Consider the following 51363-nt stretch of genomic DNA (forward strand, 5'->3'; position numbering starts at 1 on the left):
AGAGCTATCCCCCCATGTCCGTTAACTATTCCCACTGCCTGGTCTACGTGACCGCGGCGGATGCCGAGGAAGCCCGGCTGATCGGGCGCGCCATGGTCGAAGCCCGCCTTGCGGCCTGCGCCAACGTATTTCCGCAGATGGTGCCGATTTTTCTCTGGGAAGGGGAGATCGGGGAAGGTTCGGAGAGCGTGGTGATCATGAAAACCACCCGCGAGCGGGCGGAGGAGTTGATCGCGGCGGTCGAGGCCATGCACAGCTACGAGTGCCCCTGCGCCGTGATCCTGCCGCTGGCCGGGGGCAGCCGGGCCTTTTTGGACTGGATCAGCCACGAAACGGTGCCGCAGGGCGACGCCTGACGGCAGGAACTAGGAGCCGCGCCTGATCAGGTGGCGCATGGCCTTGCGGTACTCCGGATCCCAGACCAGGCGTTCCAGATCCAGCTCCGGCGCCGGGCCGCCGTTTTCCGGGCCCGGGAGGCCGGCCTCCGGACCCCTGGCCCCGAGGTCTTCGGGGCTGACTCGAAGAGAACTGCCGTCCATGGGTTTGGCTCCTTGACCTGTTGATTTTTTGCTTCGCATCCAGGGTCCAGGATGTCTGGGGATTTGGGCCAGGCCGGGACCGGAAAGGGGCTGCCGGGTGATTATTTTGAGGCGAAATCGGGGCAGGGCAAATCCACCTGAGAACAACCGTCGGGCTCCGCCGTCGCGCCGGGCCAGGCGTCCCGGTAAACACCCCGTTTGGGCTGTATCTTCAGTTTCTCTATGCGTTTCGCCATCTTGTCCCTAGGGCCGTTAGCGTATACTTGGGAGGGGGAAGAGACTGGGGAAGACAGCCATGAAGGCTCCATCGGCGCGTCTGGCGCTGGCGTTCTCGTGCTTAGGCCATGCCTATATGCACCTCTTCACCGCGTTCTATTTCGTTATCGCGCTGTCCCTGGAAACCGAGTGGAGCCTGCCGAACCATGAGCTGGTGAAGCTCTGGGCGGTAGGGTCGCTGCTGGTCGGGCTTGCCGCTCTGCCCGCCGGCTGGCTGGGGGACCGCTGGTCGGCTTCCGGCATGATGGCGGTCTTCTTCGTCGGCCTCGGCCTCGCCGGCATCGTCTGCGGACTGGTCTCGTCGCCCACCGCGCTGATGCTGGGCCTGGCGGCGGTGGGCCTGTTCAGCGCCATCTACCATCCCGTCGGCGTCGCCTGGGTGGTGAAGAGCGCGCGGGCGCGCGGCATGGCCCTGGCGGTCAACGGCATCTTCGGATCCCTCGGCATTGCCTGCGCGGGCCTGGTCGCCGGCGTCCTCATCGATGCCATCTCCTGGCGCGCCGCCTTCATCGTGCCGGGGGCGGTCTGCCTGGCCACCGGCTTGGCCTTGATCCTCTGCCTGCGGCTCGGCTGGGTCCGCGAGAGCGGGAGTGACCAGGCTCCGGAAGCGCCGCCCTCGCGCAACGACATGGTTCGCGTCTACGCGGTCCTGCTGCTGACCATGATGGTCATGGGGCTGATGTTCCACGCCACCCAGGCGTCGCTGCCGAAGATCTTCGATCTGCGCCTGCGCGACCTGGCGGGCGAGGGCGCGCTCGGCATCGGGGTGCTGGTGGCTCTTGTCTATACCGCGGGCGGTTTCATGCAGCTGGTTGGCGGCTGGCTGGCCGACCGCTTCCCCCTGAAGCCCATCTACCTGAGCGCCTTCCTCTTCCAGGTGCCTGTACTGCTGCTGCTCGCCTCGGCCGCGTCGGGGCCGCTGATGGCGCTGGCGGTGATGACGGTGGTGCTGAGCGCGGTCGCCCTTCCGGCGGAGAACATGCTGCTGGCCCGCTATACGCCGCAGCGCCACCGCGGCCTGGCCTTCGGTGTGAAGTTCGTGCTGGCCTTCGCGATCGCCAACCCGGCGATCCTGCTGGCCTCCTGGGTCGAGGGCCGCAGCGGGGAGTTCACCGAGCTCTACTTCGTCCTGGCCGCGATCGCCGCGACGGCTGCGGCCGTCGCTTTCTTCCTGCCGAATCCTAAAACGGCCGTGCCAGTAACGGCACCGGCCGAGTAACGTCACGACAAGAGGTCCGATAGTTTCACAATGAGCAACCTGTCCGTCGAGCTGGATCGCCTGGATCATTTCGCGCTGACCGTGCGCGATGTCGATCAGACCTGTGCCTTCTACGAAAAGGTGCTCGGTATGGCGCGGGAGCCCTTTGGTGAAGGACGCGTCGCCCTGCGCTTCGGCCGCCACAGGATCAACATCAATCCCAATCCGAACGAGCTGTCGCGCAAGGCGGCGGTGCCGATCCCGGGTTCAGCGGAGTTCTGCGTGGTGGCTGCAACGCCGCTGACCGACTTTGTCGCCCACCTGCGCGCCTGCGGCGTCGATTTGGAGCACGGACCGGCCGAAACCGACGGTGCGGAAGGTCTGCTGCGCTCGATCTGGTTCCGCGACCCCGACGGCAACCTGGTGAAGGTAGCCTCCTACGAGTGATCCGCCGTAAAGGCGCGGCACCGGGCACGGTTACGAGATGTTATGGCGCTGCGCCGGGTCGTTCCGTGATTCGGTCCGGGCCCGGTCCTGAACGCCGGCTTTGTGCAGCCCTTCGTGGAGATGCGCGTTGCTTTCGGGCTTGAGATAGGGTGCCCAGCCGGAACGTCTCTCCACAAAGCCGGGATGGACTTCTTCGCACTTCGCCAAGGCGACGCCCGCACTCTCCTTGTCTTCCAAGTGTCCGAGGGCGGCCGCCAGGATGTAGTAGGCGTGAGGATAATCGGGTTGGCGTTGGATCGCCTCCCGCGCGGTCTCCGTCGCTTTTTCGTACTGGTGGATGTTGAGATAGGCGCGGGCGAGGAAGGTCAACTGCATGTTCCTTTGCGGGTGCAGCGGGCTGAGCATCAGGGCGCGTTCCATCATGGGGATGCCGTCCGGATCGCCCGCCAGGTCGATCTTGTTGCCAAGCGCATGAAGGGCGTCTGCGCTCATGGGATTCAGCTCTACCGCCTGGCGGCCTTCGGCAATGGCGAGTTCGTGCTCGTTACGCCAGAGATAAGCTGTGCTGAGGCGGTAGTGGGCGAGGGAAGAGCTGTCGTCGAGCTCCACCGCGCGCTTGGCCGCCGCGTGCATCCGCTCGATGGAGTGTTCCCTGTCCTCCGACCACTCCATCAGCAGGTCGCGGGAGTGGGTCCAGGCAAGATCGGCGAAAGCCTCGCTGTAGCCCGGATCGAGCTCGACGGCTTTTTCGAACATCCGCCGGGCCATGACCGTATCGTTTTCGGTCCAACTGCGCAGGTAGGCCTTGCCCCGCAGGCAGAAGTCCCAGGCGTCCAGATTGACCGGATGTTCTCTACGCGACCGGTTCAGCTCGACGTTTCCCATGGCCGGTTCCAGGGTCGCCGCAATCCGGCCGGCAATCTCGTCCTGCAGGGAAAATACATCCTCCAAGTGGCGGTTGAACTTCTCGACCCAGACGTGATGGCCGGAAGCGGTGTCGATCAGCTGTGCGGTTACACGTACCTCGGTACCGCTTTTGCGGATGCTTCCCTCGAGCACATACCTTGCGTCCAGGTCACGGCCGACCTGCTTCACGTCGACCGCACGTCCTTTGAAGGCGAAGCTTGAGCTGCTCGAGATGACAGGGAAGGAGCGCCAGAGAGCCAGCGCCGCGATGATCTCCTCGGTGACGCCGTCGGAAAAATACTCTTGCAGCGGATCGCCGCTCAAGTTCAGGAAGGGCAGCACGGCGATCTTCGGCTTCTCCCAGGCCGTCAGGAACGGCTTGTCCAGCTGGCCCTCGTCTGTGCCGCCGTCGGGAGCCTGGGATTGCTTGGCCTCCTCAAAGGCGGCTTGGGTCTCGGCGCTCGGGTCGAGGTCCAGTTCCCGGCGCAGAACGTCGCAACATTCCCGATACTGGCGGGCAGCGAGGCCGATCTCGCCTCTCTGGGCGAGGTGCCAGATCAGATAACGGTGAGCGGCTTCCTGGAGGGGATCCAGCTCAAGAAGCGCCTTGGCCAGCTTGGCACCCTCCGCACCTGCCGGCTCACTGCGTTGTGTTTCGAGAAGGCGCGTACAGGCACTCACGACCAGGTCGTGGATGCGCGTCCCTTCATCGCGCAGGAAGGCGTCGAAGGCCGGATCGCGCACGCGCAGCCCTTCCAGCAGGCGACCGCGATAGAGGCCGGTTGCCGAGCGCAGCGAGGAGACCGAGTTCTCCGCCACCAGCCTCTCGATGTCGCCAACGTCCGTTTCGATCTGGTCCTTGTTCAGGCAGAGAGAAGCGCTCGTCACGACGAGCGGCGAGGAAGCGGAGTCGCCGAGCGCGCGGCGCAGAGCCCAGATCGCTTGGCGCAGGCTGGCGCGAGCCTGCTCTTCGGCGCGGTCGCTCCACAGCAGATTGATCAATTTGTCGCGGGAGTGATCCTGGCCGGGGCGCAATGCAAGGTATGCGAGCAGCAGTGCGACCTTCGTGCCTGATATGGCGATTTCAGTACCGGCCGTGTCCCGGACCTGGAAACCGCCGAGCAGCGTGAAGCGCAACGGTTTCACCCGGCCACCTCTCGATCAATTTCGGTCCCGATAGTGAGCACGCATTCAATTTAACGCCGATTTGACGCCTCTCGCAACGTCACCCGCCGCTTCCGCAACGCTCCGATAACGCCTGAAGAACGCTCGATTCCTAGAGTTCAACCAGAGCTACACGGCTGCGAAGAGACCCGCGGCCGTCTGGCCGGACGACAGGCACCGGGACGGCTACGAAATGGAGCTGCTGCTTACAACCATCGCAACTTGGCTTTCGCTGAATTTCAGTCTGCCGGTGAGCTATGAGCTTCCGGCAGTCGAAATGGCGCCCACGGTTCGCATTGCCGAGATGCGCTACGGGGCCAGCCATTCAGTGGACCCGTCCGACGTCATCGCGGTCTATGTCGATTCCGAGCAGACGATCTTCCTGCCTGAGGGCTGGGAGGGAAGGACACCCTTGGAAGTCTCGATCCTGGTCCACGAGCTGGTTCACCACCTTCAGAATGTCGGCGGGCTGACCTATACCTGTCCGGCAGAGCGCGAGCAGCTCGCTTATGCCGCTCAGGATGCTTGGCTCGGACTGTTCGGCAAGGAACTGCAGACCGAGTTTCGGTTCGATCCCCTGACGTTCAAGCTTCTGACGCATTGCCTGCCGTACTGAGGAGGCGCCCGGACCCCGGAAGTCCTGCTTGCGTTAAGCCGTCGCCGCCAGGGCCAACTCCAGGTCGGCGATGATGTCCTCCACCGTCTCCAGGCCGATCGAGAGGCGCACCACCTCCGGGCCGGCGCCGGCCGCGGCCTGCTGCTCTTCGGACAGCTGGCGGTGCGTGGTCGATGCCGGGTGCAGGATCAGCGAGCGCACGTCGCCGATGTTGGCCAGATGGGAGAACAGCTCGCAGCCCTCCACCATCTTCACGCCCGCCTCGTAGCCACCTTTCAGGCCAAGGGTGAAGACCGAGCCGGCGCCACGCGGCAGGTACTTCTCGGCCAGTGCCCGGTAGGGGCTGGAGGCCAGGGCAGCGCAGGAGACCCAGGCGACCGCCGGATGGCCTTCCAGGAACTCGGCGACCTGCTTGGCGTTGGCGCAGTGCCGCTCCATGCGCAGGCTCAGCGTCTCCGTGCCCAGCAGGGTCTGGAAGGCGTGCATCGGCGCCATGGTCGCACCCAGGTCGCGCAGGCCCACCGCATGGGCCTGCATGGTGAAGGCCATGTCGCCGAAGGTCTCGTGGAAGTTCAGGCCGTGGTAAGCCGGCTCCGGCGCCGCCAGTCCGGGGAACTTACCGCTGGCGGTCCAGTCGAAGTTTCCGGAATCGATCACCGCGCCGCCGACCGAGGTGCCGTTGCCCGAGAGGAACTTGGTGGTCGAGTGAACGATGAGGTCGGCACCCCAGTCGAAGGGCTGACAGAGATAAGGCGTGGCCATGGTGTTGTCGACGATCAGCGGGATCTCCGCCTCGCGGGCGATGGCGGCCAGCGCCTCCAGGTCGCTGACCACGCCGCCGGGGTTGGCCAGGCTCTCGACGAAGATGGCCTTGGTCTTCGGCGTCAGCGCGCGGCGCACCGCCTCGGGGTCGTCGACGTCGACGAAGTCGACCTGCCAGTCGAACTTCTTGAAGGTCTTGCCGAACTGGGTGATCGAGCCGCCGTAGAGCCGCGTCGAGGCGATGAAGTGGTCGCCCGGCTCCATGAGGGCGAAGAAGGCGAGGATCTGCGAAGCGTGGCCGGAAGCGCAGCAGGTGCCGCCGCGCCCGCCCTCCAGGTTCGCCAGGCGCTCTTCCAGCGCCGCCACCGTGGGATTGGTCAGGCGCGAGTAGATGAAGCCGAAGGTCTGCAGATTGAACAGCGAGGCCGCGTGGTCGGCGTCGTGGAAGACGTAGGAGGTGTTCTGGAAGATCGGCGTCTGCCGCGCGCCGGTCACCGGCTCCGGCTGGGTGCCCGCGTGGATCATGCGGGTCTCGAAGCCGTATTCACGCGACTTGCCCATGCTCTTCTTGTCGCTCATGACAGCCTCACGCGGCGGCGTTTGGAGGTAATGATCCGCGAGTTGAAACCTCCCCAGGAGAGCTCGGCATTCAGGCGGCCGAACTCGATCTTGGGGCAGCGGTCCATGACCACGGTCAGCCCGGCGGCGCGCGCTTTCTCCGCGGCGGCCTCGTTTATGACGCCGAGCTGCATCCACACTACCTTGATGCCCTTGTCCTTGGCCACGGCGATGGCCTCGTCGGTGACCGGGCCGGCGGCTTCGGAGTTGCGGAAGATGTCGACCATCTCGAACTTGCCGGGGATCTCCGCCAACGAGGCATAGACCGTCTCTCCCAGGATTTCCTTGCCCGCGTGGCCCGGGTTCACTGGGATGACGCGGTAGCCTTTCTCCTGCAGGTACTTCATCGCAAAGTAGCTCGGCCGGTTCCACTTCGGCGAGGCCCCGACCATGGCGATGGTCCGGGTATCGCGCAGGATCGCCAGCAGCTCGTTGTTGGAGTAGGTGAGGGGGCTGCTCATCTTCGCCGGCCTGTCCTATTCGTTCCTGGCGTCTTGCGTGCCGCCGCCCTGGCGCTCGCCGGGCGGGACGAAGGCTTCCGGCCGGTCGTCGGGCAGCGATTCCACATAGAGCGATTGGCTCGGGAAGGCGAAGCTGCTGCCGGCCTTCTGCACCACATCCATGATGTGATAGGCCAGCTTTTCCTTGATCTCCAGCCACTCGCCCCAATTGGTGGTCTTGGTGAAGCAGTAGAGCATGATGTCGATCGAGGAATCGTTGAAGCTGTCGACGCGTACAAAGGTCGACACCTCGTCGGGCTGCGCGAAGTCCTCGTTGCCGATGATGTAGCTCTCGATGCCGTTACGGATCTCGCGCAGCTGATCCACCGTGGTGCGGTACTCGACGCCGATCATCCAGTAGATTCGCCGATGGGTCATGGCGCTGAAGTTGGTGACCGCGTTGTCGGACAGCTTGGCATTGGGTACGAAGACCGGCGCCTTGTCGAAGCGGCGCACGCGGGTGGAGCGGAAGCCGATGGTTTCCACCGTGCCCTCGACCACGCCGTCGACGCGCACCCAGTCGCCGGGGTGGAAGCGCTTTTCGGCGATCACCAGGATGCCGGCGATGAGGTTCTTGAAGAGATCCTGCGCGCCCAGTGCCACGGCGACGCCCAGCAGGCCGGCGCCGGCCAGGATCGGGCCCACCTCGATGCCCCAGAGCTCCAGGATGATGGCGCCGCCGATGAAGGCGATGCCGATCTTGGTGGCCTTGACGAGCCATTCGACCATGGGCCGCGTGAAGATCCTCTCCAACTTGCCGAAGACGAAGGAGAAGGGCGCCACCGCGGCGAAGAGGCACCAGAAGAGGGTGAAGACCACCAGGGATCGCAGCACGTTGTCGGCGACCTGCCCCACACCGTCGCGGAAGTCCAGGTAGCCGACCGCGACGAAGATGCCGATCACCAGCGGGATGAAGCGGATTGGCGGCGCCAGGGCTTCGATGGCCTCGTCATCCAGCGTGCTCTCCGTCTTCTCCGCCCAGCGGTGCAGGCGCGCCATGACAAAGCGCGTGAAGAAGTGTCGGATGATCAGGAAGGCGACGATGATGCCGAGGGCGGACAGCAAACGCCCGACGTCGACACCGAGGAATCCGTAGTGCCAGACTTCGGCCACCAGGTTCCAGAGGTCCTGCAAATCGTTGTTCAAGGAAACGGCTCTCTTACTGTCCCAAGGGTGCGGTCAGCCTAGCGGCCTTCCCATTGGGGCTTGCGCTTTTCGATGAAGGCGTCGATGCCTTCCTCGGCATCGCGGGCCAGCATGTTGGTGGTCATGACCTGAGCCGTGTAGGCGTAGGCTTCCACCAGCCCGTACTCGATCTGCCGGTAGAAGGCTTCCTTACCGATCTTCAGGGTCAGGGGCGACTTGCTGACCACCTTGCGGGTCAGCTCGAGGGTCGCCTCTTCCAGGGTCTCGGCGGGGACGGCGCGGTTGATGAGGCCCAGGTTGACAGCCTCTGCCGCCGCGATCGTGTCGCCGGTCAGCAGCATCTCCATGGCCTGCTTGCGCGGCACCGCCCGCGACAGAGCGACCATGGGCGTCGAGCAGAAGAGGCCGATGTTGACGCCGGGGGTGCCGAAGTGGGCGGCATCGTCGGCCACCGCCAGGTCGCAGGTGGCGACCAGCTGGCAGCCCGCCGCCGTGGCGATGCCGTGCACCTTGGCGATGACCGGCTGGGGCAGGCCGGTGATGGAGACCATCAATTGGCTGCACTGCCTGAAGATTGCCTGATAGAACTCGCGGTCGCCGCTGCGCCCGCGCAGCTCCTTCAGGTCGTGCCCGGCGCAAAAACCCCGCCCGGCGCCTTCGATGATCACGGCGCGCACCTGGTTGTCCTCGGCGATCTCGTCCAGGGCGGCCTGCAGCGCGCTCATCAGGTCGGCGGAGAGGGCGTTGTACTGCCGCGGCCGGTTGAGGGTCAGGCGCGCGATCCCCTCGCTGTCTTCGCGCAGCAGGATTGGGGCGTCACTGGAAAGGGCGGCTTCGGCAGGCATGATATCCTCGGTGAACTACCTTATCTTATTCGGAGGTAGAGGGACTTTGGCGCTTCCACTGGTGGGAGTTCAAGGATTAATAAGGTCCCGCACAACAAGAAGCCACCCTTGCCGGAGGCCTGGGCCTGTATGGAACAGATGAACGTAAAGTCCCCTCAGATCACCATCGATGCCTTCAATCGGCTGCTGGCCGAGAGCGCGCCCTTCCAGCGCATCTACGGCTTTGTGACCGAGGACATCGGTCACGGCACCGCCCGCGTGCGGTTGCCGGCCGGCGAGGCGCATATACGCCCCGGCGGCACGCTCAGCGGCCCGGCTCAGATGGCCCTGGCCGATTTCACCATGTACGCCGCACTGCTGGGCGCGATCGGGGAGGTGCCCCTGGCGGTGACCACCAGCCTGAACATGAATTTCCTCCAGCGCCCGCAACCCGGGGATCTGCGGGCCTCCTGCCGCCTGTTGAAGCTGGGCAAGCGCCTGGCCGTCGGCGACATCATGGTCTATTCGGAGGGCCTGGAGGCGCCGGTTTCCCACGCCACGGCGACCTATTCGATCCCGCCGCGTGAGTGAAGCCCGGCGGGCAAGCTGGAAGCGGGTCCGCAAGTGGCCGTAAAATATCGCTTTTTTGAGAGGGGGTTAGGTATAGGGTATTATAATACCGTATGCCTAAGATAATTGAAAAGGCGGCGCTTTTTCGGATTGACAGTCCACCTCCATCCCCCTAGAAATCGCCGCTCCGGAGCGCTGGTCCCGGCACGCCTCAGGGCGTTGCCCCTTGGCTGGCGGCTCCATCCCGAATTCAGCGACGAGTGGTTGGCAGAAATGAAGACCTTTACCGCCACCCCGTCGGACATCGAGAAGAAATGGATCCTGATCGATGCCGATGGTGTTGTCCTTGGCCGCCTGGCTTCCCAGGTCGCCAAGATCCTGCGCGGCAAGCATAAGCCGAGCTTCACGCCGCACATGGACTGCGGCGACAACGTGATCGTCATCAATGCCGAGAAGGTCAAGCTGACCGGCAAGAAGACGAGCGACAAGGTGTACTACTGGCACACCGGCCACCCCGGCGGCATCAAGGAGCGCACGGCGGGGCAGATCCTGGGCGGCGAGTTTCCGGAGCGGGTGATCGAGAAGGCGGTGGAGCGCATGATCACGCGCAACCGTCTGGGGCGCCAGCAGTTGAAGAACCTGCGCGTCTATGCCGGCACCGAGCACCCCCACGAGGCTCAGCAGCCCGAGGTCCTGGACCTGCAGGCGATGAATCCGAAGAACAAGAGGAGCCTGTAAGCATGGCCGACGAGACTCAAACCCTGAGCGATCTGGGCGAGCTGGCCGAGGCCACGGGCGTGACGCCGGAGGCCGCGGTCGAGACTGCGGAACCGCAGCGCGACGCTCACGGGCGCTCCTACGCCACCGGCAAGCGCAAGGACGCGGTGGCCCGCGTCTGGATCAAGCCGGGCAGCGGCAAGATCACTGTCAACGGCAAGGACCAGACCGTCTACTTCGCGCGTCCGGTGCTGCGCATGATCCTGGCCCAGCCTTTCCTGGTGGCCGACCGGACCGATCAGTTCGACGTGATCTGCACGGTCAAGGGCGGCGGCCTGTCCGGCCAGGCTGGTGCGGTGCGCCACGGCATCTCCAAGGCGCTGACGCTCTACGAGCCGTCTCTGCGGCCGGTGCTCAAGCACGGCGGCTTCCTCACCCGCGACTCCCGCGTGGTCGAGCGTAAGAAGTACGGCCGGGCGAAGGCGCGCCGGAGCTTCCAGTTCTCGAAGCGTTAAGTTTTGGGGCGTTAAGTTTTGGGGCGTTAAGCCTTGGGGCGCTGAGCGCCAGGCGAACACGGCAAAAGAAAACGGGCTGCAGTCTCTGCAGCCCGTTTTTTTGTCTTAATTGACCGACGGGGCTAGCGCTCGATGCATTCGCCCGAGCTGCAGTCGTATTTGGCCCGCAAGTAATCCAGCACCTTGTCCTTGTCGCTGAGCACACTTTCCGCAGCCGTGCGGACCCTGCCGCAGACACCGCCGCGGATGTCGTCATAGGCGGCCCAGGCCTGCATGCCGATCTTTCCATAGGGGCTGAGCGATGCCAGCTCCCGCATTTCCGCATGCATCCCGTACATTCGGCAGACGTTCAAGGCGCCCGCGATGTCGCCGAGATAGTATTCGAACTTCTGCATCTCGTTCCAGGAATCGGAAGGGCCGCCGCCTGCACCTGCCGCGGCGAAGGCGGCGTTGCTGCCGAACAGGGCGGTGATGATGCACAAGGCTGCGAAGAATTTCATGTGCCTTTTCCCGAAGACGGCAAGAAATGAGTAGTCTTACTGGTACAACACTCTACCAGAAGTGGGCGGCTGGCTGCAGCACTTCTTTGCCGGCGGTGCGTGGATATTCAACCGGGGATAGCTTCGTTGCCGAGATTTGGGACAAGCGCGGACCCCTGGCGGCGGCGCCCCAAGAGAGGCAAATCCTGCTGGCGGTTTGACCTGCGCGGCCCGGCCCGCTAAGTGGCTGCGGGGGGCTTCGCGCGAGGGCGGGACGCCCGCCCACCCGATGATCCTTGAAGCCAAGGGAGCTTGTATGAGCGGTCACATCCTTCCCTACCGCGGCCTCTGGCCGAAGATCCATCCCGATGCCTTCGTCGCGGAGACCGCCGCGGTGATCGGCGACGTGGAGATCGGCCCGGGCAGTTCCATCTGGTATGGCTGCGTGCTGCGCGGCGACGTGAACAGGATTCGCGTGGGCGCGGGGACCAACCTGCAGGACGGCACCATCGTTCACGGCAACCACGACCGGAATGGCGACTACCGCGAGACCGGCGGCGGCATGGCGACCGTGATCGGCGATGGCGTGATCGTCGGTCACCGGGCGCTGATCCACGCCTGCACGGTCGAGGATGGCGCTTTCATCGGCATGGGGGCGACGGTGATGGACAAGGCCCGCGTGGAAAGCCGCTCCATGGTGGCCGCCGGAGCCCTGGTGACGCCCGGCAAGACGGTCGCCAGCGGCCAGCTCTGGGGTGGCAGCCCGGCCCGTTTCATGCGCGAGCTGAAGGAGGCCGAACTGGCCGATTTCGTCTATCAGGCCGGCCACTACGAGAAGCTGGCGCGGATCTATCTGGCCGAGCGCACCGATCGGAGCTGAACCCCGAGGCGGACCCTGGCCCCCCGGGGCAGGAGACCTCCCCAATATGGTTAATGATTCCATAAGACGATCGCGCTAGCTTGGGCGGGCGAGTCGCTGGGGGGAACCACGGCCGCCAAAGGTTTTGTGGGAGAAAGACCGTGTTCAAGAAATGCTTGCAGCGCGCGCTGGCTGCGCTCTTCGCGCTCTGTGCCCTGGCCGCGCCGGCTGGCGCGGAGACCGCCGCCGAATTCTACAAAGGCAAAGTCGTCAAGCTGGTGGTCGGCTACAGCGCCGGCGGCGGCTACGATGCCTATGCGCGCCTGCTGGCGCCGCACCTGGAATCGCGCCTTGGGGCGCAGGTGGTGGTAGAGAACCGGCCCGGCGGTGGCGGGAACCTCGCCCTGAACCAGGTGGTGGCCGGTAAGCCGGATGGCCTGACCATCATGCTGATCGGCGGCGCCACAGCCTCCTTCTCTCAGGTGCTGGAAGCGCCGGGCGTGCGCTTCCAGATGGGACGCCTCGGCTTCCTCGGACGCGTCGCGGACGAAAAGCGCGTCTTGCTGATGAGCGAGGCGGCGGGTATCGGGTCACTCGAGGAGATGCTGAACGCCCAGCGGCCGATCCGCTTCGGCGGTACAGCCCGCACCGCGACCATCGGCGCCGGTACCGCCTTCATCGCCGAAGCGCTGGGCCTCGAAGCGCAGATCATCGTCGGCTACAAGGGCTCGAAGGAAATCGCCCTGGCGGCGATCCGCGGGGAGATCGACGGCTTTATCCCCTCCGACAGCTCCGCCCGCCGCTACGGCAAGGAAGAGGGGTTGAAGCCCTTGGCGGTCCTGTCGCGTGAACGCTCGTCGCTGATGCCTGACGTTCCGACTTTCTTCGAGCTTGCCGAGTTGACGCCGGAGCAGGCCTGGTGGATCGACTACTCAGATGCGCTCTTCGGCCTGGGCCGTCCCCTGGTGACCACGCCGGACATCCCGGCCGACCGCCTGGCTTTCCTGCAGCAGGTGACGCGCGAGGTATTGACCGATCCGGCGGTAATCGCCGAGGCGCAGGCGGCAAAGCGGCCAATCAGCTACCTGTCGCCCGAGGCGGTGAAGCAGTCCATCAACCGCGTCATGGACGGCTTGACCGATGAAGAACTGGCCCGGGTTCGCCACGTGGCGCTGGAGAAATTCCAGTAGCCGCGCTCCCGGCAGCAGTCCCCTTTTGGCCCGTCGCGGAAAGCCATCGCCTTGCCGATAGAGATTGCGACTGAGCGGAGGCGCAGATGCTCGCCTCTGTAGCTGACGGCTTCGCGCTCTTTCTGGACGCGGAGGTCTTGCTGCTCTGTGTGCTGGCGGTCTTCGTCGGGCTGCTGCTCGGTGTGCTGCCCGGCCTGGGCGGGCTGACCGCCCTGGCGTTGTTGCTGCCCTTCATCTACGGCATGGAGCCCATGGCGGGCCTGGGCTTTCTCCTGGCCGCCCATGCCGTGGTCTACACCGGCGGGGCGCTGACCTCCATCGCGCTCGGCATTCCGGGCTCGGGCCCCAACGCGGCCACGGTGATCGACGGCTATCCCATGACCCGCGCGGGCAAGGGCGGCATCGCCCTGGGGGCGGCCTTCGCCTCTTCGGGCCTGGGCGGCGTGGTCGGGGTCATCGCCCTTGTGGGCCTCTTGCCCTTCCTCCAGCCCATCGTCTTCCACATCGGCTCGCCCGAGACCTTCCTCTTCGCGGTGATGGGGATCATCTACGTCGGCGTCCTGGGGGAGCGCTCCATGGCGCGCGGCCTCATCGCCGGCGGCCTGGGCGTTTTCCTGGCGCTCTTCGGCTATGACCGCTTGCAGGGGGTACCGCGCTTCTGGCTGGACTTCGACTACCTGCTCGACGGAATCCGCCTGGTGCCCCTGGTCCTGGGACTCTTCGCCGTGCCCGAGATCCTCGACCTGGCGCTGGGCCGGCGTGCCGAAACGCCGGCCGTGGGCAGGCGAGACCGCTTCGCCCAGATCGGCGAGGGGCTCAAGGCCACGATCTTCAGGCCCTATCTGCTGATCAAGTCGTCGTTGCTGGGCGTTTTCATCGGCATCGTTCCCGGTGTCGGCGGCGATACCGCGCCCTTTGTCGCCTATGCCTCGGCCAAGCAGACCTCGGCGACGCCGGAGGCCTTCGGCAACGGTTGCGTCGAAGGCGTCATCGCGCCGGAGGCGAGCAACAACGCCAAGGAGGGCGGGGCGCTGGTCACCACACTGGCGCTCGGTATTCCGGGCAGCGCGGGCATGTCGCTGCTGCTGGGCGGCTTTCTGCTGCTCGGCCTGGAGCCCGGTCCTGACTTCCTCGCCAACCACATGGACCTTGCCGTGGGTCTGGCCATCGTGCTGGCCTTCGCCAACCTTGTCGCCGTGGTCGTCATGATCGCGGCCTCGCCGCTGCTGCTGAAGATCGCCGATCTGCGCCCGCAGGTCCTGGCGCCGATTCTCGCGGTGCTGGTCGTGTTGGGGGCCTATGCCTATCAGAACGAGCCCCTGGACGTGGTTGCCACCTTCGTCATCGGCGCGCTGGGCTGCGCCATGAAGGCGATGGGCTACAGCAGGCCGGCGCTGGTGCTGGGCTTCGTCATGGCGCCGCTGATCGAGACCTACCTGCACATCACGCTGCAGGCCTACGGTATGAGCTTCCTGCTGCGCCCCGGCTCCCTGGTGCTGCTGGTGCTGATCGTGATGGGCCTGTCCTGGGGACGGCTGCGGCGCTATTTCCTGGCGGCGGCGGCGCGCTATGGAGGGAACGGCAATGCGAAGCGTTGAAACGGCCTTCCTGCTGCTGCTGGCGGCTTTCCTGGCCGGCTTCTGTGCGCTCGGGCTGTTCTACTACGACTATTCGCTCGCTTTGATGCGCTTTCCGCTGCTCGCCGCCGGCGGGACGCTGGTGGTCGTGATCGTGCAGGTGGTGGCGCTGCGGCGCGGGACCGCACCGATGCAGGTCGGCGCAACACCGGCCATCGCCCCGGGGGGCGAACGACGCCGGGTGAGGGAAGCTCTGCTCCTGCTCTCGGTCTTGCCAATGGTCTTTCTGCTGGGGTTCCCGGCGGGCCTGGCTGTCTATCTCCTGGGCGTTCTTCGCTGTGCCGGGGAAACCTGGGGCTTCTCCCTCGCCGCCGCGGCGGCTTCGCTGGGACTCTCCTATGGTATTTTCGTGAAGGCCATGGGGGTTCCACTGCCTCTGCTACCCTACTGGTGGCCGTACTAGCCTGGATAAGACAAGTGCTGAACATTCCGAAATCCACTGCCGGTTCCTCCCTCTGGCCCGCGATGCCCAGGTCGAACGCGGCGTTGCGTCTCGCCCTCTTGCATCAGCTCGAGACCAACCAGTGGCGCAGCCCGGCGGAAATCCGCCAGCTGCAGTTCCGCCAGCTGAACCGCCTGCTGCACCATGTATCGAATACGGTGCCCTTTTACCGGCAACGGCTGCATGACTGCGGGCTGACGGGTGAACGCGCGGTGACGCCGGAAGACTGGCTGCGGATGCCGCCGCTGACCCGCAGCAATATCCAGAAGGCGGGCGAGAGCTTGATCAGCAGCGAGTTGCCGCCCGAGCACGGCAAGATTACCAGGTCGTCGACTTCCGGATCGACTGGCACACCGGTAACCGTCGCCAGTTCGAGCCTCAATCAGTTGTTCTGGGAGTTGGTCACGCTGCGTGAGCACCTCTGGCACGACCGCGACCTCACCGCGACCATGGCGGCGATCCGCCGTATCCCGAAGGGCGCATCCTACCCGGACGGCTACAAGCAGCAGAGCTGGGGCAGGTCCGTCGACGCGATTTTCCCCAGCGGTCCGATCCATGCCCTGGAGATCGATGCCAGTGTCGCCCAGCAGGCGGAGTGGCTGACGCGCGTCAACCCCACCTACCTGCGCGGCTATCCGACGAACCTGTTGTCGCTGGCCCGCTATTTCCGGGACAACGGCCTGAAGCTGCCGAAGCTGAAGCAGTGCCTGACCTTCGGAGAGTTGCTGCATTCCCATGTGCGTGAAGCTTGCCGGGAGACCTGGGGCGTGGAGATCGCCGATACCTACAGCTCGCAGGAACTCGGCTACATCTCGCTGCAGGCCCCGGGCCATGAGCATCAGTTGGTGCAGGCGGACTTTGTCCTGGTGGAAGTGATCGACAGCGCCGGGCAGCCCTGCAAGCCGGGCGAGGTGGGGCGCGTGGTGGCGACCTCCCTGCACAACCTGGCCATGCCTCTGCTGCGATATGAGATCGGCGACTTTGCCGAGGTCGGCGGCCCCTGTCCCACGGGCCGCGGGCTGCCGGTCCTGACCCGCATCCTCGGCCGCGAGCGCAACATGCTGGTTGACCGCGAGGGCAACGAGTACTGGCCGGCCTTCGGCGTCAAGTCGATGACCAAGATCGCGCCGATCAACCAGTTTCAGCTCGCCCAGGTCACGGTCGACAAGGTGGAGGCGCGGCTGGTGCCGGCACGTCCCTTGAGTGAGGAAGAGGCGGGGAAGCTCATTGCGCATCTCTCCGAGCGTCTGCCGGGCACGGTGTCCGTGGAGCTGAAGCTGATGGAGGAGATCCCGCGCGGTGCCGGCGGCAAGTACGAGGACTTCGTCAACGAGACGAAGCAGCGCAAGAAGGACGGCTGAGGCCTCTGTCTTTCGCGTCCGGCGGCGCCGGTTCTCTTCGCGCACAGCGGCGCCGGTTCTCTTCGCGCCCAGCGGCGCCGTTTCTCTTCGCGCCTGGCGGCGCCGTTTCTCTTCGCGCCTAGCGGCGCCGTTTCTCTTCGCGCCTAGCGGCGCCGGGCGACGATCCAGGCGTATTCGCGCTTGCCCGCCGTCGGCGCGCCGGAGCGCTGATGGTTCCGGTCTTTCACCAGATTGCCGAAGCGCGCCACTTCCAGGGAGAAGCCCTGGTCCTCCAGAAGACCGGTCAGCTGCTCGCGCGATGAAATGATCGATCCCGACATCTCGGCGGCATAGGCGGTGGCCATGCGCTGGAGCTCTTCGGCCGAGGGCAGGGCCTCGGGATGGGGACAGGTCAGTGCCGCCTTGGCGACACGCTCCTGATAGGCCGAGATCTGCTCGGGCGTGAAGCGGGATTCCCTGGCGGTGTTTCCGATGTAGAGGTTATTGGCCATCATCAGGACGCCGCCGGGGCGCAGCAGGCTGTGCCAGGTGGCGACGATCTCGGCGTGGTGTTGCACGGGCACGCAGGACAACAGCGAGTGCACGCAGATCAGATCGTAGGGCGCCGGCGCGCGAAAGGTCTGCAGGTCGGACTGCGCCGTCTCGATGGCGTAGCCGTAGCGCTCGGCGTACCAGCGGCAGAGTCGCAGCGGGGTCTCGCAGCGGTCGACGACGGTGATCTCCGGCGTCGCGGCCTCATTGCTGAAGGCTTCCAGCACCACCGACAGCAGCCCGTAGTCCGCCGAGCCGGAGAGGAACACGCGTTTGTAGCCGCCCTCGGCGATCAGCGGACGCAGCGCCTCGATGTAGAGCTCGGACTGCTGGGTCAGGGTGGTGACGATGCCCAGCAGGCGCAGGGTCTGCCAGGCGCCGTGATACCAGGCGCAGCTCTCGCCGCTTTCGGGGTCGCGCCAACACAACTCCGCCGACCATTGGCGGGCCAGCGGCAGGCTTTCAGCCAGCACCCGGCTCATCTCTTCAGCGCCGTCCGGCCCTGAAGCGGGGGTTCTCTTGATCCTATCCATGAAGATGATCCGGCCTAGTCTTGCGCCTGCACCTTGACGTAGCTGCCGGGCGCGTCCTCGATGACCTTCAACGCGCCGTCGCCGGGCCGCCGGGCCGGCACCTTGCCGTCGGTGAAGTCGGCGATCCACTTCTGCCATTCCGGCCACCAGGAGCCCTTATGCTCCTTGGCGCTGTTGCACCAGGCATCGGGATCTTTCGAGTTCTTGGCGTTGGTCCAATAACCGTACTTCTCGGCCTCCGGCGGGTTGACCACGCCGGCGATGTGGCCGGAGCCGGCAAGAATGAACTTAACCGGGCCACCCAGCAGCTGCGTGGCCGAGTAGGTGGCCTTCCAGGGGGCGATGTGGTCCTCGCGGGTGGAGATCAGGCAGGCGGGCTGCTTCACTTTCGACAGATCGATCTTCACGTCCTTCAGGGTAATGGCGCCCGGCTCCACCAGCTTGTTCTCCTGGTACATGTTGCGCAGGTAGAAGCTGTGCATGGCCGCCGGCATGCGCGTCGAGTCCGAATTCCAATACAGCAGGTCGAAAGGGAAGGGGTCCTTGCCCATGAGGTAGTTGTTGACCACGAAGGACCAGATCAGGTCGTTGGCGCGCAGCATGTTGAAGGTCGTCGCCATGTCGGCGCCTTCCAGATAGCCCTTGTCCTTCATCTTCTCTTCCAGGGCCGCAAGCTGCACCTCGTCAATGAAGACACCCAGCTCGCCGGCGTCCTTGAAGTCCATCATGGTGGTGAAGAAAGTGGCCGACTTGACGCGCTTGTCCTTCTTGGCGGCCATGTAGGCCAGGGTGCAAGCCAGCAGCGTGCCGCCCAGGCAATAGCCGATCACGTTGGCGTCCTCTTCGCCCGTCGCCTTCTGGACGGCCTCCAGCGCGGCCAGCGGGCCGTCGACCATGTAGTCTTCGAAGCTCTTTGCTTTCAGCTTCTCGTTGGGATTGACCCAGGAGATGACAAAGACCGTGTGACCCTGCTCGACGGCCCAGCGGATGAAGGAGTTCTTGGGGCGCAGGTCCAGGATATAGAACTTGTTGATCCAGGGCGGGATGATCAGCAGCGGGCGCTTGAAGGACTCCTCGGTCGTCGGCTCGTACTGGATGAGCTGCATCAGGTCGTTCTGGTAGACGACCTTGCCGGGGGACAGCGCGATGTTCTTGCCCAGCTCGAAGGCTTCGATGTCGGTCATCTTGATCTTGAGGCGGCCCTTGCCGCGCTCCAGATCGTCGAGCAGGTTGTGCAGACCGTTCACCAGGTTTTCGCCGCCGGACTCCAGCGTCTCGCGCAGCACCTCCGGATTGGTCATGACGAAGTTGGAGGGCGCCATGGCGTCGACGAACTGGCGGGTATAAAAGTCGACCTTCTGGGCGGTCTTGTCGTCCAGGCCCTCGACGTCCTTTACCGTCGACTGCATCCAGCGGGCGGTCAGCAGGTAGGACTGCTTTACGAAGTCGAAGAGCTCGTTCTCGTCCCACTCCGGATGCTTGAAGCGCCGGTCGCCACGCTCCGGCATCGCCACCGGATCCGCTTCCTGACCCATCATGCGCTGGGCCGTGGTCTGCCACAGGCGCATGTAGTCCTGCCACAGGGTCATCTGCGCCTGCACCAGCTTGGCCGGGTCGGCCATCATCCGGTGGGTCATTTCCATGAAGGCGCTGCCGATATTCAGCGGATCCATGGCCGTCGGGCCGCCGCCCTGGGGCTCCTGGCGGGCCAGGAAGTCGGCGACCAGCTTCTGGCTGCGTTCTGCGATGCGGGCCATGGACTTCGAAATTTCGACAGGATCCGGTAGTTTGATGTCGGGGGGCGGTTGCTCCGGCATGTAGGCTTCCTTATCCTGCTGATGCGGTCGCTGACCCGTATCGGCGCTGCGGAATCGGCATGGCAGAGAAAAAATGCCGAATTATTCGCAAGGTAATAGGGGGGTGCAGCCGTTTCAATAGCGGTGACGGCGGCCAGGCGGGCACTGGAAAACAGGTTTTTGGCGGAAACACAGGGCTTTGCGAGGCGTGGGGACGCCAGCCCGGTGCAAGGAAGAGATAAACGATGATGAATAAGCAGGAGGCTTACGGGCGGGGCCGCCAGGGGCTGCCGGCGGTGGCGGTCGTGGTCGCGCTCTTGGCCCTGTCGGGCTGCGCGGCGGTGAAGGATGCGACGCAGAGCCCCGAGGAGGCTGCGGCGGAGCAACCACAGCGGGTTTCCACCGAAGGCGCCCGGGATGAATTCCCCACGCTTTCCCAGGTTCCCGAGGCACCTCAGCCCTACCTGGCGCCCGAGGAGCGCGAGAAGGTCCTGGCCCAGATGATGGAGGACCGCCAGCAGGCGACCTTTACCGAGCCGGCGCCGCTGGTCACCGCGGCCTCGCCGAACCCCTACGGGACCAGTGTCATCATCAGCGGCAACGAGATCATCAGCCACGAGCAGGTGGCGGGGCTGCCGCTGCAGACGGGCGCGGGCGGCGGGCAGCTGGCTGCCATCATCTTCTTCGGGCACGGCTCCTCGGACCTCGACGACCGGGACCGCAGCGTTCTGCGGGATGTCGCGGCCCTGCAGCAGCAGCGCGGCGCCCGGCTGAGGATCGTCGGCCACTCGAGCAGCCGCACCCAGAACACCACGCCGGACGAGCACCAGATCGCCAATTTCGACATGTCGTCGGCGCGGGCTGAGGCGGTGGCGGCGGAGCTGCTGGCCCTCGGCGTGCCCTCCGATGCGGTACAGAGCGAGGCCCTGGGCGACGCGGAGCCCGTTTACCACGAGTTCATGCCCTCCGGCGAGGCGGGCAACCGGCGGGTCGAAATCTTCCTGGAAAACTAGAATCTTCCTGGAAAACTAGACCGGCGCTCGCTACAAGAAACCGCACGGCAGGCCGGGGCTTCCCGTGCCTTTCAGCCTGTCTCAGCCGCCGCCGCGCCGGCCCGCCCCGGCGCCGGTCTTCCAGTAACGGATTTCGCGGGCCTCGAAGGGTTTCGTCAGAGACGACCATGACTCAGGAATTCCACCGCATAAAGCGCCTGCCGCCTTATGTCTTCGCCGAGGTGAATGCCTTGAAATCCAAGGCTCGCGCGGCCGGCGAGGATATCATCGACTTCGGCATGGGGAACCCCGACCAGCCGCCGCCGCAGCACGTCATCGACAAGCTGGCCGAAACCCTGGCTGATCCGCGGGCCCACCGCTATTCCACCTCGCGCGGCATTCCCGGCCTGCGCAAGGCGCTCTGCGCCTACTACCAGCGCCGCTTCGGCGTGGACCTGGACCCGGAGCGGGAGGTCATCGTCACCCTGGGCTCGAAGGAAGGCCTGGCCAACCTGGCCCAGGCCATCACCAGCCCCGGCGACATCATTCTGGCGCCCAATCCCAGCTACCCGATCCATGCCTTCGGCTTCATCATCGCCGGGGCGGCGATCCGCAGCATTCCGGTCGGCCCCGAGTTCGACTTCATGGAGCAGCTTGAGCGGGCGATGCGCCATTCGGTGCCAAAACCCTCGGCCCTGGTCTTAAACTATCCTTCGAACCCAACCGCCGAAGTTGTTGATTTAAATTTCTATTCAACGGTTGTGGATTTCTGCCGGGAAAACGGGATCTACGTGATTTCCGACCTGGCCTACGCCGAGGTCTACTTCGAGGGGGAGCCGCCGCCTTCCATCCTCCAGGTGCCCGGCGCCAAGGACATCGCCGTCGAGTTCACCTCGCTCAGCAAGACCTACTCCATGCCCGGCTGGCGCATCGGCTTCTGTGCCGGCAACCCGGATCTCATCGCCGCCCTGTCGCGGGTGAAATCCTACCTGGACTACGGTGCCTTCACGCCGATCCAGGTGGCGGCCACCGCGGCCCTCAACGGCCCGCAGGAGTGCATCGACGAGATGCGCGCGCGCTACCGCTCGCGCCGCGACGTGCTGGTCTCCGGCCTGGAGGCGGCCGGCTGGCCGATCCCCAGCCCGCCGGCGACCATGTTCTGCTGGGCGCCTCTGCCCGCCGCCCTGCGCGAGATGGGCTCGCTGGAATTTTCCAAGCTGCTGCTGGAGGAGGCCCAGGTCGCCGTCGCGCCGGGCATCGGCTTCGGGGAATACGGCGAGGGCTTCGTGCGTCTGGGTCTGGTGGAGAACGAGCACCGCACCCGTCAGGCTGTGCGCAACATAAAGGCGTTTCTAAGGTCCCTGGGCATTAACGACCAGGGCGCAAAGGTCCGGAACATCGCTTCTTGAGTAAACCTCTTCGCATAGCTGTGGCCGGGCTTGGGACGGTCGGAGCGGGCACCTTGCGCCTGCTTCAGGAGAACGGCGCCGCCATCGCCGCGCGCGCCGGTCGCGCCCTGCAGGTGACCGCGGTTTCGGCGCGTGACCGCAGCCGCGACCGCGGCGTCGACCTTTCGGGCCTGCAGTGGTTCGACGATCCCGTCGCCCTGGCGCGGGACGCCGAGGCCGACGTGGTGGTGGAGCTGATCGGTGGCTCCGAGGATCCGGCCAAGCTGATGGTCGAGACGGCGCTGCAGGCCGGCCGCCACGTGGTGACCGCCAACAAGGCGCTGCTCGCCCACCACGGCACCCCACTGGCCGAGTTGGCCGAGACCGTCGGGCGCACCATCGGCTACGAGGCCGCGGTGGCCGGCGGCATCCCGATCATCAAGGGGCTGCGCGAGGGCCTGGCGGGCAACAGCATCAGCCGCGTCTACGGCATCCTCAACGGCACCTGCAACTACATCCTGACCCAGATGCAGGGCGACGGCGCGCCCGCCGGCAATCCGCAGGCGGGGCAGGACTTCGACACCGTCCTGGCCGAGGCGCAGCGCCTGGGCTACGCCGAGGCCGACCCCAGCTTCGACGTCGACGGCATCGACACCGCCCACAAGCTGGCCATCCTCACCGCGCTGGCCTTCGGCTGCGAGGTCGACTTCGAGGCGGTGCACGTGGAGGGCATCCGCAACGTCTCGGCCCTGGACGTCGCCTATGCCGACGAGCTGGGCTATCGCATCAAGCTGCTGGGCGTGGCGCAGCAGGTCAACGGCGCCATCGAGCAGCGCGTGCATCCCTGCATGGTGGCCAAGGACCTGCCCATCGCCAGCGTCTCCGGAGTCTTCAACGCGGTGGTGGCCGACGGTGACTTCGTCGACACCACGATGTACGAGGGACGCGGCGCCGGTGCCGGGCCGACCGCCTCGGCGGTGGTCGCCGACCTGGTGGACATCGCCCGCGGTACGACGCTGCCGGTCTTCGGCATTCCCGCGGCGGAGTTGAGCCGGCGGCCCAATCTGCCGATGGCCGAGCACCACTGCCCCTACTATCTCCGCCTGCTGGTCATCGACCAGCCCGGCGTCATCGCCGACGTGGCCGCCGCGCTGCGCGACGAGGACATTTCCATGGAATCGATGATCCAGCGCGGCCGCGCCGAAGGCGAGGGCCAGGCGGTGCCGGTGATCATCATGACCCACGATACCGAAGAAGCTCAGATACAGCGGGCGCTGGCCCGCATCGCCGACCTGGAGGCCGTGGTCGAGCAGCCGCGGCTGATCCGGATCGTAGATCTCTAACGTTCTGCCAAACGAGGATCCGATGCCCAAAGCCACGCCCACTCTCGGTTCGATGGACCGCAACCTTGCTCTGGAAACCGTGCGCGTGACGGAGGCCGCCGCCCTCGCGGCCTCCCGCCTCATGGGGCGCGGTGACGAGAAGGCGGCCGACCAGGCCGCGGTCAACGCCATGCGCCAGTCGCTCAACGCCCTCGATATCGACGGAACGGTGGTGATCGGCGAGGGGGAGCGCGACGAGGCGCCGATGCTCTACATCGGCGAGAAGGTCGGCCAGGGCGGACAGGCCATCGACATCGCTCTCGATCCCCTGGAAGGCACGACCATCACCGCCAAGGGCGGGCAGAACGCCCTGGCGGTCATCGCCATGGCCGAGGCCGGCAACTTCCTCAACGCGCCGGACACCTACATGAACAAGATCGCCGTCGGCGGCGGCCTGCCGGACGACCTGGTCGACCTGGACGAGGAGCCGGGGGTGAACCTGAAGAACCTGGCCAAGGCCAAGAAGGTCGACGTCTCCGACCTGGTCGCCTGCATCCTCGACCGGCCGCGCCACACCGAGGTCATCGCCAAGGTGCGCGAAGCCGGCGCGCGCATCATGCTGATCGGCGACGGCGATGTCTCCGGCGTCATGGCGACCAGCAGCAAGGACAGCGGCGTCGACATCTACATGGGCATCGGCGGCGCGCCGGAGGGCGTGCTGGCGGCCGCTGCGCTGCGCTGCATCGGCGGCCAGTTCCAGGGCCGCCTCGTGTTTCGCAACGACGACGAAAAGCGCCGCGCCGACAAGTGGGGCATCACCGACTACGATCGCAAGTACAAGCTGCACGAGCTGGCTGCCGGCGACGTGATGTTCGCCGCCACCGGTGTGACCGACGGCTCCATGCTGCGCGGCGTGCGCCGCTTCCATGGCGGCGCCACGACGCACTCGGTGGTCATGCGTTCCAAGTCCGGCACCGTGCGCTATGTCGAGGCGCACCATAACTTCGAGCGCAAGACCTGGTACGACACCCTCGGCGTCTGACGAGATGACGCCGCGCGGCTGCTTCCTCGGCGTCGAACGATCGCTCACCGGCAAGCGCTGGGAGGAACGTCTCGCCGACAGCCGCCTCGGCCTCGCCCTGTCGCAGCAGCTCGGCCTGCCGGAAGTCGTCGGCCGGGTCCTGGCCGCCCGCGGCGTCCAGCCGGAGGAGGCCGAGCGCTTCCTCAACCCTACCCTGCGGGACTACCTGCCCGACCCCTCGGCCTTCATGGACATGGACCGGGCCGCCGCGCGCCTGCTGCAAGCCGTGGAGGCGGGCGAGAAGGTCGCCGTCTTCGGCGACTACGACGTCGACGGGGCGACCTCCTCGGCGGTGCTGGCGCGCTTCTTCGCCGCGCTGGGCGTCGAGCTGCAGATCTACATTCCCGACCGCCTGGCCGAGGGCTACGGCCCCAATGCGCCGGCGCTGAAGCGTCTGAAGGACCAGGGCGTCACTTTGGTCATCACCGTCGACTGCGGCATCACCGCCTTCGAGGCGCTGGGCGAGGCGGCCGCGGCGGGGCTGGAAATCATCGTCGTCGACCATCACGCCGCCGAGCCGCGCTTGCCGCCCGCCGCCGCCGTGGTCAATCCGAACCGCCTGGACGACACTTCCGGCCAGGGCCAGCTCGCCGCCGTCGGCGTCGCCTTCCTGCTGGTGGTGGCGCTGAACCGCGCCCTGCGAGAGGCCGGCTGGTACGCGCGCAACGACCGGCCCGAGCCGGACCTGCGCCAGTGGCTCGACCTGGTGGCGCTGGGCACCGTCTGCGACGTGGTGCCGCTGACCGGCGTCAACCGCGCGCTGGTGGCCCAGGGCCTGAAGGTCATGGCGGCGCGCGGCAACGTCGGCCTCTCGGCCTTGAGCGACGTTTCGCGCATCGACGAGAAGCCGGGCACCTACCACGCCGGCTTCCTGCTCGGCCCGCGCGTCAACGCCGGCGGGCGCGTCGGCGAGTCGCCGCTGGGCGCGCGCCTTCTGACCTGCGACGACCCGGGCGAGGCGGCCGCCCTGGCCGCGCGTCTCGACGGCTACAACGCCGAGCGCCGGGAGATCGAGCTGCAGGTGCTCGACCAGGCGATCCGACAGGTGGAGGAAGCCGGCCCGGGTGAAGGCCTGGTGGTGGCGGCCTCGGAAGGCTGGCATGCCGGCGTCATCGGCATCGTCGCCAGCCGCCTGAAGGAGCGCTTCAACAAACCGGCCCTGGTGGTCGCCCTGGAGAACGGCATCGGCAAGGGCTCGGCGCGCTCGGTGCCCGGCGTCGACCTGGGCGCGGCGGTCATCGCCGCCCGGCAGGAGGGGCTGCTGGTCAACGGCGGCGGCCATCCCATGGCCGCCGGGCTGACGGTGGCGGCGGAGAACCTCGCCGAGCTGACGGCCTTCCTCGATGCGCGCCTGGCCCGCCGCCTGGCGGAGATCGACTACCAGCCGGCCCTCGGCATCGACGGCGCCCTGAAGCCCAAGGCGGCGACGCTGGAGCTGCTGGCGCAGCTCGACCGCTGCGCGCCCTTCGGCGTCGGCAACACGCAGCCACGCTTCGCCCTGCCGTCGGTCAAGGTCGCCAAGGCCTCGGTGGTGGGCGAGAACCACGTGCGCTGCTTCCTCGGCGACTCGCAAGGCGCCGGCGGCGGCAGCCTGAAGGGCATCGCCTTCCGGGCGCTGGACAGCGACCTCGGCCCGGCGCTGCTGCAGACCGCCGGCCTGCCGCTGCACGTTGCCGGGCGGCTGCAGATCGACCGCTGGGGCGGCCGCGAGAGCGTGCAGTTCATCATCGAGGACGCGGCGCCCGTCTCGGCCTGACCCCAGGGGCTCGCGGAATCACAATCGGGTCAATCTTCCTATTCTGTGAGACAGGACGGCGCCGCTGCGGTTAGGCTAGCAGCATGGCTCTGCGCCGTTCCTCCCTCCGGCTTGCCGCCCGCCAAGGCGCGGGAAAGGCCCGGCGTGCGCCGGCCTTAGGTCTCGTAGCGGTCCTCGGCGCGGTGCTGCTGCCCGCCGGCGGCAACGCCCAGCTGGAGCCATATACCCCGGGGCCCGACAAGCCGGTGTCCCTGGAGCTCGTCTTGGCGGTGGATACCTCCTCCTCGGTTTCCGTCGAGGAGTTCGACCTGCAGATGCGCGGTTTCGCCAACGCCTTCCGCGACCCCACCGTGATCGCGGCCATCGGCGCCACCGGCGTCAACGGCATCGCCGTCTCCATGATCCAGTGGTCCGACAACCGCCGCCAGCAGGTCGCGGTCGACTGGGCGCTGCTGAGTGATCCGGTCAGCATAGAGGGCTTTGCCCAGGCGATTGACGACACCCCGCGCTTCCTCGACGGTGGCGGCACCGCCATCGGCGGCGCCATCGCCTTCGCCCTTTCCCAGATGGAGCGTAACGGCTACGTGGGCACGCGGCGGGTCGTGGACATCTCCGGCGACGGCCGCGCCAACCAGGGCGCTCAGCCGGAGACCCTGCGCGACGCGGCGGTGTTGCAGGGGGTGACCATCAACGGCCTGGCCATCCTCAACGAGGACACCTCGGTGGACGGCTACTACCGCAATTCGGTGATCGGCGGGCCAGGGGCCTTCGTGATGACCGCCAATGACTACGAATCCTTCGCCCAGGCCATCATCGAGAAGCTGGTGAAGGAGATCGGCGGGGTGCCGGTGGTCGAGGCGCCCGGGGCGCCGGCAGCGGCCGGGGAGGGGCCCATGACCGCCCAGGTCCGCACCCTGCGGCGAATTTCCTACGATTGAGCGCCCGGGCAGCCCCTGCGGGCCCTGATTTTTTGCCGGCGGGGCCCTCGCGGAGGCTTGCATTCCCAGGGCGGAACGGCTAAATCCTCAGCGCTCTCGGGACCCCATCGTCTAGAGGCCTAGGACACCGGCCTTTCACGCCGGCAACACGGGTTCGAATCCCGTTGGGGTCGCCACTTCTCCCGAAATTTCAGCATGTTATCTATAGGCGGCGCACTGTCGCGGGCGCGGTCCGGCCGATCGCCCGGTTTCCGGCGTCATCCATGGCGCCCCGCCGCTGCCGGTGTGTCGGCGTTCGACAAGCGGATTGCCTGTGGCTATGAATGATCTCATGGGAGCACGGATCGGCGGACAGCGGCGCGGCACTGCGCGCCGATATTGGGGCGCGGTGGCTTTGGCAGGGCTGCTGGTCGCTGCGCTGCCGCTGTTCCTGGTTTCCCGCTCCTATTTCGAAACCCTGGAACTACAGCGGGCGCAGAGCCGGGTTTCGCTCTACCGCAGCACTCTGGTCAACGCCCTGGAGCGCTACCAGCACCTGCCCTTCGTTCTGGCCCACGACCCCTTCGTGATCGCGGCGGCGGAGGGGCGCGGGCGGGAGGCGCTCAACCGGCGCCTCGCCGCCTTTGCCGCGGAAGCGCGCCTGGATGCCATCTACCTGATGGACACGACGGGCCTGACCGTGGCGGCATCGAACCACGACCAGCCACTGACATTCCTGGGCCAGAACTACAGCTTCCGGCCCTATTTTCGCGCTGCGCTTGCCGGCGGCCGCGGCCAGTTCTTCGGAATCGGCGCGACGACCTCGCGCCCCGGCTTCTTCATCGCCGAGCCCGTCCGCGGGGCCGGCGACGCGGTGATCGGTGTCGTCGCCCTGAAGCTGGATCTGAGCGACCTGGAGACGGCCTGGGCCGAGGGCGGGGAGGCGGTCTTCGTCTCCAACGGGGACGGGATCGTGCTGTTGTCCTACGACCCCTCCATCCGCTACCGGACGCTGGAGCCGGTGACCGAAAGCCGGCGCGCCGAGATTCAGGCCCGCCGGCAGTTCGGGCGGGAACCGTTGGCGCCGCTGGACTGGACCGCGGCGGCCCGGGACCACGCAGAGCTGGATGGACGGTCCTACCTGCATGTGACGGCCCGGATTCCCATGCCGGAGTGGACGCTGCATTATCTCTCGGACGCCCGGCCGGTGCAGGTCCGGGCCTGGCTGGCGGTAATCGCTGCGGCGATCGTGGCCATGCTGTTGCTGGCCATCGGTCTCTATTTGCGGGCCCGGCGGATCCGGCTCGCTTTGGCTGAATCCCAGGCGGCGCGGCGTAAGCTGCAGGCGGCGAACACGGAGCTCGCTCGCGAGATTGACGAGCGCCGGGAAGCCGAACGCCGGCTGCAGGATGCGCGCTCCGAGCTCGACCGGGCCAGCAGGCTGGCGGCCCTTGGACAGCTCGCAGCGTCGGTCACCCACGAACTGGGACAGCCGATCTCGGCCATGAAGACCTATCTCACCGCCGCCGAACTGGACGTGGCGGATGCGGATACCGGTGAAACCCTCCGCCGCCTCTCGGCGATCGTCGCGCGCATGGAAAGGCTGACCCAGCAGCTGCGCTTCTTCGCCCGCCCGGGCGGTGAGGGGCTGTCGCCGGTGGATCTGAGCGAAGTATGGAAGGAGGCGCAGGCGCTGATCGGGCCCGACGCAAATGCCGTCGGGGTCTCGATCCGCGAAGCGATCCCGGAGCATCCGGTCGTGGTGCGCGGTGACCGGCTGAGGTTGGAGCAGGTCATGGTCAATCTCTGTCGCAACGCCATTCTGGCAATGTCCGGCGCGCCTCGGCGCGAACTCACCGTTGCCATCGAGGCGGCGGACGGCAAGGCGATTCTGGCGGTGCGGGACACGGGAACGGGGCTCAAGGGCGAAACGGTGGAGCGTCTGCAGGAGCCCTTCGTGACGTCTCGGGCCAGCGGCGAGGGCATGGGGCTCGGCCTCGCGATTTCCGCCGAGATCGTGAAGGAGCATGCCGGCCGCCTGGCGGCCCGGGACCTGGAAGGGGCCGGCGCGGAGTTCACCGTCACCCTTCCGCTGGACACGACGGCGCGGGCCGCATGAGGGAGAAGGAGACCCCCGGTTACCGCATTCTGGTCGTCGACGACGACCGGGAGATGCGGGACTCCCTGAACCACCTGCTGGGCAAGGCCGGATGGCTGGTTGAGACGCTGGCCAGCGGCGTAGAGGCGGAGGCGCGGATCGCAGCCCTGCAGCCTGACGTGGTTCTCTCCGATGTGCGGATGCCCGGCATGTCCGGGTTGGATCTGCTGCGCAGGCTCGTCGGCGCAGGCGGACCGCCGGTAGTGCTGATTTCGGCCCACGGCGATATTCCGATGGCGGTGGAGGCGATGAGCGACGGGGCTTACACCTTCCTGGAAAAGCCTTTCGATCCGCGCCGCCTGCTGACGGCCCTGCGGCACGCCGCGGAACATTATCGCCTGCGTCAGGACACCGCCCGGCTGCGCGCCCGCCTGGCCCGGCTCAGCGACCTGGACCGGATCCTGCTCGGCGACACCAAGGCGATGCAGGATTTGCGAGTCGATGTGTTGGACCTGGGCGAGACCGACGCGACGGTGATGCTGCTGGGGGAGACCGGGACCGGCAAGGAGCTGGTGGCCCGCGCCCTGCACGATCTCAGCCCGCGGGCGCCGTCGCCCTTTATCGCGGTCAACTGCGCGGCGATCCCTGACGGCCATTTCGAAGACACCATGTTCGGCAACGCCGAGGGGCTGCAGGGGACGCTTGCGGCGGCGGACGGCGGCACACTGTTCCTGGACGAGATAGGTGCCTTCCCGCCGGCCGCGCAGGCAAAACTTCTGCGGGCCATTGAGACGCGGGAGTTCCTGCCGGTCGGCGCGACGCAGCCCGTGTCTTCCGATTTCCGCCTCGTCTCGGCCTCCAACGAGCAGTTGGATGCGGCGGTCGCCGAGGGCAAGTTCCGCGAGGACCTGCTGTACCGGCTGAACACCGTCGTGCTATCGCTGCCGCCGCTGCGGGAGCGGCGCGAAGACATCCCGCTGCTGTTCCAGCATTTCGCCGCTCAGAACGCGGCCTCCTTCGAGATCGACCCGCCGGATATGACGGCAGAGGACCTGGCCGCACTGCTGTCCCATGACTGGCCGGGAAATGTCCGCGAACTGCGCCATGTCGCCGAACGGCGGGTGCTGGCCGCCCGTCGCGGCCGCGGCTCGGTGGCGGACGCGATCTCTCTCGACAACGACAGCGCCGACGTTCCGGAAACCCTGCGCGAGGCGGTGGCTGTTTTCGAGCGGCAGCTCATTGCCAAGGCAATCCAGACCCACAAGGGCCGCATGGACGCCGTCGCCGAGGCACTGGGCATCGGCCGGCGGACGCTGAACGAAAAGATCGTCAAGCTCGGCCTGAAAAAAGCCGATCTTATCTAGCCTTAACGGCGCCCTGCGGATTTCCGCAGGGCTCTGCGCGCCGGCAGGCGAAAAACTTCATGGGTCGGGCGCAAGCGCCTCCCTTAACGTTTCGGCCAATAAAGATATCAACAAGCCGAAACCGGGAGGAAAACATGAAATCGAAGCTGTTCGGTGCCGCCGTGTCGGCGCTGCTCGCCACGTCTTTCGTCAGCGACGCGCTGGCGACGGAGTGGAACGTATCCCTGTGGGGCAAGCGCCGCGCTTTCACGGAACATGTCGAGAAGCTGGCTGAGCTGGTCAAGGAGAAGACCAAGGGCGAGTTCACCCTCAACATCTCCTACGGCGGTCTCGCCAAGAACCGCGAGAACCTGGACGGTATTTCTATCGGCGCCTTCGAGATGGCGCAGTTCTGCGCCGGCTATCACGCCGACAAGAATCCTTCGATCACGGTCCTGGAACTGCCTTTCCTCGGGATCGACTCCCTGGAAAAGGAGATTGCGGCATCGATGGCGGTCTACAGGCATCCGGCGGTGCAGGCCGACCTGGCGCGCTGGAACGCGACGCTGCTGATGCCTTCGCCGCTGCCGCAGTACAACCTGGCCGGTGTCGGCGATGCGCCGAGGACTCTTGAAGATTTCGAAGGGTTGAGCGTGCGCGCGACCGGCGGTATCGGCCGCGCGATGGAGACCGTCGGCGCGGTCCCGACCTCCATGTCCGCCACCGAAGTCCGCCAGGCGATGGACAGCGGCGTGGTCAAGGCCGTGGCCTTCGCCCCGCACGCCCATATGGCTTTCGGCACGGTGGAGAACGCGGCGTGGTGGACGACCAACCTGAACCCCGGCACCGTGAACTGCCCGGTCGTGGTCAACACCGACGCATTGAATGCCCTGTCGGAGTCCGAACGTGAAGCGCTGCTGGGCTCGGTCGACGAGGCGCTGGACTACTACGTCAACTTCTACAACGAAAAGACCATGAAGCGCTGGGGGCCGCTGCTGGACGAGAAGGGTGTCGAGCGGGTCACCTATGACGCGGCCTCGCTCGTCAGCTTCCGGGAGAGGGTGGCAGGTCCCGCCGCCGGGGAGTGGATCCAGGAGATGTCCGCCCGCGGCCTGCCGGCCAAGGAGCTCTACGAGCTGGTCAAGGTGATCGCCGACGGCGATTGATCGGACCCAAAGGTGTGCCGGCCTCGTGATCGACGGGGCCGGCCACGCCGTTTTCGATCTTCGGGGGAACCATGGCGGGCCACGCATCCATCCTGAGCGACAACAGCTTGCTGAGCCGGGCTGACCGCGCGCTGTTCCGGGGCGAGACCTTTCTCGCGCTGCTCGGCGGGCTGGCGGTCTTCTCGTTGATGATCCTGGCCGTGGTCAGCGTCGGTGGACGGAACTTCTTCAATCAGCCGCTGCCCGGCTACGTCGACTGGATCGAGCAGATCATGCCGCTGATCGCTTTCATCGGGGTCTCCTACTGCCAGCGGCTGGACGGCCATATCCGTATGGACATCCTGGTCAGCCGGCTGAAGGGCCGCCCGCTCTGGGCGGCGGAGCTCGTTTCGACGCTGCTCATGCTCCTCATCATGGTGCTGATGGTCTGGGGCAGCTGGTCCCATTTCGACCGCTCCTTCGATTTCAATGCGCCGCTGTGGAGCCGGGATTCCAGCCTCGACATCCGGCTGCCGATCTGGCCGGCCAAGCTCCTGGCGCCGATGGCCTTCTCTGTCCTCTGCCTGCGACTGGCCTTGCATGCCTGGGGCTATGCCCGCGCTTTCCTGCGCAACGACCGCGAGCCCGTGGCCGTCCCGCTGATCGAGGACGCCGCCGCCATCGCGGCAAAGGAGGCGGCCAGCGTCTCCGGCATGGATGAGCAAAGCGGAGCCGCCTGATGGACAACATCGATATCGGCCTTGCGGTTTCGGCGGGCATGCTGGTTCTGGTGTTGATTGGCGTGCGGGTCGCTTTCGCCGCGGCCATTGCGGGTCTCGCCGGTCTGGTATGGATCTTCTGGGCGAAGAAGGGCCTTGCCGGCGACCAGTTCTTCTGGGCACTGACCGTGGCGGTGAAGACGGCGGGGCAGGTGCCTCATTCCAAGGTCGCCTCCCAGGCGCTGTCGCTGATCCCGACGTTCATCCTGATCGGCTATCTCGCCTACTACGCGGGCCTGACCAAAGCCTTGTTCGAAGCGGCCAAGCGTTGGGTCGGCTGGCTGCCTGGCGGCCTCGGCGTCTCCACCGTCTTTGCCACGGCCGGCTTCGCCGCGGTCTCCGGCGCTTCGGTCGCGACCTCCGCGGTTTTTGCCAGAATTGCCATCCCGGAGATGCTGGATGTCGGCTACGACAAGAAGTTTGCCGCGGGTGTGGTCGCCTGTGCCGGCACGCTCGCTTCGCTGATCCCGCCCTCCGCGATCCTGGTCATCTACGCGATCATCGTGGAGCAGGACGTTGGGGCGCTGCTGCTCGCGGGCTTCCTTCCGGGGGCATTCTCCGCACTGATCTACGGCGCGCTGGTGATCGGGCTGGCGCTGACCTTCAAGAACTTCGGACCGCCGGTGACGGGCTTCACCTGGGGACAGCGCTTCGCCTCCCTGCCGGCTGCCTTCCCGATCTTCTTCGTCGTCGCGATCATCATCCTCTTCATCTACAACCCTTTCGGCGGCGACGCCTGGGGCACGCCGACCGAGGGCGGGGCCTTGGGCGCTTTCGTCGTCTTCCTGATGGCGCTGGGGAAGGGGATGCGCTGGCCCCAGCTGAAGGACGCGCTGCTGGAGACAGCGAAGCTGTCGGTGATGATCTTCACCATCATCTGGGGCGTTTTGATCTATGTGCGCTTCCTGGGCTTCGCGGACCTTCCGGGGGCCTTCTCCGAGTGGATCACGTCGCTGGACCAGAGCCCGATGCTGACGCTGATCCTGATCCTCTGCGCCTACGCGGTGCTCGGCATGTTCATGGATGCGATCGGCATGCTGCTTCTCACCCTGCCGGTGGTCTTTCCGGCGGTGATTGCGCTCAACGGCGGTGAGTCGGTGGCTGCCGCGGACAGCGCCTTCGGGATGAGCGCAGTCGGCTGTGCCATCTGGTTCGGGATCATCGTGGTGAAGATGGCGGAGCTCTGCCTGATCACCCCGCCCATCGGCCTCAACTGCTTCGTCGTGGCCGGTGTGCGCCCGGACATCTCAGTCCACGAAGTCTTCAAGGGATCGTCGCCCTTCTTCATCGCCGATGCGATCACGATTGCCGGGCTGATCGCTTTTCCCGGCATTGTGCTGTACCTGCCAGAGTTGCTGCTGGGCGGATAGCGGTCGGGCAGGCGGCCCAGCGTCTGACATCGGGGTAGTTCCGAGGGGGCCTGCGTCCGCTCAGGACGCCGTCTTGCGCGCGGACCAGCTTGTCATGCGGTCGAAGGCGGTTTCCCACAGGGCGATGCCGTCGCCGAAGATCTCGGCGAAGACGGAGAGGGGATCGGGCTGCGGGCTGGCGATGTGGATCTCCACGTCGCCGTCCTCGAAACGCACCTGCTCGGCGTATTTGCGGGCGACGTGCTGCATGCGCGCGTTCTCCGGCAGGCAGAGCAGGTAGATGTCCTGGAAGCCGCGGTTGCGCGCGATCAGCAGGGCCTCTTCCAGCAGGCGGGTGCCGACGCCGTGGTTCTGGTGGGCCGGCTCCACGGTGACCGATATCTCGCCGGTCTTGCGGCCGCCCCTTTGGTCACTCGGGGCGCCGGTGTCGCGCAGTTCGACCACACCGCGCAGCACCTCGCCCTCGAAGGCGCCGACGATCCAGGTCTCGGACCAGTCGATGGCGTCGACGTAGGCGAGGATGACTTCCGGGGTGACGAAGTGGCCGAAGCGCAGGCGGCGGTCTTCCTCATCCAGGCGCAGCAGGTGCTCTTTCAGGGCACTGCTTTCCTGCCCCAGCAACTTGCGGAATACGAGCATGGCTTGGCTCCGGCGGCGCGGTCGCGCGGTGTTGAGTCACGGGGGGGCCGGCCGCCGCTCCCCGTCACTCAAGTGGGGCGGCGGGCCGGGGCAGGGTGGCTCTGTCTGTCGCTACGACTGCGTTCTCAGCAAAATCCGGTCGCGCTCAGGCGCGGGAGAGGTGCTCCTCGCGAACCGGGGTCTGCGCGTGGCGCGGGGGGAACAGCGTGGTGAGGCGGCGGAAGGCGCTGCTGAGCAAAGCCGCGATGGCCTCCGCCTGCATGCGCTTGCCCTTGGCGATGTGACGCTCGATCTCCTCGGCGGTGATCACCTTGTCCGAAGAGAGGTAGATGCCGGTCTTGCCGGCGTTCGGCCCCTTGCTGAGGTCCTGGCTTTGGTGCTGCATGTTGAAACTTCCTTCCTGTGGTGTTTCATGCTGAGCACCTCCCTAAACTGTGCACCATTATTGCGGCGCACGGTTAAGAATTAGTGAGATTCAAATGGCTTGCAAGGAAAATGCTGCAACGCAACAAGGCTCTGCACGAAACGCATAGCTGGCGGCCGGAACTTGTTCGCAGACCCATGGAAAGCCACTCGCAGGCCCATAAAGGTCAGGTTTATTGTCTCATTTCCAGGTGATTTGACGGTCCGGTAAGTCTTTCGCTCTACCTTGCCGGTCATGACCGGTTTTTCGATTCGTCCGCTTCGCCTTGGCCTTCTGCTGGCCCTGCTGACGGTCAGCCTGACGGGCGCGGCCGCGGCGGACCCGGCGCATCTGCCGGTGGGCCGCGAGCGCCTGCAGGTCAGGGGCCTGCAGCCGGCGCCCGAAGGAACCCCGCGGCCGGTCAATCCGCTGCCGAACACCTTTCTGATCTTTGAGAGCGATGAGCCGCTGGCCAGCTTCGATTTCGACCGTGGCCTCAGCAAGTCCTGCCGGGCCGGGCGCTTCCGCCAGCAGCGCCACCGCCTCTACAGCGTGCGCCTGGGCGGCTACCTCCACGCCGCCGTCATCGGCGGGCGTTGGGGACTCTATGACCCGGATGGCCAGGCGGTGCCTGACCTGGTCTACGCCCTGCGCTGGCAGGACAGCGGGCGCTGCGAGGTCTATGTCCTGCGCCATCTCGAGCAGGGCTGAGCCGGCCAGGGCGCCGGCTGCTTAACTCATTCCTAAGCAAGGATTCTTTATCATCGGGGCCAGTGTTCGCCCCACCTGTCGGGGCGTCGGCAGGAACGGCAGATGGCACTTCTCGACAACAGTTTCAACGCCCGGGCGGCGGGTCTTATCGGCCGCTGGGAGCAGCGCTGGGAGCACCCGCGCCTGCTGGCGCTTGCCTTCGTGCTGGCCCTTGGCAGTTCCGTCAACGCCATGGTCAGCGGCGGGTTGCTGGAGGATCCCTGGAAGAAAGTCGCCCTCTTCGGCGAGGGAACGGAAGTCGCCGGCGCCTTTGGCGCGGGCAACGTCGACCAGGCCAAGGCCTGCGGGCGCATCCATCAAATTGTCGAGACCGCCTGTGGCCTGAAGCAGTACGACCACGACAGCGACGGCATCCGGCAGTGCATCGCCTATGAGCGCAGGTACACCATGTGGAGCGCCTACGGCTGCCGCTAGGCACGGGCCATCCCGTCAGCCGGCAAATGGTTCGCTATAGAAGAAAGGGCCGCCCTGGAGGCGGCCCTATCTGCTTCAAGCGTCTTTGGGCAGGCAAGCTGGGGCAGGGGAGGCTGGGCTTGGGGTTGCGCGCCGCCCCCGCGCCGCGGCGCAGGTCCCTTCTTGGGCCGGCGCCCTAGTGCAGCACCGGGATCTCGCCACCCGGGGCGCGGTAGTTCAGGCCGTGGCTCGTCGCCATGAACGCGCGCTCCTGCTGCTGGATGTGCAGCGCGTGCAGCTCTCGGCCGAGGCTCTGGATCAGCACGGACTTCCAGGATAGAAGTCGCGCCCCCTGGGTCGCCAGCGACCTCATTTTCGGAGCCTGTGATGTCACCACCACTTGTGACCAGCGCCCCGCCAGTATCGTTGTTGTTGTTGGCATCTTATCTAAGTCTCCCATCGCATTCCGGGAGGGAAACTCCCGACTTCGCATGCCCTCAAGAGTAAGTAACGAACCTTACTCGAAAGTTAAGATAGGCCTCCGGGTACAGCAAACCCCACCACGAACACAGGGTTGTCACAGGCCGCCGCAAGTTAACGGAGATATTCGCAGGAATTTTATTTAAAGAACTGCGGAGCTCTTCCAATACTTGCTTGGCCGGCAGTATTCGGAGGGGAAAAGCCGCAGCGGCCGGGGGGGCTCCGGCGCGGCGGAAATGGCGGATCTACGACGTCGCGGCCCGGGCGTTCAGGAGACGCCGGGCACCTCGATCAGGGCACTGAGTCCCCAGAGGGCGAAGTAGATGAAGAGAATTAGGCGCACGAGCATCTTGCCGTACCTTGAGTTGACTACTTGTCACTAAGGCTAGGATCGCACAGGCCTGATTAAGAATGAGTTTTCGCACAGAGTTTTGATTTCCGGCCCCGGCATTGACCGGTAAGGTTGAGTAAGACATCTATCAAATGTTTTGAATGCCTTAGCCTTCCTTTAAGCACCGATCCTTATGCTCTGGACTGATGGGAAGAGAGCACCGGCGCGCCAGCCGCGTACAGCATATCCCGCTGCCGACGCCATGGCGCTCTCGCTCCCAACACGATGCGGAGTATCAGGAATGACGACACGATCAATCGGCCGCCGCCTGTTGCGCTTTGCAGCAGTTGTGGCGATGGCGGGCTTCACGGTCAGCTGCGCCAGTTCCCAGGAAGGCATGACGACGGCCTCTGCGCCGGCGGGCTTCGGCAGTGATCCGGCCAGCCGGGCCGAACGGTTGCTCAGCTACTGCGATCGTCTTGCCGACAAGGGTGAACTGGTCACGGCGCTCGGTCTTTGTGGCCGCGCGCACGAGATCAACCCGGAAGATCCGGAGACGCTGATGAAGATCGCGTCGATCCTTCATGATCTCGATCGCAAACAGGCTGCCGCCCAGACCTACGAAGTCCTTCTGGAAATGCACCCGACTCACCACGAGGCGCGCTACAGCCTGGGTAAGCTGTACATGGAAACGGGGGAAACCTCCCTGGCGGCGGCGCATCTCAATCATGCCGTCAAGCAGCAGCCGGAAGACCCGCGGCCTTACAACGCCCTGGGGATCATCCGCGATCAGGCCGGCGAGCATGAGGCCGCGCAGGCCCTGTACCGCCAGGCGCTGAAGTTCGACCCGGAAAACCATTCACTGCGTAACAACCTCGGCCTTTCGCTGGCTCTCAACGGCCAGCGAGAGGAAGCCATCGAGGTGCTGGCGGCGCTGGCGGTGGGACCTGAAGTCGACCGCACGGTGCTGCGCAACCTGGAGGCCGCCTACACGGTGCGCCCGGTGCCTGGGACCGCAGAGGAGATGCCGGCTGATGTCATGACCCCGGCCTCGGCGGCGCCGGACATGCCGTCGCCCATGCCGGCGGTCCAGCCGGTGAAGACCAAGGTTCTGGATCCGCCGGCCGGACGCATGGGAGCGTCCGAGCCGCTGCGCCGGCCGCTGCGGCCGGCTCCGGCGGCCCCGGCGCCCATGCATTCGGATGAGGAGGGGGCGCCGACGCCGCTCTACATTCCGCAGCCCAGCACCGCCGGCGAGCCGCAGCAGACCGGCGCCCGCCGGCCGGCACCGGCTGAGCCGGCGGCGAAGCAGCCGTCGGATGTGATCCTTGCCGCGGCTCAGGAACTCATGATGCCGCCCGCCTGGGCCGACTTCGAGCCGGGGGCGCTGGTGGGCGGCGATCCGCCACCGGACCGGCAGCCGGGCGAGGAACTGCCGCCGCAGAACGGCGAGCAGGCCGAGCCCAGCGAGATCACGGTCGATCCCATGGAGCTTGGCTCGAAGTTCAAGCGCGGCGGCAGCTCTCTCTCCGAACTGGTAAAGACCAGCATCTTCGCCGACGGCTGAACACCCCGGCGCCAAGTCAGACACTGAAAGGCCCCGCTCTTACGAGCGGGGCCTTTTTCTTTTTATGTCGCCTGGACCCTGCTGTTTCAGCGGGTGCAGGTGATCTCCTCGAAGCCGTCGCAGAGGAACTTGTCGCAGATCGTGCCGTTGCCGATGAACACCGTCGGGTAGAGCGCGCCGATGTTCTCCTCGCGCGTCCAACGGCTGGCGCGGTCGAAGCCCTGGGCCTCGCACCACTGGTTCGCCGCGGGCTCTCCGCAGCCCTGCTCGTCGGCCAGGCAGAAATTCAGCCGATAGACCTGATGGACCGGGAAGCGGAAGGTCTCTTCCTGCGGGCCCGTGGGGCGCGAGGGTACCTGTTGCGCGGGCACCGTGGGTATGACCAACGGCTCCGGTGTCGGCTGCAGGGCTTGCTGCGGCGGGGCGCTGGGCGGGGCCGGTTGCAGGCCGCCGCCAGAGGGCGCCGGGCTGGGCTGCGGCTGCAGGCTGCCCGAAGGCGCCGGGGCGGCTTGCGGTACGTCGGCCTGTGGGGCCTGTGGGGCCTGTGGGGCCGCGGGAACCGGCGCCGGGACGGCCTGGGGCACGCTCTGGGGCGCCGCCGGAGCCGGCGTCTGGGCGGTCTGGGCCGGCGCGGCCGCCTGCTCCAGATAGCGGTCGAGCGGGCCGCGCTGATAGCGGATCATCGCCGACTTCGCCTTGCGGTCGAACTCGAAGTCGGACAGCCGGTAGGCGGCCGGGCGGCCGTCCTTCTGGCTGGTCAGGGTGATGGAGGCGCCGCTGCAGCCCGGGCCCTCGAAAACGGTCAGGACGAAGCGGTGGTCAACGCCCTGGTAGCGCGGGCTGAAGGCCTCGGGGTAAAGGGCGATCGCATCGGTGATGCGGGTAAAGCGCGGCGCGTCGGCACCGGCACCGTGGGCGCGGGAGGGCGTGGAGAAATCGATGCAGGCCTCGCGCTGCGGCGGATTGGGGATGGGGATGAAGAGGCGGTTGAAGTAGCTCTGGTCCGCGGTCCGCTCGCAGGCGCGGTTGTAGTAGCTGCGCCGTTCCATCAGCAGGAAGCCCGGCGGCGGACCCAATTCGCGCCGATAGGCGATGACCGAGGAGTAGTCACTGTCCGGGGTCTCCGCGGCCTCGTAAGCCTGGTCGCCGGCCCCCGAAAGGCTGGCGGGCGGTTCGAAGTCCGCGGTTAGCCCCAGCCACCAGGCGTCGCGGTTCTCGGCGGTGCCGATGTTGGGCCCGCAGGCGTCGTCGCGGCTGGCGAAATAGGGGCGCTGGAACAGGATGGCGCCGACCTGCGGGTCGGCGCGCAGTGAGGCGATCTTCTCGTTCAGTTCATCGCCGATGAAGGGAATGGCCGCGTAGGGCTGCTCGGGCGACAGGGTCAGGGTCTTGGAGGTGCCGCTGAAGTCCGGCCCGGTAAAGAAGGTCACCCCGGCCGTCGTCGGGGCGCTGCTCGCCGCTGCCGCCGTCGCATCGCTGTCCTGCGCCCCTGCGGCGGCAGGCAGCAGTGCTGCGGCCGTTGCCGCGGCCACGAGGAGTCGCCGGCTGTCACGCCGTGGCGCCGCCGGGGTTCCGCCGGTCGCCCTGGAACCGAAAAATCGCCTTACGCGAAAACGCATCATCTAACGTCCCCTGTTCGGCGAGCGCCGCCGGCGCCCACCCCTAGACCTCTTGTTCTACCCGTGGCCCGCCGCAAACGGCGGGCTTACCCCCCATAGACCTACTGCCTTAAGCCGATTCTTGGCCAGCAGATATGGACAGTTGCGGCGGGCGTCCGCACACTGCCGCAGCCGCCGCCACTCTCGCCAATTCCAGCCCTAGCTGCAAGACCATGACCGCTTCTTCTCTGCCGCCTGTCACCCTGGTTCTCGGCGGCGCCCGCTCGGGCAAGTCGAGCTACGCCGAAGAACTCGCCGAAAGCCGGGCCGGGGCCTGCGTTTACCTGGCCACCGCCACCGCCGGGGACGACGAGATGGCCGAGCGCATCGCCCGGCACCAGGACCGGCGCGGCGCGCGCTGGCGCACCGTGGAGGCGCCGCTGGACCTGTCCGGGGCCCTGGCGGCCAGCGCATCTCCCGACTGCGTGGTTCTGGTTGATTGTCTTACGTTGTGGCTTTCCAATATTTTACTAAAAGAACTTAATGTGGAAAATGAATGTGGAAAGCTGGTCGCCGCGCTGCCGGATCTGAACGGCCCGGTGATCTTCGTCTCCAACGAGGTCGGCCTCGGCATCGTGCCGGACAATGCCCTGGCGCGCCGCTTCCGGGACGAGGCGGGGCGCCTGAACCAGGTCGTGGCGGCCGCAGCGCAGTCGGTGGTCTTCGTCGCAGCGGGGCTGCCGCTGGCGCTGAAACCGGCGCCCTGATGTCTCAGGCGAGCAGCAGCGCGGCCATGACCGCCGCGAAGAGCAGGCCGCCGGCGGCCAGGTAGAGGTCCAGGACGCGGCCCAGGTCCTCCGCCGTCACCTCGCGGCGCCCGTCGCCCATCCAGTGGTCCTCGACCAGTTGGCCGCCGTACCGGCGCGGGCCGGCCAGCGCCAGGCCCAGGGCGCCGGCCAGGGCGGCCTCCTGCCAGCCGGCGTTGGGGGAGCGGTGGCGGGGGGCATCGCGCCGCATGGCCCGCCAGGCCCCGCCGGCGCTGGCGCCGGGCAGCAGCAGGGCGGCCAGCACGATCAGCAGCCCGGCGAGGCGGGCTGGCAGGAAGTTGACGGCGTCGTCCAGCCGCGCCGCGGCCTTGCCGAAGGCTTCGTAGCGGGCGTTCCTGTGGCCGATCATGCTGTCCAGGGTATTCACCGCCTTGTAGGCCAGCAGGCCGGGCAGGCCCAGCAGCAGGAACCAGAATACCGGGGCGACGAAGCCGTCGGAGAAGTTCTCGGCGGCGGACTCGGCGGCGGCGCGGCCGACCCCGGCGGCGTCCAGGCTCGCCGGGTCGCGCCCGACGATATGGGCGACGGCGGCGCGGCCCGCCTCCAGGCTCTCGGCCAGGCCCCGCGCGACTTGGCGCACGGCGTCATAGAGACCGCGGAAGGCCAGCAGGCTGCTGGCCAGCACGCCTTCGACGACCCAACCATAGGGCAGCCCGGCCAGCAGGTGGTGAAGCAGCGCGCCGAGACCGCCCGCAAACCCGACGACGAGGCCGCTGCAGAGCATCCCCAGCAGCAGGCGCCGCCCGCGTGGCAGGCTCTGGCGATTGAGCGCCCGGTCCAGCACCGCGACCAGCCGGCCGAGCAGCACCACGGGATGCGGCAGCAGGCGGTAGAGCCACCGGGGGTCGCCCAGCAGCAGGTCCACGGCCATAGCCAGCAGGAGGATGGCGAGGGCCGTGGTGGCAGGCAGCCACGGGTCGCCGGTCAGAAGCGTCCAGATCACATCGTCAGTTTCGTAGACCCGCTGATCCTGTCAACGACGGCGTGGCCGCAGCCTGCTGCGCGCCGAGACGCTCGTTCGCGACCAGCAAAGCGCGCAGGAAGCGGCCAAAGGTGCGGAAGTCGCGTTGCTGGCGCGCAAGATACATGGCCCGGATGTCCGCTTCGCTGAAGTCACCGGCGACGGCGGCCTCGACAAGGGCCCGGCAGAACGTTTTTCCCGCCTTTTCTGGAGGGGCATCGAGCATCGCAGCGATGACCGGGAGAAACTCCTTAAGCACGTTGCCGGCCTTCGCTTGCCGAATGCAGGCTTTGGCACCTGTCTCGCGATAGGCAGGGGTTTCTTGCACGCTCAGCATCAGATCATAGAGATTTGTCGGGCGGCTGACGTCGCCACTGCGGGGGATCTCGCGTTTGCCTTGAGGTCCGGCGCAGGCAGCGAGCGACAGCAGGAGCAAAGCTGCGGGGATCCAACGACGGGAGCGGCGGGTTCTCTGACTGCGGTTCCCGCTCATGCCCCTGCCTCGTGCTTGAAATAGAGGGCGCGGAGCAGTTGCCCCGAGAGAACGGCCTTGCTCCTGGCGTTCTTGCCCTCGATGAGTTGCCGCAGGTCGTCCGCTGAGAATTCCCCCGTATCGAGAAGCCGGATGACGGCGCCGCAGCCGGTCTCGAATGCCGCTTCCCGTGGAACGCCGAGAAAGCCTGCGATAACATCCCGCAATTTTTCCGTTTTTGATTCTGCGGCGAAGTTCCCGACGCACTGCGTGACGGCATCGCCGGTTTCGATCGATCCGCTGTCTACCGCGGCAATAAGGGCAAGCATCTTGTCGTCAAACGTCGCTTCCGCGATCTGCTCGGCAGAGGCGGCTGCGGTGATGCTGCAACTCCAGAGCGCCAAGGCGACGGCGGTAGATCTCAAATTCCTCTGGCCCACTGTTCTCCCCCGTGGTGTCAATCTATCCCGCAGCGATATTGCCCATCAGGGATTGCGCGGGCGCGGACTATCAAAAGCCCCCGATGCGTATACCTGGAGCGCGTCGTCAGCTTGCGGACGCAACCGGCAGGCTCCTTGTTCCCTCGTTGTCCGCTGCCTGGCTCTTGAGCCGCTCGTGGGCGGCGATCAGGTCGCGCAGCAAGCCGCCCATCGGGCCTCTGCCTCGAATAGCCGTGGGTTTCCGAAAGACGTCCTGCTCGGCCTGGGTGAAGTCCCCGGAGATTGTGGCCTCGACCAGGGCCGCACAGAAGGCCTGGCCGCCCGACTCCTCGGGGACGTCGAAAAATCCTGCGAAGAACGTCTGGAAGGGAAAGCTGCTCGGCCGCTTGTTGATGGCGAGCTCACAGTCGGTGATATTCGCCTGTCGGTGTTCGGGGTGCTGACGTGCGTAGTTCAGCACTTCCGGCAGGCTTCGCCCGCCGCTGCCTGGTGCGCCCGCGCAGGCGGTCAGCATCAGGGTGATGGATAGGGCGGCTGCGCATTTCGAGACGCTCAAGTTCATTGCGCGGTACCTCCCTTGAGGGACGCGGTGGGTGACGGCTCGTGCGCGAAGTAGACCGCGCGCAAAAGCTTGCCGACCTCGAAGAAGGCCGCATCTTCGCTGCCTTGATTGCCGGCGACCTGAAGCAAGCCGTCCAGCGTCAAGCGGCCGTCCACGATGGCAATCACCAGCGCGTCGCAAAAGGCCGGGAGGGCGCTGTCGGCCGGGACGTCCAGAAAGGTGGCCATGACGTCGCGAAGGTTATCGCCTTCGGGATTGGTGTTCAGCGAACCGCTGCACCGCTCGCTGGCGGTAGCGGGCTTCAAGGCGCCGCTCTGCAGGCCGTCGAAGACTTCGCGCACTTCGGCCTCCGAGAAGAGCTGGTCCGCGCTGGCCGGCGCAGCCTGAACGCCTGCGGCGGTGATCGTCAGCGCTGCCAGGATGTTGCGGAGGTGCCGTGATTGTCGATCCAATTGCTCATTCCCTTGCCTGTGCCGGCTTCATTCCGGTCGCCCAGAGATCGCGTATTACGCGAAATTCAAGCTAACAGGAAACGTCGCAAAGTGGAACATCTTGAGCGACTTCGGCGCTTAGCCTTCCAGAGCCTCGCGGTAGGGGAAGAGGGCGGGCATGCCGCCGGTGTGCAGAAACACCACGGTGTCGTCCGCCGAGAACGCCCCGGCGTCGATCAGGCCGATGAGGCCGGCCATGGCCTTGCCGCTGTAGACCGGGTCGAGCAGCAGGCCCTCCAGGCGGGCACAGCGCCGCACCGCCTCGGCCATGGCTTCGGTGGGCAGGCCGTAGGCCTCTCCGGCGTAGCCCTGCTGCAGGGTCACCTTTTCTTCCGGAAAGGCGCCGGGCAGGGCAAGCCGCTCCCAGACCTCGCCGGCCAGGCGGCGGACGTCGCCCGCCACCGCTTCGGGGTGGGCGTCGACATCGATGCCGATGACGCGGACCGCCGGATCGATGGCGGCGAAGCCGGCGGTGAGGCCGGCCTGGGTGCCGCCGCTGGAGGAGGCCTGCACCACCGCCGCGATCTTTTCCCCCTGCGCCGCCGCCTGGGCCGACAGCTCCGCCGCGGCGGCGGCATAGCCCAGGGCGCCGGTGGCGTTGGAGCCGCCGGTCGGGATCAGGTAGGGCGTCCTGCCGTCGCGGCGCAGGGACTCGGCCAGGGCTTCCATGGCCGCCACCCGGTCGGTGTCGCCGTCGTGCAGATGCACCTTGGCCCCGAACAGCCGGTCGAGCTGGATGTTGCCGCCCAGCTCGTAGTCCAGCCCGCCCCAGGGCACCACGCGGGTCAGCACCAGCTCGCAGGCCAGGCCCAGCTTGGCCGCCGCCGCCGCCGTCTGGCGCACGTGGTTGGACTGCACGCCGCCGGTGGAAATCACCGTGTCGGCGCCCCGCGCCAGCGCCTCGGCCATGAGGAACTCCAGCTTGCGCGTCTTGTTGCCGCCCAGGCCGAGGCCGGTGCAGTCGTCGCGCTTCACCAGCAGCCGCGGCCCGCCCAGTGCCGCGCCGAGGCGCGCCAGGGGCTCCAGCGGCGTCGGCAGGTGGGCGAGAGCGTGGCGCGGGATGTTCTCAAGAGCGCCGAGGGGTGCGGGCATGGGTGCCGTCCTAGCCGACTTTGTCCGTTTCGGCCTTGATCGCCTGTTCAATCATGCGGCAGGCCTCGTCGGCTTCGCCCCAACGCTTGATCTTCACCCACTTCTCGGCTTCCAGGTCCTTGTAGTGGGCGAAGAAGTGCGCGATCTGGTCGAGCAGGATCTTCGGCAGGCCACGGTAGGAGGACACGTTGGTGTAGAAAGGGTGCAACTCGTCGACCGGCACCGAGAGCACCTTTTCGTCCTCGCCGGCCTCGTCCTCCATGATCAGGACGCCGATCGGACGCACCCGCACCACCGCACCGGCGATGACCGGCACCGAGCTGACGATCAGCACGTCCACCGGGTCGCCGTCGTCGGCGAGGGTATGGGGGATGAAGCCGTAGTTGAGCGGGTACTGCATCGAGGTGTGCAGGAAGCGGTCGACAAAGATCGCGCCCGATTCCTTGTCCATCTCGTATTTCACCGGGTGTGCGCCCAGAGGCACTTCAACGATAGCGTTCAAATCCCACGGGGGATTCTTGCCAACCGGGATTTTGCTGATATCCAACGGTTTCTCCTCAGTTTCCGGGGGCTTTGCCCCAAATTTCCCACCGTTCCATCGGGCTTGTCTTTACGAATTGTTAACGTCGCGAGCCTATTAATAAACCGTTAGCGCGAACTCAAGCGCTGACGAACAAAACAAAATAAATAACTGATTTACATAGAAAATTGTCGCGTCCCTTGGCCGCTCCTGAACGGCGATGCAGACGGTTCCCTGTCTTGAGGCGGCAGGAAGGGATGAAGAACCATTAACTGTGGCTCTATGGCCTTTTTGCGGGTCTTTGGCAAGAAGGCAGCGTGGTGGACGCTCCCGTCGGCAGGGTGCCGCGGGTGAGCTACCGGGCCCAGCATGATGCGATACGGAACGGTATGAACGTGAAGGACACATCAAAGCGCAGACTGCTGTCGCGTTGGCCGGCCGCGTTCATCGCGGCGGTGCTGATCGGCACCACGGCGCTCGTCCTCTATGTCGAAGCCAGCATTTCGAAGCTCAAACAGGTCCTGCCCGTCGAGGTGCTGCGCCAGGAGCGCGACGTCGTCTTCATGATCGACGACCTGGCCGCCTTGCAGCAGGCCATCCGCGAGGCCCGCGCACTTCCGGGCATCGAGGGGCGCCAGGACATCATCGACCGTGTCGAACTGGTCGAGAGCCGCGTCAGCGAACTGACCGAGGCCTATTCCTTCAGCAACCAGATCGGCATCGCCTCGATGCACGCCACCCTGCGCCCGGTCGCCGCCGATCTGAAGCTGTGGCTAAGCGACGGCGTGCAGGGCCTGTCGCCGGATTCCGAGGTGGTGCTGGATCTGGCCGCCGAGCGCGTCGCCGCCGCACGCCAGGAGATCGTCAAGCAGTTCGGCGAGGCTAACGCCAACGCTCTCGCCATGCTGCAGGAGGAGGCGACGGACCTGGAGCGCTTCCGCGGCGCGTTGATCCTGGTGGTCATCGTCGTGGCTTCCCTGACCATCGTGCTGGTCGCCTTCATCTTCCGCGAGCGCCGCTCCGAACTGGCCGCCGCGGCCGCCCAGCAGCGCCTGCGGGAGTCCATCGAATCCCTGGCCGGCGGTTTCGCGCTCTTCGACGCCAGCGAGAAGCTGGTGCTGTGCAACCGGCGCTACGGCGATCTCTATGCGGGTGTACGCGACATGCTGGTGCCGGGCATGAGCTTCGAGGAGCTGATCACCGCGGCCGCTCGCTCCGGCAACTTCCCCGAGGCCAACGAGAACGCGGAGGTGTGGGTGCACAAGCAGCTGCAGCACTTCCGCAATCCCGGGCGCCCCTTCGAGATCGAGCTGCGCGACGGCACCTGGTTCCGCGTTGCCGAGCGGCGCACCGCCAACGGCGGCTTCGTGGTCATCTCCACCAACATCACCGAGCTGCGGCGGCGCGAGTCCGAGCTGCGCAGCATCGGCGAGGAACTGCGCCACAAGAACGTGCTGCTGGACGCCGCCCTGGACAACATGGCCCAGGGCCTGGCCATGTTCGACGTGAACCAGCGCATGATCATCTGCAACCAGCGCTTCCTCGATCTCTATAACCTGCCGGCCAGCATGTCCCAGCCGGGGACCGAGCTGGCGGAGATCCTCAGCTGCACCGCCGATATGGAAGAGTTGGGACCGGAGCAGGCGAAGGCGTTGCGTCAACGCCGCCTTGCCACCGCTGCCAGCCCGGAGGAAACCACCATGCAGGATTTCCTCTCCAGTGGGCGGGTCATCAACGTCGTGCACCGGCCCATGCCCGGCGGTGGTTCGCTGGCGACCTACGACGACGTCACCGGCAGCTACAGCGCCGAGCGTCAGCTGCGCCTTGCCAAGGAAGAGGCCGAACTGGCGAGCCGCGCCAAGTCCGACTTCCTGGCCAACGTCAGTCACGAACTGCGCACGCCGCTGAACGCCATCATCGGCTTCTCGGAGATCATCAAGGACCAGCTTTTCGGGCCGATGGGCAACCAGCGTTACCGAGAGTACGCCATCGACATCCACGACAGCGGCACGCACCTGCTGAGCCTCATCAACGACATTCTCGACCTCTCGAAGATCGAGGCCGGCAAGTTCGAGTTGCACGAAGAGGCCATCGACCTGGAGCGCGCCACCAAGTCCTGCTTCCGCATCATGCGCGACCGCGCTGAAGAAGCCGGCGTGGTGCTGGAGCACCGCTTCCCCGCGCAGGTGCCGAACCTCAAGGCAGATCCGCGCGCGGTGAAGCAGATCCTGCTGAACCTGCTGTCCAACGCGGTGAAGTTCACCGATCCGGGCGGCCGGGTTCTGGTCTACTCCTCCATCAACCAGGAAGGCGGCCTGGTGCTGCACGTGGAGGACACGGGCATCGGTATCGCCGAGGCCGACATCGCCAAGGCCATGGCGCCCTTCGGTCAGGTGGATTCATCCCTCAGCCGCAAGTACGAAGGTACCGGCCTCGGCCTGCCGTTGACCCGTCATCTGGTCGATCTCCACGAGGGCGACCTGACGCTCAGCAGCAACATGGGGCAGGGCACGCACGTGTCCATCTGCTTTCCCAGCCACCGCTTGCTCGCCGCGCCGCTGCCCTTCGAGCCGCGCCGCATCGCCGGGAAATCCGCCTGAGCCACTATACCTGAGATTGAACGATCCTTGCCGCGTTGCCGCTTCCCGCACGAATCGCTCGCAATGGCTACCATATATGGTATGGTAGTGTGAGTTTGGGGGCACATCAGGGGGCTGGCCGTGCATCAGGCTTTCGATCCGGGGATCTTGCCGGACAACAAGCTGCGGCGCCTATACGACTACTGGCGATCTCGCTGCGGCGGCGGGACCTATCCCTCGCGCCGCGACATCGACCCCATCGACATTCCTGACCTTCTGCCCAACATCTTCCTTCTGGACGTCGTTGGTGACGCCCAGGATTTTGTCTTCCGGCTGGCCGGAACGCTGGTCGAGGACGCCTTCAGCATGCCGCTGCGCGGCAAGTCCATTACCGAGATCCAGAAGGCGGCCGGAACGCCGATCCCTGTGGAGCACCACGTCGAGGTCGCCCGCGGCGGCGGGCCGCGCTACCGCGAGGGCGAGATGCTGGTCGCCGGGCGCGACCACTGGAAGACCCACCGCCTGCTGCTGCCTCTGGCCAGCGACGGCTGCTCCGTCGACGTGCTGATGGGCGGGGCGATCTTCCTGCTGGGGGGGCGGATGGACGAGATGCCGGCGGACCCCTGGAGCTACAGCCGGCCGGCCGGCGACCCGCCTTTGGGTTTCTAGCGAAAAAGGCCCGGAAAACCTTGCCAGGAACCCGCGCGACGGCCGCGGGAACGCCTCAATTTTGCCTCACAGTCGTGGTCACCTTGTCAGCTAGCTTCGCTTGTGTTTGCCTGAAGACGCATAAGCACGAGAAGCGCGGCTCAACCGCGAAATAGGGAGAACTTGGCGGCCATGAATATGACGAAACCATCGCGCCGTTTGCCTGCGGGCCCGGATACGGCGGCGGGTGTGCGCCCGGGACCGGGCGTTTTAGGCTTGGCGAGAGGCGCGGAGACGGCCAAGGAGGCGCCGGAAAGGGAGCCTGGCACCGAAGGCACCCTCATTGTCGGTGAGGGCATTCAGGTTAAGGGCGAGATCCAGTCCTGCGACAAGCTGATCGTCGAAGGCAAGGTCGAGGCCTCGCTCGAAGCGGCGGAACTGACGGTACGCGAGGGCGGCGTCTACCACGGCAAGGCGGTGGTGAAGTCGGCCAGCATCGACGGCCGCTTCGACGGCGACCTGACGGTCGACGGGCTGCTGACCATCCAGGCAGGTGGCAGGGTGAGCGGCGCCCTGCGTTACCGCGACCTGAAGATCGAGAGGGGCGGACGCCTGAGCGGCGATATCGACCTGCTGGACGACGCGGTGGCCCCGGCGCCGCAGGAAGAGCGGCTCGAAGAGGCCGCGGCGCGCTGAACCGGCGGCGGTCTCAAGCCGGCGTCAGGCGGCGCCAGATCTCACGCTGCACCGGGATGTAGCCGGCGGCCCGCACGGCCATGTGCGGGGCCAGCAGACGGTCGGCGGCGGGCAGGGCGTGGAACGGCAGGCCCGGATAGGCATGATGGGCCGTGTGCAGGTTCATGTGCCAGCTGAGCGCCGCCAGCGGCGCGGCGGTCAGCGTGCTGCGGCTGTTGGCCAGCAGGTCGCGCAGTGGCGGACAGCCCGTGTGCTCCGCCAGCAGGTAGAGCCGCAGGGCCGGCTGGCCCAGCAGCGCTGGAATCACCCAGAGCAAGAGCAGTACATCGCTGCCGGCCAGCAGGCCGGCACCGGCGATGAGGCCATAGCCGGCCAGGTGCAGGCGCGCCTCCCGCACGATGGCCGGGCGCAGCCGCGCGGTGATGTAGGGCTCGAGCGTGCGGCCCAGAGCATGGCGCCAGGTGGTGGCCAGCCGCTCGGCCCAGTAGGGCAGGCCGGAGACGTGCAGCAGATAGGCGCTGCGGGTCGCCAGCGGCGGCCCTGCGAGTTCCGGGTCGCGCGTCGGGTCCTGGGTGAAGCGGTGGTGCTGCAGGTGGAAGGCGCGGAAGTAGCCCGCCGGCAGCAGCAGCAGGAAGCCGCAGAGGGTGGCGACTCCATCGTTCAGGCGGCGGCTGCGGAAGGCCGTCCGATGGATCGTCTCGTGCAGCGGGGCGAAGAGAAAAATCAGCACGACGCCCTGCGCCAGAAGGGCGGGAGCTATCCAGAAACCGCCGCTGCTCCACAGCACCAACGCGCTGGTCAGCGCCAGCAGGGACAGGTGGCCGGTGAGGTGGCGCAGTCCCTTGGCGTCGCTGGGCGTGGACAGCGCCTTCAGGGTCTGCGTGTCGAGAGCGGCGCGCTGCCCAAGCTGGGAGACTGGGGCCGGGGAGACTGGGGCCGGGGGGACTGGGGCCGGGGGGATTGGGACCGGAGAGACGTCGTCATCCATGGCCGCGCCCTCGTTTCATCCGCAGAGAATCTTGGCGTGGTGGCGCAGGTGGTCCTCCATGAAGCTCTGGATGAAATAGTAGCTGTGGTCGTAGTCCGGCTGCATGCGCAGCTCGAAGTGCTGGCCGGCATCCTCGCAGGCTTCCACCAGCAGGTCCGGCAGCAGCTGTTCGCTGAGGAAGGGGTCCTCGACCCCCTGGTCGATGAACAGCAGGGCGTCGGAAGGCTGCCTGCGGATCAGCGCGCAGGCGTCGTAGTCCTGCCAGGCCGTCTCGTCCTTGCCGAGGTAGCCGGTGAGGGCCTTCTGCCCCCAGGGACACTGGCTGGGCGCGACGATGGGCGCGAAGGCCGAGACCGACTTGTAGGTGCCGGGGTTCTTCAGATGAATGGTCAACGCGCCGTGGCCGCCCATGGAATGGCCCATGATGCCCTGGTGCCCCATGTCGGCCGGGAAGTGCTCGGCGATCAAGGCAGGCAATTCCTTGGTGATGTAGGAGTACATGCGGTAGCGGCCCGACCAGGGTTTGACGGTGGCATCGAGGTAGAAGCCGGCGCCGGTGCCGAAGTCGTAGTCGTCGTCTTCGCCCGGGTAGCCCGCCCCGCGCGGTGAGGTGTCCGGGGCCAGCACCATGACTCCCAGCTCCGCCGCGACGCGTTGCGCCCCGGCCTTTTCGGTGAAGTTCGCCTCGGTGCAGGTCAGCCCCGAAAGATAGGTGACCAGCGGCACCTTGTTGCCGCCCTTGGCCTGGGGCGGCTGGAAGACAGCGAAGTTCATGGTACCGCCGCAGGCTTCCGACTCGTGGCTGTAGAAACCCTGCGTCCCCTCGAAGCAGCGTTGCTGACTGTTGACTATAAGATCCATAACCGCCCCTAGCCTCGTGATCTCGCTGGATGTTGGGCGGCGGCGGTTCCCATCGTCAGCCGCCGCCCGACTCGGGCCATAATAGCGCTTTTGGGCTCCAGTCCGAATAGGCCGCTTGTCTAGCCGATCGGCCTAGTAGACGACGACGGAGCGGATGGACTTGCCCTCGTGCATGAGGTCGAAGCCCTTGTTGATCTCGTCGAGGGGCATGGTGTGGGTGATCAGGT

General features: G+C 66.4%; 52 protein-coding genes and 1 tRNA gene. 31 read left to right on the top strand and 22 right to left on the bottom strand.

Annotation, left to right across the window (positions count from 1 at the left end; translation table 11 throughout):
• Positions 1–14 precede the first annotated feature (14 nt).
• Complete coding sequence (gene cutA, locus H7X47_RS23710) at positions 15–356, top strand: divalent-cation tolerance protein CutA (RefSeq protein ID WP_193371246.1); 342 nt, start codon at positions 15–17, stop codon at positions 354–356.
• A gap of 9 nt (positions 357–365) precedes the next feature.
• Here cutA and H7X47_RS23715 read toward each other — a convergent pair whose 3' ends face one another.
• Complete coding sequence (locus H7X47_RS23715; protein ID WP_193371247.1) at positions 366–539, bottom strand: hypothetical protein; 174 nt, start codon at positions 537–539, stop codon at positions 366–368.
• Positions 540–834: 295 nt separating this feature from the next.
• Here H7X47_RS23715 and H7X47_RS23720 point away from each other — a divergent pair, with 295 nt between their 5' ends.
• Together H7X47_RS23720 and H7X47_RS23725 are read left to right on the top strand one after the other, a co-directional pair.
• Positions 835–2034 carry an MFS transporter gene (locus H7X47_RS23720; protein ID WP_193371248.1) on the top strand — a complete coding sequence of 400 codons (1200 nt, stop codon included), beginning with the start codon at positions 835–837 and terminating at the stop codon, positions 2032–2034.
• Positions 2035–2064: 30 nt separating this feature from the next.
• A complete protein-coding gene (locus tag H7X47_RS23725; protein ID WP_193371249.1) occupies positions 2065–2460 on the top strand; it encodes a VOC family protein in 396 nt (131 codons plus the stop codon).
• Positions 2461–2490: 30 nt separating this feature from the next.
• On the opposite strand, the gene H7X47_RS23730 is transcribed toward H7X47_RS23725, so the two are convergent.
• Entirely contained in the window at positions 2491–4512 is a 2022-nt protein-coding gene (locus tag H7X47_RS23730) for a BTAD domain-containing putative transcriptional regulator (protein WP_193371250.1), read from the bottom strand.
• 211 nt (positions 4513–4723) lie between these two features.
• Between H7X47_RS23730 and H7X47_RS23735 the strand changes: the two genes are divergently transcribed.
• Entirely contained in the window at positions 4724–5146 is a 423-nt protein-coding gene (locus H7X47_RS23735; RefSeq protein WP_193371251.1) for a DUF6647 family protein, read from the top strand.
• A 33-nt stretch (positions 5147–5179) separates the two neighbouring features.
• Here H7X47_RS23735 and H7X47_RS23740 read toward each other — a convergent pair whose 3' ends face one another.
• The 4 genes from H7X47_RS23740 to H7X47_RS23755 are packed head-to-tail and all read right to left on the bottom strand — an operon-like array spanning position 5180 to position 9017.
• Positions 5180–6487: an O-acetylhomoserine aminocarboxypropyltransferase gene (locus H7X47_RS23740; protein ID WP_227010751.1), complete on the bottom strand. Its 1308-nt coding sequence runs from the start codon at positions 6485–6487 to the stop codon at positions 5180–5182.
• On the bottom strand, positions 6484–6987 hold the full coding sequence (locus tag H7X47_RS23745; RefSeq protein ID WP_193371252.1) for a CoA-binding protein: 504 nt from the start codon (positions 6985–6987) through the stop codon (positions 6484–6486). Before H7X47_RS23745 ends, H7X47_RS23740 begins: the two co-directional genes overlap by 4 nt.
• A 15-nt stretch (positions 6988–7002) precedes the next feature.
• Positions 7003–8172, bottom strand: a complete 1170-nt coding sequence (locus tag H7X47_RS23750) for a mechanosensitive ion channel family protein (protein WP_193371253.1) — start codon at positions 8170–8172, stop codon at positions 7003–7005.
• Positions 8173–8210: 38 nt separating this feature from the next.
• Positions 8211–9017 (bottom strand): enoyl-CoA hydratase, encoded by an 807-nt coding sequence (locus H7X47_RS23755; RefSeq protein ID WP_193371254.1) that lies wholly within the window; start codon positions 9015–9017, stop codon positions 8211–8213.
• A gap of 129 nt (positions 9018–9146) precedes the next feature.
• On the opposite strand from H7X47_RS23755, the gene H7X47_RS23760 reads away from it, so the two are divergent.
• The 3 genes from H7X47_RS23760 to rpsI all read left to right on the top strand — a co-directional run bounded on the left by H7X47_RS23760 (position 9147) and on the right by rpsI (position 10798).
• On the top strand, positions 9147–9587 hold the full coding sequence (locus tag H7X47_RS23760) for a PaaI family thioesterase (protein ID WP_227010752.1): 441 nt from the start codon (positions 9147–9149) through the stop codon (positions 9585–9587).
• A 252-nt stretch (positions 9588–9839) separates the two neighbouring features.
• Positions 9840–10304, top strand: coding sequence for a 50S ribosomal protein L13 (gene rplM, locus H7X47_RS23765; protein ID WP_193371255.1), 465 nt, complete (start codon positions 9840–9842; stop codon positions 10302–10304).
• Between the two features lie 2 nt (positions 10305–10306).
• Positions 10307–10798 (top strand): 30S ribosomal protein S9, encoded by a 492-nt coding sequence (gene rpsI, locus H7X47_RS23770; RefSeq protein WP_193371256.1) that lies wholly within the window; start codon positions 10307–10309, stop codon positions 10796–10798.
• 122 nt (positions 10799–10920) lie between these two features.
• On the opposite strand, the gene H7X47_RS23775 is transcribed toward rpsI, so the two are convergent.
• Positions 10921–11298: a hypothetical protein gene (locus tag H7X47_RS23775; RefSeq protein ID WP_193371257.1), complete on the bottom strand. Its 378-nt coding sequence runs from the start codon at positions 11296–11298 to the stop codon at positions 10921–10923.
• Between the two features lie 295 nt (positions 11299–11593).
• On the opposite strand from H7X47_RS23775, the gene H7X47_RS23780 reads away from it, so the two are divergent.
• The 5 genes from H7X47_RS23780 (at position 11594) to H7X47_RS23800 (ending at position 16766) form a co-directional block, all read left to right on the top strand.
• Positions 11594–12157 (top strand): gamma carbonic anhydrase family protein, encoded by a 564-nt coding sequence (locus H7X47_RS23780; protein ID WP_193371258.1) that lies wholly within the window; start codon positions 11594–11596, stop codon positions 12155–12157.
• 140 nt (positions 12158–12297) lie between these two features.
• Positions 12298–13326 (top strand): Bug family tripartite tricarboxylate transporter substrate binding protein, encoded by a 1029-nt coding sequence (locus tag H7X47_RS23785; protein ID WP_193371259.1) that lies wholly within the window; start codon positions 12298–12300, stop codon positions 13324–13326.
• Between the two features lie 86 nt (positions 13327–13412).
• The gene (locus H7X47_RS23790; protein ID WP_193371260.1) at positions 13413–14924 is read left to right on the top strand and encodes a tripartite tricarboxylate transporter permease; all 1512 of its coding nucleotides are present in this window, start codon (positions 13413–13415) and stop codon (positions 14922–14924) included.
• Positions 14911–15366 carry a hypothetical protein gene (locus H7X47_RS23795; protein WP_193371261.1) on the top strand — a complete coding sequence of 152 codons (456 nt, stop codon included), beginning with the start codon at positions 14911–14913 and terminating at the stop codon, positions 15364–15366. The genes H7X47_RS23790 and H7X47_RS23795 overlap by 14 nt, the downstream gene beginning before the upstream one ends.
• Positions 15367–15449: 83 nt before the next feature.
• Complete coding sequence (locus tag H7X47_RS23800) at positions 15450–16766, top strand: phenylacetate--CoA ligase family protein (RefSeq protein WP_193371262.1); 1317 nt, start codon at positions 15450–15452, stop codon at positions 16764–16766.
• A gap of 143 nt (positions 16767–16909) precedes the next feature.
• Here the strand turns inward: H7X47_RS23800 and H7X47_RS23805 are convergent, their stop codons facing one another.
• Positions 16910–17830, bottom strand: a complete 921-nt coding sequence (locus H7X47_RS23805; protein ID WP_193371263.1) for a class I SAM-dependent methyltransferase — start codon at positions 17828–17830, stop codon at positions 16910–16912.
• Positions 17831–17844: 14 nt separating this feature from the next.
• Positions 17845–19647 (bottom strand): PHA/PHB synthase family protein, encoded by a 1803-nt coding sequence (locus tag H7X47_RS23810; protein ID WP_193371264.1) that lies wholly within the window; start codon positions 19645–19647, stop codon positions 17845–17847.
• A 224-nt stretch (positions 19648–19871) separates the two neighbouring features.
• Here H7X47_RS23810 and H7X47_RS23815 point away from each other — a divergent pair, with 224 nt between their 5' ends.
• From H7X47_RS23815 to H7X47_RS23870, 12 genes are all read left to right on the top strand, one after another.
• Positions 19872–20639 (top strand): OmpA family protein, encoded by a 768-nt coding sequence (locus H7X47_RS23815; protein ID WP_193371265.1) that lies wholly within the window; start codon positions 19872–19874, stop codon positions 20637–20639.
• Positions 20640–20806: 167 nt separating this feature from the next.
• A complete protein-coding gene (locus tag H7X47_RS23820) occupies positions 20807–22027 on the top strand; it encodes an LL-diaminopimelate aminotransferase (RefSeq protein WP_193371266.1) in 1221 nt (406 codons plus the stop codon).
• A complete protein-coding gene (locus tag H7X47_RS23825; RefSeq protein ID WP_193371267.1) occupies positions 22024–23349 on the top strand; it encodes a homoserine dehydrogenase in 1326 nt (441 codons plus the stop codon). Before H7X47_RS23820 ends, H7X47_RS23825 begins: the two co-directional genes overlap by 4 nt.
• Before the next feature lie 52 nt (positions 23350–23401).
• Positions 23402–24370 carry a class II fructose-bisphosphatase gene (gene glpX / locus H7X47_RS23830; protein ID WP_193371310.1) on the top strand — a complete coding sequence of 323 codons (969 nt, stop codon included), beginning with the start codon at positions 23402–23404 and terminating at the stop codon, positions 24368–24370.
• A 4-nt stretch (positions 24371–24374) separates the two neighbouring features.
• The gene (gene recJ, locus H7X47_RS23835) at positions 24375–26165 is read left to right on the top strand and encodes a single-stranded-DNA-specific exonuclease RecJ (RefSeq protein WP_193371268.1); all 1791 of its coding nucleotides are present in this window, start codon (positions 24375–24377) and stop codon (positions 26163–26165) included.
• An 83-nt stretch (positions 26166–26248) separates the two neighbouring features.
• Positions 26249–27103, top strand: a complete 855-nt coding sequence (locus H7X47_RS23840; protein WP_193371269.1) for a DUF1194 domain-containing protein — start codon at positions 26249–26251, stop codon at positions 27101–27103.
• 100 nt (positions 27104–27203) lie between these two features.
• Positions 27204–27279: transfer RNA gene (locus tag H7X47_RS23845), tRNA-Glu, on the top strand.
• Positions 27280–27422: 143 nt separating this feature from the next.
• The gene (locus H7X47_RS23850; RefSeq protein ID WP_227010755.1) at positions 27423–29201 is read left to right on the top strand and encodes a sensor histidine kinase; all 1779 of its coding nucleotides are present in this window, start codon (positions 27423–27425) and stop codon (positions 29199–29201) included.
• Positions 29198–30544, top strand: coding sequence for a sigma-54-dependent transcriptional regulator (locus tag H7X47_RS23855; protein WP_193371270.1), 1347 nt, complete (start codon positions 29198–29200; stop codon positions 30542–30544). Before H7X47_RS23850 ends, H7X47_RS23855 begins: the two co-directional genes overlap by 4 nt.
• A 134-nt stretch (positions 30545–30678) precedes the next feature.
• Positions 30679–31689, top strand: a complete 1011-nt coding sequence (locus tag H7X47_RS23860) for a C4-dicarboxylate TRAP transporter substrate-binding protein (RefSeq protein WP_193371271.1) — start codon at positions 30679–30681, stop codon at positions 31687–31689.
• A 71-nt stretch (positions 31690–31760) separates the two neighbouring features.
• Complete coding sequence (locus tag H7X47_RS23865; protein WP_193371272.1) at positions 31761–32408, top strand: TRAP transporter small permease subunit; 648 nt, start codon at positions 31761–31763, stop codon at positions 32406–32408.
• Positions 32408–33817: a TRAP transporter large permease gene (locus H7X47_RS23870; protein WP_193371273.1), complete on the top strand. Its 1410-nt coding sequence runs from the start codon at positions 32408–32410 to the stop codon at positions 33815–33817. The genes H7X47_RS23865 and H7X47_RS23870 overlap by 1 nt, the downstream gene beginning before the upstream one ends.
• Before the next feature lie 60 nt (positions 33818–33877).
• On the opposite strand, the gene H7X47_RS23875 is transcribed toward H7X47_RS23870, so the two are convergent.
• Both H7X47_RS23875 and H7X47_RS23880 read right to left on the bottom strand, forming a co-directional pair.
• Complete coding sequence (locus H7X47_RS23875; protein ID WP_193371274.1) at positions 33878–34456, bottom strand: GNAT family N-acetyltransferase; 579 nt, start codon at positions 34454–34456, stop codon at positions 33878–33880.
• A 145-nt stretch (positions 34457–34601) separates the two neighbouring features.
• Positions 34602–34841, bottom strand: a complete 240-nt coding sequence (locus tag H7X47_RS23880; protein WP_193371275.1) for an RSP_7527 family protein — start codon at positions 34839–34841, stop codon at positions 34602–34604.
• A gap of 273 nt (positions 34842–35114) precedes the next feature.
• Here H7X47_RS23880 and H7X47_RS23885 point away from each other — a divergent pair, with 273 nt between their 5' ends.
• Both H7X47_RS23885 and H7X47_RS23890 read left to right on the top strand, forming a co-directional pair.
• Entirely contained in the window at positions 35115–35570 is a 456-nt protein-coding gene (locus H7X47_RS23885) for a hypothetical protein (protein WP_193371276.1), read from the top strand.
• 102 nt (positions 35571–35672) lie between these two features.
• Positions 35673–36044, top strand: a complete 372-nt coding sequence (locus H7X47_RS23890) for a hypothetical protein (RefSeq protein WP_193371277.1) — start codon at positions 35673–35675, stop codon at positions 36042–36044.
• Positions 36045–36219: 175 nt separating this feature from the next.
• Here H7X47_RS23890 and H7X47_RS23895 read toward each other — a convergent pair whose 3' ends face one another.
• Positions 36220–36465 carry a hypothetical protein gene (locus H7X47_RS23895; RefSeq protein WP_193371278.1) on the bottom strand — a complete coding sequence of 82 codons (246 nt, stop codon included), beginning with the start codon at positions 36463–36465 and terminating at the stop codon, positions 36220–36222.
• 670 nt (positions 36466–37135) lie between these two features.
• Here H7X47_RS23895 and H7X47_RS23900 point away from each other — a divergent pair.
• Positions 37136–38401 (top strand): tetratricopeptide repeat protein, encoded by a 1266-nt coding sequence (locus tag H7X47_RS23900; RefSeq protein ID WP_193371279.1) that lies wholly within the window; start codon positions 37136–37138, stop codon positions 38399–38401.
• A gap of 86 nt (positions 38402–38487) precedes the next feature.
• Here the strand turns inward: H7X47_RS23900 and H7X47_RS23905 are convergent, their stop codons facing one another.
• Positions 38488–39933 carry a hypothetical protein gene (locus H7X47_RS23905; protein WP_193371280.1) on the bottom strand — a complete coding sequence of 482 codons (1446 nt, stop codon included), beginning with the start codon at positions 39931–39933 and terminating at the stop codon, positions 38488–38490.
• 299 nt (positions 39934–40232) lie between these two features.
• Between H7X47_RS23905 and cobU the strand changes: the two genes are divergently transcribed.
• Positions 40233–40766, top strand: coding sequence for a bifunctional adenosylcobinamide kinase/adenosylcobinamide-phosphate guanylyltransferase (gene cobU / locus H7X47_RS23910; protein ID WP_193371281.1), 534 nt, complete (start codon positions 40233–40235; stop codon positions 40764–40766).
• 4 nt (positions 40767–40770) lie between these two features.
• Here the strand turns inward: cobU and cbiB are convergent, their stop codons facing one another.
• The 7 genes from cbiB to ppa form a co-directional block, all read right to left on the bottom strand.
• The gene (gene cbiB / locus H7X47_RS23915) at positions 40771–41769 is read right to left on the bottom strand and encodes an adenosylcobinamide-phosphate synthase CbiB (RefSeq protein ID WP_319633674.1); all 999 of its coding nucleotides are present in this window, start codon (positions 41767–41769) and stop codon (positions 40771–40773) included.
• Positions 41770–41773: 4 nt separating this feature from the next.
• Positions 41774–42223, bottom strand: a complete 450-nt coding sequence (locus H7X47_RS23920; protein ID WP_193371282.1) for a hypothetical protein — start codon at positions 42221–42223, stop codon at positions 41774–41776.
• A 53-nt stretch (positions 42224–42276) separates the two neighbouring features.
• Positions 42277–42684 (bottom strand): hypothetical protein, encoded by a 408-nt coding sequence (locus H7X47_RS23925; protein ID WP_193371283.1) that lies wholly within the window; start codon positions 42682–42684, stop codon positions 42277–42279.
• A 121-nt stretch (positions 42685–42805) separates the two neighbouring features.
• Positions 42806–43261, bottom strand: a complete 456-nt coding sequence (locus H7X47_RS23930; protein ID WP_193371284.1) for a hypothetical protein — start codon at positions 43259–43261, stop codon at positions 42806–42808.
• The gene (locus tag H7X47_RS23935; RefSeq protein WP_193371285.1) at positions 43258–43713 is read right to left on the bottom strand and encodes a hypothetical protein; all 456 of its coding nucleotides are present in this window, start codon (positions 43711–43713) and stop codon (positions 43258–43260) included. Before H7X47_RS23935 ends, H7X47_RS23930 begins: the two co-directional genes overlap by 4 nt.
• Before the next feature lie 117 nt (positions 43714–43830).
• Positions 43831–44844 (bottom strand): D-cysteine desulfhydrase family protein, encoded by a 1014-nt coding sequence (locus H7X47_RS23940; RefSeq protein ID WP_193371286.1) that lies wholly within the window; start codon positions 44842–44844, stop codon positions 43831–43833.
• Positions 44845–44854: 10 nt separating this feature from the next.
• Positions 44855–45391, bottom strand: a complete 537-nt coding sequence (ppa, locus tag H7X47_RS23945) for an inorganic diphosphatase (RefSeq protein ID WP_193371287.1) — start codon at positions 45389–45391, stop codon at positions 44855–44857.
• Between the two features lie 290 nt (positions 45392–45681).
• Between ppa and H7X47_RS23950 the strand changes: the two genes are divergently transcribed.
• From H7X47_RS23950 to H7X47_RS23960, 3 genes are all read left to right on the top strand, one after another.
• On the top strand, positions 45682–47964 hold the full coding sequence (locus H7X47_RS23950) for a sensor histidine kinase (RefSeq protein ID WP_193371288.1): 2283 nt from the start codon (positions 45682–45684) through the stop codon (positions 47962–47964).
• 120 nt (positions 47965–48084) lie between these two features.
• Positions 48085–48612 carry a PAS domain-containing protein gene (locus tag H7X47_RS23955; protein WP_193371289.1) on the top strand — a complete coding sequence of 176 codons (528 nt, stop codon included), beginning with the start codon at positions 48085–48087 and terminating at the stop codon, positions 48610–48612.
• Between the two features lie 255 nt (positions 48613–48867).
• A complete protein-coding gene (locus H7X47_RS23960) occupies positions 48868–49287 on the top strand; it encodes a bactofilin family protein (RefSeq protein ID WP_193371290.1) in 420 nt (139 codons plus the stop codon).
• A gap of 13 nt (positions 49288–49300) precedes the next feature.
• Here H7X47_RS23960 and H7X47_RS23965 read toward each other — a convergent pair whose 3' ends face one another.
• Both H7X47_RS23965 and fghA read right to left on the bottom strand, forming a co-directional pair.
• Positions 49301–50275, bottom strand: a complete 975-nt coding sequence (locus H7X47_RS23965) for a fatty acid desaturase (protein WP_193371291.1) — start codon at positions 50273–50275, stop codon at positions 49301–49303.
• Between the two features lie 15 nt (positions 50276–50290).
• Entirely contained in the window at positions 50291–51136 is an 846-nt protein-coding gene (gene fghA / locus H7X47_RS23970) for an S-formylglutathione hydrolase (RefSeq protein ID WP_193371292.1), read from the bottom strand.
• Between the last annotated feature and the right edge of the window lie 227 nt (positions 51137–51363).

It is taken from the genome of Pelagibius marinus (assembly GCF_014925385.1).
GTDB classification, from domain to species: Bacteria; Pseudomonadota; Alphaproteobacteria; order Kiloniellales; family Kiloniellaceae; genus Pelagibius; species Pelagibius marinus.

What these genes read in the sequence shown, in the direction of transcription:
- cobU (WP_193371281.1), top strand. Translation starts at nt 40,233, where the DNA reads ATGACCGCTTCTTCTCTGCCGCCTGTCACCCTGGTTCTCGGCGGCGCC.
- H7X47_RS23965 (WP_193371291.1), bottom strand. Translation starts at nt 50,275, where the DNA reads ATGGATGACGACGTCTCTCCGGTCCCAATCCCCCCGGCCCCAGTCCCC.
- H7X47_RS23795 (WP_193371261.1), top strand. Translation starts at nt 14,911, where the DNA reads ATGCGAAGCGTTGAAACGGCCTTCCTGCTGCTGCTGGCGGCTTTCCTG.
- H7X47_RS23890 (WP_193371277.1), top strand. Translation starts at nt 35,673, where the DNA reads ATGGCACTTCTCGACAACAGTTTCAACGCCCGGGCGGCGGGTCTTATC.
- H7X47_RS23740 (WP_227010751.1), bottom strand. Translation starts at nt 6,487, where the DNA reads ATGAGCGACAAGAAGAGCATGGGCAAGTCGCGTGAATACGGCTTCGAG.
- fghA (WP_193371292.1), bottom strand. Translation starts at nt 51,136, where the DNA reads ATGGATCTTATAGTCAACAGTCAGCAACGCTGCTTCGAGGGGACGCAG.
- recJ (WP_193371268.1), top strand. Translation starts at nt 24,375, where the DNA reads ATGACGCCGCGCGGCTGCTTCCTCGGCGTCGAACGATCGCTCACCGGC.
- H7X47_RS23790 (WP_193371260.1), top strand. Translation starts at nt 13,413, where the DNA reads ATGCTCGCCTCTGTAGCTGACGGCTTCGCGCTCTTTCTGGACGCGGAG.
- H7X47_RS23735 (WP_193371251.1), top strand. Translation starts at nt 4,724, where the DNA reads ATGGAGCTGCTGCTTACAACCATCGCAACTTGGCTTTCGCTGAATTTC.
- H7X47_RS23885 (WP_193371276.1), top strand. Translation starts at nt 35,115, where the DNA reads ATGACCGGTTTTTCGATTCGTCCGCTTCGCCTTGGCCTTCTGCTGGCC.
- H7X47_RS23940 (WP_193371286.1), bottom strand. Translation starts at nt 44,844, where the DNA reads ATGCCCGCACCCCTCGGCGCTCTTGAGAACATCCCGCGCCACGCTCTC.
- H7X47_RS23820 (WP_193371266.1), top strand. Translation starts at nt 20,807, where the DNA reads ATGACTCAGGAATTCCACCGCATAAAGCGCCTGCCGCCTTATGTCTTC.
- H7X47_RS23875 (WP_193371274.1), bottom strand. Translation starts at nt 34,456, where the DNA reads ATGCTCGTATTCCGCAAGTTGCTGGGGCAGGAAAGCAGTGCCCTGAAA.
- cutA (WP_193371246.1), top strand. Translation starts at nt 15, where the DNA reads ATGTCCGTTAACTATTCCCACTGCCTGGTCTACGTGACCGCGGCGGAT.
- H7X47_RS23870 (WP_193371273.1), top strand. Translation starts at nt 32,408, where the DNA reads ATGGACAACATCGATATCGGCCTTGCGGTTTCGGCGGGCATGCTGGTT.
- H7X47_RS23780 (WP_193371258.1), top strand. Translation starts at nt 11,594, where the DNA reads ATGAGCGGTCACATCCTTCCCTACCGCGGCCTCTGGCCGAAGATCCAT.
- H7X47_RS23745 (WP_193371252.1), bottom strand. Translation starts at nt 6,987, where the DNA reads ATGAGCAGCCCCCTCACCTACTCCAACAACGAGCTGCTGGCGATCCTG.
- H7X47_RS23930 (WP_193371284.1), bottom strand. Translation starts at nt 43,261, where the DNA reads ATGAACTTGAGCGTCTCGAAATGCGCAGCCGCCCTATCCATCACCCTG.
- H7X47_RS23850 (WP_227010755.1), top strand. Translation starts at nt 27,423, where the DNA reads ATGAATGATCTCATGGGAGCACGGATCGGCGGACAGCGGCGCGGCACT.
- H7X47_RS23810 (WP_193371264.1), bottom strand. Translation starts at nt 19,647, where the DNA reads ATGCCGGAGCAACCGCCCCCCGACATCAAACTACCGGATCCTGTCGAA.
- H7X47_RS23855 (WP_193371270.1), top strand. Translation starts at nt 29,198, where the DNA reads ATGAGGGAGAAGGAGACCCCCGGTTACCGCATTCTGGTCGTCGACGAC.
- H7X47_RS23880 (WP_193371275.1), bottom strand. Translation starts at nt 34,841, where the DNA reads ATGCAGCACCAAAGCCAGGACCTCAGCAAGGGGCCGAACGCCGGCAAG.
- H7X47_RS23805 (WP_193371263.1), bottom strand. Translation starts at nt 17,830, where the DNA reads ATGGATAGGATCAAGAGAACCCCCGCTTCAGGGCCGGACGGCGCTGAA.
- rpsI (WP_193371256.1), top strand. Translation starts at nt 10,307, where the DNA reads ATGGCCGACGAGACTCAAACCCTGAGCGATCTGGGCGAGCTGGCCGAG.
- H7X47_RS23725 (WP_193371249.1), top strand. Translation starts at nt 2,065, where the DNA reads ATGAGCAACCTGTCCGTCGAGCTGGATCGCCTGGATCATTTCGCGCTG.
- H7X47_RS23760 (WP_227010752.1), top strand. Translation starts at nt 9,147, where the DNA reads ATGGAACAGATGAACGTAAAGTCCCCTCAGATCACCATCGATGCCTTC.
- H7X47_RS23715 (WP_193371247.1), bottom strand. Translation starts at nt 539, where the DNA reads ATGGACGGCAGTTCTCTTCGAGTCAGCCCCGAAGACCTCGGGGCCAGG.
- H7X47_RS23895 (WP_193371278.1), bottom strand. Translation starts at nt 36,465, where the DNA reads ATGCCAACAACAACAACGATACTGGCGGGGCGCTGGTCACAAGTGGTG.
- H7X47_RS23755 (WP_193371254.1), bottom strand. Translation starts at nt 9,017, where the DNA reads ATGCCTGCCGAAGCCGCCCTTTCCAGTGACGCCCCAATCCTGCTGCGC.
- H7X47_RS23865 (WP_193371272.1), top strand. Translation starts at nt 31,761, where the DNA reads ATGGCGGGCCACGCATCCATCCTGAGCGACAACAGCTTGCTGAGCCGG.
- H7X47_RS23860 (WP_193371271.1), top strand. Translation starts at nt 30,679, where the DNA reads ATGAAATCGAAGCTGTTCGGTGCCGCCGTGTCGGCGCTGCTCGCCACG.
- H7X47_RS23840 (WP_193371269.1), top strand. Translation starts at nt 26,249, where the DNA reads ATGGCTCTGCGCCGTTCCTCCCTCCGGCTTGCCGCCCGCCAAGGCGCG.
- H7X47_RS23775 (WP_193371257.1), bottom strand. Translation starts at nt 11,298, where the DNA reads ATGAAATTCTTCGCAGCCTTGTGCATCATCACCGCCCTGTTCGGCAGC.
- H7X47_RS23900 (WP_193371279.1), top strand. Translation starts at nt 37,136, where the DNA reads ATGACGACACGATCAATCGGCCGCCGCCTGTTGCGCTTTGCAGCAGTT.
- H7X47_RS23815 (WP_193371265.1), top strand. Translation starts at nt 19,872, where the DNA reads ATGATGAATAAGCAGGAGGCTTACGGGCGGGGCCGCCAGGGGCTGCCG.
- H7X47_RS23720 (WP_193371248.1), top strand. Translation starts at nt 835, where the DNA reads ATGAAGGCTCCATCGGCGCGTCTGGCGCTGGCGTTCTCGTGCTTAGGC.
- rplM (WP_193371255.1), top strand. Translation starts at nt 9,840, where the DNA reads ATGAAGACCTTTACCGCCACCCCGTCGGACATCGAGAAGAAATGGATC.
- glpX (WP_193371310.1), top strand. Translation starts at nt 23,402, where the DNA reads ATGGACCGCAACCTTGCTCTGGAAACCGTGCGCGTGACGGAGGCCGCC.